The sequence below is a fragment of the Micromonospora sp. DT231 genome (assembly GCF_049847025.1).
Lineage (GTDB): Bacteria > Actinomycetota > Actinomycetes > Mycobacteriales > Micromonosporaceae > Micromonospora.
On record NZ_JBNCNO010000004.1, the window covers coordinates 153,562 to 203,196 of the forward strand.

The 49,635-nt window shown below is 71.2% G+C and carries 44 protein-coding genes, 1 tRNA gene and 1 other RNA gene (1 of these 46 only partly in view); 15 read left to right on the forward strand and 31 right to left on the reverse strand.

Going from position 1 to position 49,635, the window contains the following annotated elements; translation table 11 throughout:
* Positions 1–1,267, reverse strand: the 5' portion of a protein-coding gene (locus ACPXBU_RS12160) for an NAD(P)-binding domain-containing protein (RefSeq protein ID WP_425758118.1). 272 nt of this gene lie to the left of the window's left edge; only the first 1,267 of its 1,539 coding nucleotides appear in the window; the start codon lies at positions 1,265–1,267; its stop codon lies off the left edge, out of view.
* Between the two features lie 63 nt (positions 1,268–1,330).
* Here ACPXBU_RS12160 and ACPXBU_RS12165 point away from each other — a divergent pair, with 63 nt between their 5' ends.
* From ACPXBU_RS12165 to ACPXBU_RS12195, 7 genes are all read left to right on the forward strand, one after another.
* Complete coding sequence (locus tag ACPXBU_RS12165) at positions 1,331–2,845, forward strand: aromatic amino acid ammonia-lyase (RefSeq protein ID WP_425758119.1); 1,515 nt, start codon at positions 1,331–1,333, stop codon at positions 2,843–2,845.
* Positions 2,835–4,400: an FAD-dependent oxidoreductase gene (locus ACPXBU_RS12170; RefSeq protein WP_425758120.1), complete on the forward strand. Its 1,566-nt coding sequence runs from the start codon at positions 2,835–2,837 to the stop codon at positions 4,398–4,400. The genes ACPXBU_RS12165 and ACPXBU_RS12170 overlap by 11 nt, the downstream gene beginning before the upstream one ends.
* A 1-nt stretch (position 4,401) precedes the next feature.
* A complete protein-coding gene (locus ACPXBU_RS12175; protein WP_425758121.1) occupies positions 4,402–5,391 on the forward strand; it encodes an alpha-hydroxy acid oxidase in 990 nt (329 codons plus the stop codon).
* Positions 5,388–6,641, forward strand: a complete 1,254-nt coding sequence (locus ACPXBU_RS12180) for a cytochrome P450 (RefSeq protein ID WP_425758122.1) — start codon at positions 5,388–5,390, stop codon at positions 6,639–6,641. Before ACPXBU_RS12175 ends, ACPXBU_RS12180 begins: the two co-directional genes overlap by 4 nt.
* Complete coding sequence (locus ACPXBU_RS12185) at positions 6,638–7,897, forward strand: cation:proton antiporter (RefSeq protein ID WP_393366739.1); 1,260 nt, start codon at positions 6,638–6,640, stop codon at positions 7,895–7,897. Before ACPXBU_RS12180 ends, ACPXBU_RS12185 begins: the two co-directional genes overlap by 4 nt.
* Before the next feature lie 62 nt (positions 7,898–7,959).
* Complete coding sequence (locus ACPXBU_RS12190) at positions 7,960–8,616, forward strand: response regulator transcription factor (protein ID WP_393366737.1); 657 nt, start codon at positions 7,960–7,962, stop codon at positions 8,614–8,616.
* Positions 8,613–9,824 (forward strand): sensor histidine kinase, encoded by a 1,212-nt coding sequence (locus ACPXBU_RS12195; protein WP_425758123.1) that lies wholly within the window; start codon positions 8,613–8,615, stop codon positions 9,822–9,824. Before ACPXBU_RS12190 ends, ACPXBU_RS12195 begins: the two co-directional genes overlap by 4 nt.
* A gap of 47 nt (positions 9,825–9,871) precedes the next feature.
* On the opposite strand, the gene ACPXBU_RS12200 is transcribed toward ACPXBU_RS12195, so the two are convergent.
* The 3 genes from ACPXBU_RS12200 to ACPXBU_RS12210 all read right to left on the reverse strand — a co-directional run bounded on the left by ACPXBU_RS12200 (position 9,872) and on the right by ACPXBU_RS12210 (position 11,147).
* Positions 9,872–10,210 (reverse strand): SdpI family protein, encoded by a 339-nt coding sequence (locus ACPXBU_RS12200; RefSeq protein ID WP_393366731.1) that lies wholly within the window; start codon positions 10,208–10,210, stop codon positions 9,872–9,874.
* A 183-nt stretch (positions 10,211–10,393) separates the two neighbouring features.
* A tRNA-Ala gene (locus ACPXBU_RS12205) sits at positions 10,394–10,466 on the reverse strand.
* Between the two features lie 90 nt (positions 10,467–10,556).
* Entirely contained in the window at positions 10,557–11,147 is a 591-nt protein-coding gene (locus ACPXBU_RS12210; RefSeq protein WP_357098712.1) for a YqgE/AlgH family protein, read from the reverse strand.
* Between the two features lie 320 nt (positions 11,148–11,467).
* Here ACPXBU_RS12210 and mdlC point away from each other — a divergent pair, with 320 nt between their 5' ends.
* Complete coding sequence (mdlC, locus tag ACPXBU_RS12215) at positions 11,468–13,063, forward strand: benzoylformate decarboxylase (protein ID WP_393366720.1); 1,596 nt, start codon at positions 11,468–11,470, stop codon at positions 13,061–13,063.
* A 29-nt stretch (positions 13,064–13,092) separates the two neighbouring features.
* Here the strand turns inward: mdlC and ACPXBU_RS12220 are convergent, their stop codons facing one another.
* The 10 genes from ACPXBU_RS12220 to pruA all read right to left on the reverse strand — a co-directional run bounded on the left by ACPXBU_RS12220 (position 13,093) and on the right by pruA (position 21,876).
* A complete protein-coding gene (locus ACPXBU_RS12220; protein WP_425758124.1) occupies positions 13,093–14,049 on the reverse strand; it encodes a hypothetical protein in 957 nt (318 codons plus the stop codon).
* 46 nt (positions 14,050–14,095) lie between these two features.
* Complete coding sequence (locus ACPXBU_RS12225) at positions 14,096–14,584, reverse strand: hypothetical protein (RefSeq protein ID WP_393366716.1); 489 nt, start codon at positions 14,582–14,584, stop codon at positions 14,096–14,098.
* A gap of 138 nt (positions 14,585–14,722) precedes the next feature.
* The gene (locus ACPXBU_RS12230) at positions 14,723–15,397 is read right to left on the reverse strand and encodes a hypothetical protein (RefSeq protein WP_425758125.1); all 675 of its coding nucleotides are present in this window, start codon (positions 15,395–15,397) and stop codon (positions 14,723–14,725) included.
* Positions 15,398–15,469: 72 nt separating this feature from the next.
* Positions 15,470–15,845: a transfer-messenger RNA gene (ssrA, locus tag ACPXBU_RS12235) on the reverse strand.
* A gap of 104 nt (positions 15,846–15,949) precedes the next feature.
* Positions 15,950–16,429 carry an SsrA-binding protein SmpB gene (gene smpB, locus ACPXBU_RS12240; RefSeq protein WP_393366712.1) on the reverse strand — a complete coding sequence of 160 codons (480 nt, stop codon included), beginning with the start codon at positions 16,427–16,429 and terminating at the stop codon, positions 15,950–15,952.
* Between the two features lie 140 nt (positions 16,430–16,569).
* On the reverse strand, positions 16,570–17,445 hold the full coding sequence (gene ftsX / locus ACPXBU_RS12245) for a permease-like cell division protein FtsX (protein ID WP_393366710.1): 876 nt from the start codon (positions 17,443–17,445) through the stop codon (positions 16,570–16,572).
* A gap of 67 nt (positions 17,446–17,512) precedes the next feature.
* On the reverse strand, positions 17,513–18,193 hold the full coding sequence (gene ftsE / locus ACPXBU_RS12250; RefSeq protein WP_030331491.1) for a cell division ATP-binding protein FtsE: 681 nt from the start codon (positions 18,191–18,193) through the stop codon (positions 17,513–17,515).
* A 118-nt stretch (positions 18,194–18,311) separates the two neighbouring features.
* A complete protein-coding gene (gene prfB / locus ACPXBU_RS12255; RefSeq protein WP_393366709.1) occupies positions 18,312–19,433 on the reverse strand; it encodes a peptide chain release factor 2 in 1,122 nt (373 codons plus the stop codon).
* A gap of 121 nt (positions 19,434–19,554) precedes the next feature.
* Complete coding sequence (locus tag ACPXBU_RS12260; protein WP_099850731.1) at positions 19,555–20,070, reverse strand: PadR family transcriptional regulator; 516 nt, start codon at positions 20,068–20,070, stop codon at positions 19,555–19,557.
* 177 nt (positions 20,071–20,247) lie between these two features.
* Entirely contained in the window at positions 20,248–21,876 is a 1,629-nt protein-coding gene (gene pruA / locus ACPXBU_RS12265; RefSeq protein WP_425758126.1) for an L-glutamate gamma-semialdehyde dehydrogenase, read from the reverse strand.
* Positions 21,877–22,338: 462 nt separating this feature from the next.
* On the opposite strand from pruA, the gene ACPXBU_RS12270 reads away from it, so the two are divergent.
* On the forward strand, positions 22,339–23,445 hold the full coding sequence (locus ACPXBU_RS12270) for a hypothetical protein (RefSeq protein WP_425758127.1): 1,107 nt from the start codon (positions 22,339–22,341) through the stop codon (positions 23,443–23,445).
* Positions 23,446–23,518: 73 nt separating this feature from the next.
* Here ACPXBU_RS12270 and ACPXBU_RS12275 read toward each other — a convergent pair whose 3' ends face one another.
* Positions 23,519–24,028: a DUF6912 family protein gene (locus ACPXBU_RS12275; RefSeq protein WP_425758128.1), complete on the reverse strand. Its 510-nt coding sequence runs from the start codon at positions 24,026–24,028 to the stop codon at positions 23,519–23,521.
* A gap of 218 nt (positions 24,029–24,246) precedes the next feature.
* Here ACPXBU_RS12275 and ACPXBU_RS12280 point away from each other — a divergent pair, with 218 nt between their 5' ends.
* Together ACPXBU_RS12280 and ACPXBU_RS12285 are read left to right on the forward strand one after the other, a co-directional pair.
* Positions 24,247–24,474, forward strand: a complete 228-nt coding sequence (locus tag ACPXBU_RS12280; RefSeq protein WP_393366701.1) for a helix-turn-helix domain-containing protein — start codon at positions 24,247–24,249, stop codon at positions 24,472–24,474.
* Positions 24,475–24,715: 241 nt separating this feature from the next.
* Complete coding sequence (locus ACPXBU_RS12285) at positions 24,716–25,351, forward strand: Rv3235 family protein (protein WP_425758129.1); 636 nt, start codon at positions 24,716–24,718, stop codon at positions 25,349–25,351.
* A 165-nt stretch (positions 25,352–25,516) separates the two neighbouring features.
* Here ACPXBU_RS12285 and secA read toward each other — a convergent pair whose 3' ends face one another.
* Complete coding sequence (gene secA / locus ACPXBU_RS12290) at positions 25,517–28,444, reverse strand: preprotein translocase subunit SecA (protein ID WP_393366698.1); 2,928 nt, start codon at positions 28,442–28,444, stop codon at positions 25,517–25,519.
* A gap of 168 nt (positions 28,445–28,612) precedes the next feature.
* On the opposite strand from secA, the gene ACPXBU_RS12295 reads away from it, so the two are divergent.
* Positions 28,613–29,764, forward strand: a complete 1,152-nt coding sequence (locus ACPXBU_RS12295; RefSeq protein ID WP_425758130.1) for a GNAT family N-acetyltransferase — start codon at positions 28,613–28,615, stop codon at positions 29,762–29,764.
* Positions 29,764–30,879, forward strand: coding sequence for a GNAT family N-acetyltransferase (locus tag ACPXBU_RS12300; RefSeq protein ID WP_425758131.1), 1,116 nt, complete (start codon positions 29,764–29,766; stop codon positions 30,877–30,879). Before ACPXBU_RS12295 ends, ACPXBU_RS12300 begins: the two co-directional genes overlap by 1 nt.
* 92 nt (positions 30,880–30,971) lie before the next feature.
* On the opposite strand, the gene hpf is transcribed toward ACPXBU_RS12300, so the two are convergent.
* The 8 genes from hpf to efeU all read right to left on the reverse strand — a co-directional run bounded on the left by hpf (position 30,972) and on the right by efeU (position 40,421).
* Positions 30,972–31,607: a ribosome hibernation-promoting factor, HPF/YfiA family gene (hpf, locus tag ACPXBU_RS12305; RefSeq protein WP_393366693.1), complete on the reverse strand. Its 636-nt coding sequence runs from the start codon at positions 31,605–31,607 to the stop codon at positions 30,972–30,974.
* 243 nt (positions 31,608–31,850) lie between these two features.
* Positions 31,851–32,555, reverse strand: a complete 705-nt coding sequence (locus ACPXBU_RS12310; RefSeq protein WP_393366691.1) for a ComF family protein — start codon at positions 32,553–32,555, stop codon at positions 31,851–31,853.
* 12 nt (positions 32,556–32,567) lie between these two features.
* A complete protein-coding gene (locus tag ACPXBU_RS12315) occupies positions 32,568–34,382 on the reverse strand; it encodes an LpqB family beta-propeller domain-containing protein (RefSeq protein ID WP_425758132.1) in 1,815 nt (604 codons plus the stop codon).
* Positions 34,379–36,133: an MtrAB system histidine kinase MtrB gene (mtrB, locus tag ACPXBU_RS12320; RefSeq protein WP_425758133.1), complete on the reverse strand. Its 1,755-nt coding sequence runs from the start codon at positions 36,131–36,133 to the stop codon at positions 34,379–34,381. The genes ACPXBU_RS12315 and mtrB overlap by 4 nt, the downstream gene beginning before the upstream one ends.
* Positions 36,134–36,145: 12 nt before the next feature.
* Positions 36,146–36,835, reverse strand: a complete 690-nt coding sequence (gene mtrA, locus ACPXBU_RS12325) for an MtrAB system response regulator MtrA (RefSeq protein WP_110564421.1) — start codon at positions 36,833–36,835, stop codon at positions 36,146–36,148.
* 228 nt (positions 36,836–37,063) lie between these two features.
* Positions 37,064–38,341 (reverse strand): iron uptake transporter deferrochelatase/peroxidase subunit, encoded by a 1,278-nt coding sequence (gene efeB, locus ACPXBU_RS12330; protein WP_425758134.1) that lies wholly within the window; start codon positions 38,339–38,341, stop codon positions 37,064–37,066.
* Between the two features lie 20 nt (positions 38,342–38,361).
* The gene (gene efeO, locus ACPXBU_RS12335; protein ID WP_393366683.1) at positions 38,362–39,495 is read right to left on the reverse strand and encodes an iron uptake system protein EfeO; all 1,134 of its coding nucleotides are present in this window, start codon (positions 39,493–39,495) and stop codon (positions 38,362–38,364) included.
* 23 nt (positions 39,496–39,518) lie between these two features.
* Complete coding sequence (gene efeU / locus ACPXBU_RS12340) at positions 39,519–40,421, reverse strand: iron uptake transporter permease EfeU (RefSeq protein WP_425758135.1); 903 nt, start codon at positions 40,419–40,421, stop codon at positions 39,519–39,521.
* 170 nt (positions 40,422–40,591) lie between these two features.
* Here efeU and ACPXBU_RS12345 point away from each other — a divergent pair, with 170 nt between their 5' ends.
* Positions 40,592–40,750 (forward strand): hypothetical protein, encoded by a 159-nt coding sequence (locus ACPXBU_RS12345; RefSeq protein WP_393366679.1) that lies wholly within the window; start codon positions 40,592–40,594, stop codon positions 40,748–40,750.
* Between the two features lie 74 nt (positions 40,751–40,824).
* On the opposite strand, the gene ahcY is transcribed toward ACPXBU_RS12345, so the two are convergent.
* From ahcY to ACPXBU_RS12380, 7 genes are all read right to left on the reverse strand, one after another.
* Complete coding sequence (gene ahcY / locus ACPXBU_RS12350) at positions 40,825–42,324, reverse strand: adenosylhomocysteinase (protein WP_425758136.1); 1,500 nt, start codon at positions 42,322–42,324, stop codon at positions 40,825–40,827.
* A gap of 279 nt (positions 42,325–42,603) precedes the next feature.
* The gene (gene manA / locus ACPXBU_RS12355) at positions 42,604–43,767 is read right to left on the reverse strand and encodes a mannose-6-phosphate isomerase, class I (RefSeq protein ID WP_425758137.1); all 1,164 of its coding nucleotides are present in this window, start codon (positions 43,765–43,767) and stop codon (positions 42,604–42,606) included.
* Between the two features lie 3 nt (positions 43,768–43,770).
* Positions 43,771–44,781 (reverse strand): cation diffusion facilitator family transporter, encoded by a 1,011-nt coding sequence (locus ACPXBU_RS12360; RefSeq protein ID WP_425758138.1) that lies wholly within the window; start codon positions 44,779–44,781, stop codon positions 43,771–43,773.
* 145 nt (positions 44,782–44,926) lie between these two features.
* Positions 44,927–46,129, reverse strand: a complete 1,203-nt coding sequence (locus ACPXBU_RS12365; RefSeq protein WP_425758139.1) for an SIS domain-containing protein — start codon at positions 46,127–46,129, stop codon at positions 44,927–44,929.
* On the reverse strand, positions 46,126–46,311 hold the full coding sequence (locus tag ACPXBU_RS12370; protein ID WP_091394023.1) for a Trm112 family protein: 186 nt from the start codon (positions 46,309–46,311) through the stop codon (positions 46,126–46,128). Before ACPXBU_RS12370 ends, ACPXBU_RS12365 begins: the two co-directional genes overlap by 4 nt.
* A gap of 60 nt (positions 46,312–46,371) precedes the next feature.
* A complete protein-coding gene (locus ACPXBU_RS12375; protein ID WP_393366671.1) occupies positions 46,372–47,757 on the reverse strand; it encodes a phosphomannomutase/phosphoglucomutase in 1,386 nt (461 codons plus the stop codon).
* 69 nt (positions 47,758–47,826) lie between these two features.
* Positions 47,827–49,101 (reverse strand): hypothetical protein, encoded by a 1,275-nt coding sequence (locus ACPXBU_RS12380; protein WP_425758140.1) that lies wholly within the window; start codon positions 49,099–49,101, stop codon positions 47,827–47,829.
* 337 nt (positions 49,102–49,438) lie between these two features.
* Here ACPXBU_RS12380 and ACPXBU_RS12385 point away from each other — a divergent pair.
* On the forward strand, positions 49,439–49,635 hold a 197-nt coding region (locus ACPXBU_RS12385; RefSeq protein ID WP_425758141.1), incomplete at its 3' end, for a hypothetical protein.

Consider the following 49,635-nt stretch of genomic DNA (forward strand, 5'->3'; position numbering starts at 1 on the left):
CCGGCTCCGTGTCGCGCAGGTAGGCGACCGGCACCTCCTCGCGGTAGCGGGCGGCCTCGCCCTCCACCGTGATGACGTCGCCGAGCACCGCGAACTGCTGCCACAGCGCCGAGGTCACGTTGATCCGGGCGATTATCGAATCGGCGATCGCCTCCGGTGTCGAGGCGATCCGCCGGGACGGCCAGGGCTGCCCGTGGTGCCGCTCGCGGAGGATGTGGTGCAGTGCGCGGGTGGCATAGCGGAAGCCGTGGATGAAGCCGTTCGTGGACTTCTTGAAGTCACGCTGCTGGCTGAGGGTGCCGGCGAAGTAGAGGCCTGGGACGTTCACCGACTCGAAGGCCGGCGTCTGCGCCGGGAACCGATCGTCGATGACCAGCTCCGGCCGGGCGGACTCGGCGAAGATGGACGCGTCGAAGCGGAATCCGGTGCAGAGGATGACCCTGTCGTACTCGAGTTCGCGCAGATTCTCGACCGTCCGGGCGTACCGGAACAGCACCCGGAACCCACCGTCCTCCCGCTTGCTGATCTGTTCCACGGTGCCGTCCAGGACGGCGTTCTGCGACTTCAACTGATAGGTGTCCAGGAAGTTGTTGTTCACCGCCCGCAGATGCCCGACGTAATGGGACTGCCAGGCCAGTTTGATGGAGTGCGGCCCGGCGACGTGAATCGTGGCGGCGGTCTCGACGAGCGCGTCCGCGGTCTCGAAGGCCGAATTGCCCTTACCGATGATCAAGACGCGCTGATTGACGAAGTCGGTGGGTTCGACGCTTACGGTGTCGTAGCGCTCGGCCAGGTCCGCACCCTCGATCGGCGGCACGTGGAGCGCGGGGACGCCGGTGGCGACGACGACTCTGCGGGCCGTCCACGTGTGGTCGCCGGCCTGCACGGTGAACACGTCGCCGGTCTTCGACACCGAGGTCACCCGGGTGTCGTAAACGATGTTCAGGCCCCGCGCGACGTCGGCGAGATAACGCACGAGATCGTCGGCGGCCGGAAAGTAGCTCGTGCTGTAGTTCTTGAAGAGCAGCCCCGGATCGTCGGTCAGCAACGAGTTCCAGTCCGACCGCAGATTGAACTCCGGGTTCGTCGACCCGGTCCACACCTTGTTGATCGAGATTAGCTGACGGTGCCGGGGATAGGTCTCGAAGAATGTGCCAGCCCGGGGGCCGCCCTCCAGCACCACGTAGTCGTGACCGTCGCGTTCGAGCAGGGCCGCGAGCTGCAGGCCGGCCGGCCCGGCTCCAATGATCAGGCAATCGTGCGTCATGCGCCGCAATTTACTGAGGCGATTTCAGAACGCTCTGAGAAAGGGCCTCTAGCATCCGCTTCCATGACGATTGAGGTGGATTTGGCAGCGCCCCTGCGCCTTGCCGACCTGCGCGTCGCGGCAGGCCCGGTCACTGTCGTGATCGGCGACGAGGTGCGAAACCGCGTGGCGACCGGGCGCGCGTTCCTCGGCAAGGCGCTCGGCGACGACCGGGCGATCTACGGCGCCACCACCGGCTTCGGGGCGCTTGTCGGCTACGCGGGCCGGGCCGACCAGCGCGACCAGGCCGACAACACTCTCGCCCACCTCGGGGCGGGCCAGGGCACGGACCTGGCCCCGGACGTCGTACGCGCGACGCTGCTGGTCCGCGCCTGGTCCCTGGCCCGGGGCGCGTCGGGGGTCTCGCCGCACGTGATCGACGCGCTCGCGGCCATGCTCGGCACGACGTTCACACCGGCGATGCCCCGGCTCGGCTCGGTGGGAGCCAGCGGTGACCTGATCCCGCTCGGAGCCGCCGCCCAGGCGCTGCGCGGTCGCGGGCACGCCTACCTGGACGGCGTCCGGATGCCGGCCGGGGATGCCCTGGCCAAGGCCGGCCTGGAGCCGCTGCCGCTCGACGGCCGGGACGCCCTCGCGCTTGTGAACGGCACGTCGCTCACCACCGCGGCGCTGGCCCTCGCCCTGGGCCGGGTCCGCACCTCGCACCGCGTGGTGCAGACGCTCACCTGTCTGCTCGCCGACCTGCTCGGCTGCGATCCGCAGTTCCTCGATCCCGCCCTCCTCGCCGCGTACGCGCACCCGGGCGCCATCGAGGTCGGGGCGTCGATGCGGGCGACCTCCGCCGGCCTGCGCGGGTCCGGTACGAGACCGCTGCAGGAGCCGTACAGCATCCGCTGCGCGCCCCAGTTGCTCGGGGCGGCCGAGGACGCCCTGCGCTACGTCGACGGCGTCGTGGCGGCGGACCTCGACGGGGTCAGCGACAACCCGTTGTTCTTCCCGGCCGATGACAGGGTCGTGCACGGCGGCAACTTCTTCGGCCAACCCGCCGCGTTCGCCGCCGACGTCCTGACCATGGTGATCGCCCAGGTCGGCAACCTCGCCGAGCGCCAACTCGACCTGCTCGTGGATCCCGGGCGCAACGGCGGACTGCCGCCGATGCTCGCGGCGGGGCCGGGCCAGCAGCACGGGCTGCAGGGTGTCCAGCTCGCGTCGACCGCCCTCATCGCCGAGATCAGGCGCGACTGCGTGCCCGCAAGCATGCAGAGCCTCCCCACCAACCTGCACAACCAGGACGTGATCCCGCTCGGCACGCAAGCCGCTCTCCGCGCCCTGGACCAGGCGGAGCTGCTGCGCCTGATCACCGGCTCGCTCGGGCTCGGGCTGCGCCAGGCAGTGTACGTGGGGGCGCGCCGACCCACGGCGACGGGCTGTGACCGCACCCTCCGGGCCCTGGAGGAGATCACCCCGATCGATCCGGACCGGCCGCTCGACTCCGACGTACGAAGGGCAGCCGCAATTCTGGAAGAGCTTGAAATCTCTCTGATTTCCACCTCGTACGGTGAGCGCCGTGACGCTTGATTACCTAATCATCGGGGCCGGTCCGGCCGGTCTTCAACTCGCCGCCCTGCTCGAGGCCGAGGGTAAGCGTGACTATCTGGTGTTGGAGGGCGCCGACGGGCCGGGGGCGTTCTTCGCCACCTATCCGCGGCACCGCCAACTCATCTCGATCAACAAACCGCGCACGGGCACCGACGACCCCGAGCTGAATCTGCGGCTCGACTGGAATTCGTTGCTCACCGACGACCCGGCACTGCTGTTCACGCAGTACACCGAGCGGTACTTCCCGGACGCCGACGTGATGGTGCGATACCTCGCGGATTTCGCGGCGAAGACCGGCGTCAAGGTCAGGTACGGCACCCGGGTGACACGTGTCGCCAAGCACGACGGCGTGTTCACCGTCGAGGCCGGCGACCGGCGCTGGGAGGCCCGCGCGGTGATCGTCGCCACCGGCGTCTCGAAGACGTACCGGCCGGACATCGCCGGATTCGACCTGGCCGAGGGGTACGACGTGATGAGTGTCGAGCCACGTGACTATCTCGACCAGAAGGTGCTGATCATCGGCAAGGGCAACTCCGCCTTCGAGACCGCCGAGAACCTCATGGAGACCACCACGCTGATCCACCTCGCGGGGCCCAGCTCGGTCCGGATGGCGTGGCGCACCCACTACGTCGGGCACCTGCGCGCGGTGAACAACAACTTCCTCGACACGTATCAGCTCAAGTCGGCGAACGCGATCCTCGACGGCAGCATCAAGAGCATCGAGCGCGACGGCACGGGCTACAAGGTCCGGTTCAGCTTCTCCCGGGCGAACGAGGTCGTGAAGGAACTGCACTACGACCGGGTGTTGGCGTGCACGGGATTCCGTTTCGACGACTCGATCTTCGACCCTTCGGCCCGGCCACAGCTCGCGATCAGAGACCGGTTCCCGGCCCAGACCGAAGCGTGGGAGTCGGTGAACGTCCCGGGGCTGTTCTTCGCCGGGACCATCTCGCAGGAACGCGACTTCAAGAAGTCCACGAGCGGTTTCGTGCACGGTTTCCGCTACGCCGTACGCGCGTTGCACCGGATTCTCTCCCGCCGCTACGACGCCACGGAATGGCCGTCCGACACGCTCGCCGTCGAGCCGGCGGCCCTGACCGCGGCCGTCATCGCGCGGGTCAACCGCACCTCGGCCCTGTGGCAGCAGTTCGGGTTCCTCGCCGACGTGCTCACCGTCGCCGGATCCGAGGCCCGCTACCACGAGGAGGTGCCGGTGGACTACTTCGTGTCGACCGGCCTGCGCACCGCCGAGCACGACTACGACCAGGCATTCGTGATCACCCTCGAGTACGGGCCCGACCACGACCAGGTCGACCCGTTCGACATCACCGTGACCCGAGTGGCCCAGGACGTCGTGGGGCAGGCGCACGACGCGGCGTACCTGCACCCGGTCGTCCGTTACCACCGGCAAGGCCACCTGGTCAGCACGCACCACCTCGCCGAGAACCTGGAGAACCAGTGGGACCGGCCGGAGGTCCACGTGCGGCCGTTGCAGGAGTTTCTCGGTCGCTGCCTCGCCGGCGTCGAGGGCTGACATGGACCCGGTTCACCAGGACTTCTTCGAGGGCGGGGCCGGGCGGGAGCGCACCCTGGCCGCCAACGAGCGGGCCTTCGAGCGACGGTGGATCGTGCCACGGGTGCTGCGGGCGACGGGCGAGCGGGACCTGCGGGCCACCGTGGCCGGCACGTCGCTCGCCGCGCCGATCCTGGTCGCTCCGACGGCCTTCCACCGGCTCGCGCACCCCCACGGCGAGGCGGCTACCGCGCGGGGGGCCGCGGCGGCCGGCACGGCGATGGTGGTCAGCATGGCCGCCACCCAACCGGTCGAGGAGATCGCGGCGGCGGGCGGGACGCTGTGGTTCCAGCTGTACCCGCAACCCGACCTCGACTTCACCGAGTACGTGGTCAAGCGCGCCGAGTCGGCGGGCTGCCGCGCGCTCGTGGTGACAGTGGACTCCCCGGTGTTCGGGAGGCGCGAGCGTGACAGGCGCAACGGCTTCACGGACCTGCCGCCCGGCTACGCCTGCGAGAACATGCGCGACGCGACGGGCCGGGTGCGCCCGATCGCGATGGACGCGACGGCGGGCTGGGACCGGATCGCGTGGCTGCGCGGCGTCACGGGACTGCCGATCCTGCTCAAGGGCATCCTGCATCCCGCGGATGCCCGCCTCGCCGTCGAGCACGGCGCCGCCGGTGTGGTCGTGTCCAACCACGGTGGACGACAGCTCGACGGGACGATTCCCACGCTCGACGCGCTGCCCGCGGTCGTGGCGGCAGTGGACGGACAGATCCCGGTGCTGCTCGACGGGGGTGTGCGTTGCGGCGCAGACGTGCTGATCGCGCTGGCGCTCGGGGCGGGGGCGGTGCTGGTGGGACGTCCGGTGGTCCGGGCGCTCGCGGCGGGCGGGGCGGTGGGCGTACGGGAGGCTCTCGAACGACTCACCACCGAGCTGGATCAGGCCCTCGCCCTGGCCGGAGCGCGGCGACCGGCCGATCTGACGCCCGACCAGGTGGCGACCCGGTGAAGGCAGTCGTCGACCTCCGGGAGTGGATCTTCGAGCGGGTCAACGGGACCGAGGGCATTCCCGTCCCCGGGCCGCTTGTCGGGCCGGAGGACTTCGAGCGGGTCTACAGCGATCCGGCCGCCGACGGGCGCAGCCGCGGGGCCGGCCTGTCGGACCTCTTCTGGTACTGGCTCGCGCCCGGTCCGCAGATGCACCAGGAGCACCTCGAGCCCGGTGAGCGGTACCGGACCGTCGCGCGGACGACCCGGCGGGTGCTGGCCGTCCCGCACGCCCGCTCCGACGAGCTGGCGACGGCCGCGACCCGGCGGATCCTCGACGCGCTCCCGGCCGGCCGGATCAGCCACGTGCGGCTCCGCGACCTGATGATGCCGATCTGGGCCGAGGTCTCGTACGAGCTGGTGTTCGGCGCACCCTGCCCGCGCGACGTCCGCGATCTCGTCGTGGCGAACGCGGACGACGTGGTGACCGCCCTCAAGGGGATGGGTCTGCGGCACCTGTCCCGGCGGCTTCGCCTGACCCGCTACCTGCTGGACCGGATCGAGGCGGGGACGTGCCCGGTCGTGCTGCCGCCGCCCTTCACCGCCCTGGAGACCGCCTGGTACCTCCAGGGCGCGTTCTTCAACACGGCCGTGGTGCAGATGTCCGAGGCCATGGCGCACATCCTGCTGTGCTGCGGGTCGGTCACGGACACGTCGGACGGGTCGCTCGACCGGATCATCGACGAGACGCTCCGGGTCTACCCGCTCTTCGGCATCGCGCACCGGATCACCTCCGGCCCCATCACGGTGGGCGATCACGTCCTCCCCACCGGAAGCGTGCTCCTGTTCAACTACCGGGCCTATCAGCGCACCGGTCCCGCCGCCGACGACGAGTTCGACCCGGACCGCTGGCTGTCGGTGCGCCGGCAGGACGCCCACTTCATCCCGTACGGCGTCACCGCCAACCGGGCCTGTCCGGCGCGCGGCTCGGCCCCCGTCCAACTGCGCGCGGCGACCCGGGAGGTGCTGCGGCGCTTCGCGGTCAGCTCGTCGGCGGCGCACACCCGCTCGCTGCCGAGTCGCGGTCCCGCGTACCTGACGCCCCGGGGTCTTCCCGGTCCCGGCCGCCACCGGCTCACCCTCATGCGCCAACGAGACCGGGTCTTCGACGTGGGGCGCTCGGTCACGCAACTGGTCTGCGGCACCTGGATGGTCGTCGACGCCCGACGGCAGAAGTTGTGCACCACTTTCTTCGAGGAGGCCAGCGCGTGACCCCCAGCGAACTCGCCCCGCGGTTCTTCATCGCGGTCGCGGTCATTCTGCTCTTCTGCAAGCTGGTCTCCTGGCTGCTCGGCAAGGTGGGCCAGCCTCCCGTCGTGAGCGAGATGCTCGCCGGGGTGCTGCTCGGCCCGTCGCTGCTCGGCCTGCTCTGGCCGGGCGCGCAGGCCGCGCTCTTCCCCACGCCGCTGCTGCCGATCCTGTACGTGGTGGGCCAGGTGGGCCTGGTGCTGTTCATGTTCCAGGCCGGGTACGCCTTCACCTCGCACCGGGTGACCCGGCTCGCGGGCACGGCGGGAGCGGTGTCGCTCGCGGGTGTCGGCGCCCCGCTGGTGCTGGGGATCCTGCTGGTCCTGGGCATGGCGGGCTTCGTCCCGATCCGCACGGACGGCGTCTCGCTCGGGGTGTCCGCGGCGTTCGTCGGCGTGGCGCTGGCGATCACTGCCTTCCCGATGCTCGCCCGGATCATCACCGAGCGCGGCCTGACCGGCACCCGCCACGGGTCGCTCGCCCTGGCCAGCGGCGCGATCGACGACATGGTCGCGTGGATCATGCTGGCCGGGGTGCTGGCGGTCTCCTCGGGCTCCGTCGGCCCGATCCTGGTCTGCGCGGGTGGCGCGCTGCTGTTCGGGGTGGCGCTGTGGCTGGGTGGGCGGCGGGTGACCGGCTTCGTCATGGCGCTTCCGGGCGACCGCGCGCGGCTGCTCGGCACCGTGGCGCTGCTCTTCCTCGTCGCCTGGTACACCGACGAGATCGGGCTCTACGCGGTCTTCGGCGCCTTCGCGGTCGGCGTGGTGATGCCGCATTCCCCGCAGACCGACAAGGTGGTCGACACGCTGACGCCGATCGCCGCGACGGTGTTCCTGCCGCTGTTCTTCACCTTCTCCGGGCTGCGCACCGAGTTCGCACTGCTGGGCAACCCGGCCGTCCTCGGCTTCGCCGCCGCGTGCGTGGCCGTGGCGATCGTCGGCAAGTTCGGCGCCTGCTGGGCCGCGGCCCGGATGCGCGGTGAGCCGAACAGGGTCGCGCTGCGCGTCGGCGCCCTCATGAACGCCCGGGGCCTGATGCAGTTGATCGCCCTGAACGTGGGACTGGAGGCGGGCATCGTGAACCCGTCGCTCTTCACCGTGCTGGTGGTGGTCGCGCTCGTCACGACACTCATGACGACGCCGCTGCTCACCTGGATCGAGCGACGCGAGGCACGCGTCCCCGCCCCCACACCGTCACTCGTGCCCGCCGGAACCCCGTAGAATGTTTGTTTGAGGAGACAAATTCTACAGACAACGATCCTCATCTATGTCACGATCACCGTATGACCCGACTCCTGCTCGTGGAGGACGACTCGGAGCTACGCGGCATGGTGGCCGAGACACTCACCGGCGAGGGATACGTCGTCGACCAGGCCCCCGACGGCCAGCGCGGCCTGCACCTCGGGCTCACCAGGCCGTACGACGTCATGGTGATCGACCGACTCCTGCCCGCCCTCGACGGACTGGACCTGGTCGTCCGGCTGCGCTCCCGCGCGGTGGTCGCCCGGGCGCTGCTGCTGACCGCGCTCGGCACCGTCGAGGACCGGATCGCCGGCCTCGACGCGGGCGCCGACGACTACCTGACGAAGCCCTTCGACCTGGACGAGTTGAGCGCCCGCATCCGAGCCCTCTGCCGCCGGACCAGCGAATCCACCGAGGTGCTGCGGCTCGGGTCGGGCCAGCTCGACCTCTCCGTCCGTGACGCCGTCCTCCCCGACGGCACCCGAGTCGCCCTGTCCGCGCGCGAGTTCGAGCTGCTGCGGGTCCTCGCGGCCCGACCGCACACCGTCCACTCCCGATCCGAGCTGCGCAGCCGGGTCTTCGACGAGGCGGCCGCGGCGTCGCTCGTCGACACGTACGTCTACTACCTGCGCCGCAAGCTCGGCCGCGCGGTGATCCGGACCGTGCACGGCCTGGGCTACCGACTGGGCACCCTGTGAGCTTCGAGGACACCATGCTGCGCCGGGCCAGGGCCCGGGTCAGTCTGCTGGTCGGCCTCGCCATGACGGCGCTGCTCGCCCTGGGCGCCGCCATCTCCTACGCCGCGCTGCTGCGCAACCAACACGAGCAGATCGAACGAGAGCTCGACTACGGCGCGGTCCACGGCACCATCGCCGGGCCGCCGGGCTGCAGCTGGATCATCCTGTACGACGGCGGCCGTACCGACTCGGGCCGGAACCCGCCTCCAGCCGGCTTCCCGCTGCGGTCCGCCATCGACGCGGTGGCCCTCGACCACCAGGTCCGCAGCGACAAGGTCGAGCGCAACGGCACCACCTACTACGTCCGCACCCAGCCCCGCGGCACGGGCGTCGTGCAAGCGGTGTTCGACGCCCGTTTCCAGCTCTCCGACCGGCGTCACCTGCTCGCCGCCTTCCTCCTCGCCGCGATCGTCGGTCTCGCCGCGGCAGTGCTCACGGGCATCACCGTGGGCCGGCGAGCCGTGGCGCCGCTCGCCGAGGCGCTCGGCCGGCAACGCCGGTTCGTCGCCGACGCCAGCCACGAGTTGCGCACCCCCATCGCCCAGGTCCACACCCGCGCCCAGATCCTGGCCCGCCGCGCCGGCGCCGACCACGCCGACTACGACCGCCTGATCGAGACCACCCGCCGCCTCGGCGAGATCGTCGACGAGCTCCTGCTCTCCGCCCGTCTCGCCGCCACACCGGCTGACCGGCAGCCCTCCGAGCCCGTCAACCTGGCCCTGCTCGCCGCGCAGGCCGTCGACTGCGAGGCGGACCGCGCCGCGGAGCAGGGCGTCCAGCTACACCTGACCGTCCCGGACGCTCCGGTCCTCGTCCCCGGCATCGCCTCGGCCCTGCGCCGCATGGTCGGCGAGTTGCTCGCCAACGCCCTCACCCACACCCCGACCGGCGGCCGCATCGACGTGGCCCTGCGTACGTCCCGTCGCGGCGCGGACCTGGTGGTCACGGACAGCGGCGCCGGCTTCGACCCCGCCGACGCGGCACGCCTCTTCGACCGCTTCCACCGCGGCGCCGGAGCCAAGGACCGGCGCTTCGGTCTGGGCCTGGCTCTCCTGCGCGAGGTGGTGACCAGCCACGGCGGCACGATCTCCACCGACAGCCGGCCCGGCGCCGGGGCGACCTTCACGGTCCGCCTACCGACGATTCCACCACGGGCCGCCGCGGGCTGATTCCGCGGATGGCCAGCGCCCGCACACCGGCCGGGTCGCACGATCACTCAACGCCCATCGTCCACCGCGACCGCGGCGCGGTTGCCCACGTAGCCCAGGTAGAGCAGGTAGGGCACGACCAGCACGGCGAGCACCAGTACCGCCGCGATCACCGGCGGGTCACCGAAGGCCGCACCGAGGAGGACCGGCAGCGGGGACAGGACGGCCAACAGGATCCCGGTCCGGTAGAGCGGACGTTCGACCCGACGGTGTGCCGCGTACCAGTGCTCGGTCGACTTCATGGTCGCGGCGGTCCGTACCCCGGGGCTGCGGTACATGTTCACCGACGGCCGCAGGGAAGCCCTGGCGCTGAAGGCGACGAGCCACCCGAGGAATGCGTAAACCACAGAAATGAATGCTCCGGCCAACAACGCCCACCTCCTGATGCATCAGTGGACGTCATTGTACGATCTTTCCCAAATGGGTGGTATTCGCGCCGCCGGGCGGGCCGGTCCGACCAGGGCACCCAAAAAAACAGGGTCCACCGACTTCTGTCGGTGGACCCTTCGCGCTGACCTGCCAAACAAGGGTGGAGCCGAGGGGACTCGAACCCCTGACCCCCACACTGCCAGTGTGGTGCGCTACCAGCTGCGCCACGGCCCCTTGCTGTTGTCCCGGTCGCCCGGGCACTGGGAAACTATACACAGACGGGCCCACATGGTCATCTCGCGGGGGTCCCCCGTCCGGGTCGGGTCAGTTGAGCGCGACGTCCGGCGGGAAGTGCGCGACCGCCGCCATCATCCCGCCCTGGCGGCGCAACACCATCGGCCACAGATCGTCGGGCCGGTCGACGAAGGCGTCACCGGGCAGCCCGTCCAGCACGAACCAGGAGCCGTCCGCGATCTCCTGCTCCAACTGACCGCTGCCCCAGCCCGAGTAGCCGGCGAAGACACGGATGCCCCCGATGCTCTCCCGCAACCGCTCCGGGTCGACCGAGAGGTCGATCGTGCCGACCGCTCCGGAGACCTGGTGGAAGCCCTTCAGCCGGCGCATGGGGTGCCGCATGCGGGCCAGGCAGATGGCCGAGTCGGGCTGCACCGGACCGCCCTCGAAGAGCACCGCCGGGTAGCGGGCCAGGTCGCTCCAGTCACCGAGCACCTCGGCGACCGGCACCTCGGTGGCCCGGTTCAGCACCACGCCGAGCGCGCCGCCCGGCTCGTGGGCGACAAGCAGCACCACCGTACGGTCGAAGTTCGGGTCCTTGAGCGCCGGAGTCGCGACCAGTAGCCGCCCGGTCATCGACTCCATCGCTCGTCCGCCGATCGCCTGACCCTCTCCCTGCATCCCACACACCCGTCAACCGTGAGCCCGCGCCGCGGATCGGCCATCTGCCGGATCCGCCCGGTGCATCGAGATCAGCCGTGCTGTCAACGCCATGCCTGGCACCATAGCCTGCGTCCCGGGCGCTGGCTAAGGGCTGACCGGCAGGTGAGCTGACAGTTAAGACAGCTCGCTGTTCGTGCCCATGCCCTGACCAGGCACGGGCGCGGCTGGCCGGAGAAGCCCGCGGGAAACAGCCGAAAGGTCCGTCACATCCCGATAGATTCGGCTGATCGGGAGGGACGACTGCTGTCGTCCCTCCCGCGACACGGAGGCGGGTGGCGATGGCAACGGTCCGGGACGCGACGTACGACGTGCTCCGCACCCTCGGCATGACCACCGTCTTCGGCAACCCCGGCTCGACGGAGGAGCCGTTCCTGCAGAACTTCCCCGCCGACTTCCACTACGTCCACGCGCTCCAGGAGGCGACGGCTGTCGCGATGGCCGACGGCTACGCCCAGGCCAACGGGACAGCCGCCCACGTCAACCTGCACACCGCCCCGGGCACCGGCAACGGCATGGGCAACCTGGTCACCGCCTGGCACAACAAGACGCCGCTGATCGTCACGGCCGGCCAGCAGACCCGGGAGATGCTGCTGCTCGAACCTCGACTGGCCAGCCGCCGGCCCACCGAACTGCCGCAGCCGTACGTCAAGTGGGCCTACGAGCCGGCCCGGGCGCAGGACATCCCCGCGGCGGTGTTGCGGGCGTACGCGACGGCGGTGCAGCCACCGGCCGGGCCGGTCTTCCTCTCCCTGCCGATGGACGACTGGGCCCAGCCTGCCGACCCGCTGCCCGCGCCGCGAACGGTGGCCACCCGGTTCGCGCCGGACCCGCAACGGCTCGACGAGTTCGCCCGGGTCCTGGCCGGCAGCGACAACCCCGTGCTGGTGTACGGGGCGGGGGTGGACCGCTCCGGTAGCTGGCCGACCGCAGTCGCGCTCGCCGAGCGACTGGCCGCACCGGTCTGGTCGGCTCCCGCGCCCGAACGCGCCGTGTTCCCGGAGGACCACCCGCACTTCCGCGGGGTGCTCCCGTACGCGATCGGTCCCCTCGCCGAGGCGCTGCGCGGCCACGACACGGTCCTCGTCGTCGGCGCTCCGGTGTTCCGCTACTACCCGTACGTGCCGGGTGGGCACCTGCCGGACGGCGCCCGGCTGCTGCACGTCACCGACGACCCCGACGAGGCCGCGCGCGCACCGGTCGGGGACAGTCTGCTCGGCGACCCGGGGCTGACCCTCGCCGCGCTGCTGGACCGGGTGCCGCCGGCCGACCGGCCACCGCCCGCACCCCGGGACGCACCGACCCGGCCGGAGATCACCGCCCCGCTGAGCGCCGACGCCCTGTTCGCCGGGCTGGCCGCGCACTGGCCGGCGGACGGCGTGCTGGTGCAGGAGTCACCGTCCAATCTGTCCGCACTGCGCCGGCAGTTGCGGATCAGCCGCCCGGCGTCGTACTTCACGATGGCCAGCGGCGGCCTCGGCTACGGTCTGCCGGCCGCGGTCGGGGTGGCGCTCGCCGAGCGGGACACCGGGCGCGGTCGTCCGGTGGTGGCGGTCATCGGCGACGGCTCGTTCCACTACTCCGTGCAGGCGCTGTGGACCGCCGCGCGTCTCGCACTGCCGCTCGTGGTCGTCGTCCCGGTCAATCAGCAGTACGCGATCCTGAAGGCGTTCGCCGAGCTGAAGGACACTCCCGGGGTGCCCGGCCTGGACCTGCCGGGGTTGGACATCGTCGCGATCGCCGCCGGCTACGGCTGCGCCACCGAGGTGGTCCAGACGCCCGACGAGCTCGGCGCGGCGCTCGCCACCGGGCTGCGTGCCGAGCGGCCGACAGTGCTGCCGGTGCCGATCAGCACCGACGTGCCCAGCATCCTCTGAACCGGCCCGGCGGCTCCGGCACCGCCCGGTCAGCGTGGGGCGATCGACAGGGGTGCTCCGGTGGCGACGTCCAGGACCGGCCGGGCGCCCAGCGGCGCGCCCAGGGTGACGGCGACCGGTTCCAGCTTGAGCACGGCGATGCAGTTGCCGGTGGCCCGGGTGACGCTGCCGCCGACCACCACGACGTCCGGCCGTTCCCACACCAGCGGCGTGATGCCGGTGTCGCAGGCGCCGACGCCGAGCCGCACGGTCATCCGGACGTCGTCGACCGCCTGGATGTTCTGGGCGCCCACCAGACCGTCGGCCAGCGGACGGGCGGGTGCGGAGGGCTCGGGAACGGGCGTGACAGCGGTCGGCGCGACGGCGAGCCAGGCCACCGGGGTGGCCAGTTCCTTGATGGTGAACAGCCAGGCCGGGACCTGCGCCGTACCCCGGCTCGTACGGACCGGCACGGCACCGAACGTCACACCGGTGACGGTGAGCGAGAGACAAGCCGTCTGCGTCGCACTACTTGTGGCCCATCCGTCCGGCCCTGGTTCGACTGTGGGGCCGCCGGGGGTCGGCCGGCCGGTCCGCTTGGGTCGTCCCGGGCAGGGCAGCGGATCGCCCTGGTCCAGTTGCCGGTACGCCTCGGCGGCGCTGACCAGCGGCAGCGTCAGCCGTCCGTCCGGGAAGCGGATCTCGCCGCCGACCCGGGTGGGCGGTATCGGGACCTGCGCGCGGTACCACCCGGCCAGGTAGGCGGCCTCGGTGTCGGGGGTGAAGCGCGGGTCACCGGTGAGCACCGTGGGCCCCTCCAGCGGGACGTACCCCGTGCTCCAGTCGGGGCCGGGTCGCCACGCCTCGGTCACCTCGGCGGCCCGCTTCTCGAACGCCTCGCCGCCGGGCGACGGGTAGCGGGGCGCGACGGGCAGATCTGCCACCGGCGCGGCGCAGCCCGCCGTGAGCAGCAACGGGAGTACGAGCAGCAGGGCCGGTCGACGCATGTACGGTTCGACGCCACCGCCGACCCCCCGGTTCCCGGTCGACTGCTCAGGTTTCGCCGCCCAGGTCCGTCTGGTACGCCTCCCAGAGCAGGTCGGCGCCGCGCCGCCGGTGCCGGGCCAACCTCCGCAGCAGGTGCCCGGCCCGGTGCCGCAGCTCGTCGGGGTCGACCTCGGGCCGCTCGGCGACCCGCTGGACGGCGAGGATCGCGGCGATGATCCCCGCGTGCTCCCGGGTCAGCACCCGTACCCCGTGGTGCAGCCGTGGCGACTGGGTGAGCAGCTCCCGGTAGAGGCCACCCGGGCCCTCGGTGGCGCGGACGTGTTCGGCGAACCCGTGCCCCACCGGACGCAGCCGGTGCAGGATCTCTTCCCGCCAGCGCGGCTCGGTGGGGGGCACGGTGACGGCCCGGCCGAACGCGTGGACGTCTCCGGCCAGCCCGGCCGGGCGTGGCTCACCGGGCAGCCCGATGGGGTGGTGCGGTGCGGCGGACGGCCGGGCGACGAGTGACGACTGCTGGACCGGACCGGTGACCATGGCACCTCCCGCGCTGCGCTGCTACCCCATACCGCGATGGTGAGCCCGCCCGACCGACCTGTAAAGGCCCTGGGGATGCTCATCTGCCCCAATGGTCCCAGGAGTCCCGCGCGTCCCAGTGGGAGCGGACACCGCCGCTCAGCCGAGCTGGGGGTGCTCCGCGAGGCGGCGCAGTTGGCGGGCGACGGCGTGCGCGTCGCCGTCCCGACCGTCGACGGGCCGGCCCGTCGTGATCGCGTCGGCAAGCGCGCGCAACTCGGACGGGGGCAGGCTGGTCAGCCCCATGCCCTGCAACGCGACGGTGACTCGGCGTCCATCCGAGCGGTCGGTCGCGATGATGGCGGGCGCCCGTCGCCGATCCGCCGGAAAGTCGTCCGCCGCCTCCCGATCCGACAGCTCCGTGGCGTCGATCCGGGCGGTGGCGAGGTCGACGCGGTGGGTCCGAAGCGCGCCCCGGACCCGGACGTGGCTGCCGTCCAGCCAGGCGGCCGTGCGGAGCACCCGCAGCACGAGGTAGATGCCGAGCAGGACGAACGGCAGGCCGCAGAGCCCGATGAACGGGCTCGGTCCGGCCTGTTCCGCGCCGCCGTCCCGCAGCGCGGGTGGCAGCATCCCCGGCGGCAGGTCGCGGGCCTCCTCATAGGAGGAGAACGGGTCACCCGGGCCGGACAGCCGGCCCAGCACCCCGCCGGCGACCAGCGGCAGCACCACGAATGCCGACGCGACGGCGGTGACGAAGACGCCCACCACCACCGCCCACGTGCGCTGCGCGGGTGAGGCGCCCACCGACAGGCGCAGCTCCTGGTTCGTCACAGGGGGCAGCGTAGGCGAACCGCGTACACGACGAAGCGCCCCGGCTGGTGGGCCGGGGCGCTTCGCTCGAGGTGGTGGAGGTGCCGGGAATCGAACCCGGGTCCTTCGCCGGTTTGTCAGGGCTTCTCCGAGCGCAGCTCGCTGTGCCTCTACTCGGCCCCACCGCTCACGCGAGCAAGTTGGTGTGACGGGCCCAGTCGCTGATTAATCTCGCCGCACGGACCCCGCGACCGGGTCCGGTTGGCCAGCCTCCTAGCTGATGCCGGCTACTGGGACGAAGGCGTTCCCAGACCGACAGACTTAGCTACTCGCCTCAGGCGGCGAGAGCGAAGTCAGCGCGTTGGTTATTGGCGCTTATAAAGTTCCGACGACCGATTCTCGAGACGACGTCGGCTTCCTCGGCTCGCTTCCCCTGTCGCTGCGTACGAAGTCGAAACCAGTCACCCCCTCGACAGGCCGCCGATGTGGCGGCACTGACAAGACTAACGCCTGCCGCAACAGCTTTCATCCCGAGCCCCGGGCCGGTGTGCCGACCCGGACAAAAAGGATGAACTAGTCGTCCATTCCCTTGCCGCGTCGACCGGACACCCGGGCGATCTCCCGGTCCGCGTCCCGCTTGGCGAGGTCCTGGCGCTTGTCGTACGACTTCTTGCCCTTGGCCAGGGCGATCTCGACCTTGGCCCAGCCGTCGGAGAAGTAGACCTGCAACGGGACGATCGTCAGACCGCCCTCGCGGGTCTTGCCGACGAGCTTGTCGATCTCGACCCGGTTGAGCAGCAACTTGCGGGTACGCCGGGGCTCGTGGTTGGTCCAGGTGCCCTGCGTGTACTCCGGGATGTGCATGGCGTGCAGGAACAGCTCGCCGTCCCGCTCCTGGGCGAACGCGTCGACGAGCGACGCGCGCCCCGCCCGCAGCGACTTGACCTCGGTCCCGGTCAACGCCATGCCGGCCTCGTACGTGTCGAGGATGGCGTAGTCGTGGCGTGCCTTCTTGTTGGAGGCGACCACCTTGCGCCCCTTTTCCCGTGGCATCGGTGCCACCCCCTCTCCGCCGCTGTCCGCGCGCCGAACTCACCTCGGCCGGACAACCGATCATGCTACCGGAACTACAAGGACCCTCCCGCGCCGTTTATTTCCGGCGGCGAGAGGGTCCTTGTGGAGACGGGACGACCCTAGACCCGCAGGTAGAAGCGCAGGGTGATCCAGGCGGTGCCCGCGCTGATCAGGCCACCGACGCCGGCCATCAGCGGGAAGACGACAAGGATGTCGCTCCAGGAGATCGGCGAGAGCAGGCCCTGCAGCGCGCTCAACGAGCGGTCGAAGAGCAGATACTTCGCCGCGATCAATGCCACCAGACCGAGCAGCGAGCCGATCAGGCCGGCGACCACGGCCTCCAGCACGAACGGCGCCTGGATGAACCAGTTGGAGGCGCCGACCAGCTTCATGACCGCCACCTCACGCCGCTTGCTGTACGCGGCGACCTGGATGGTGTTCGCGACCAGCAGCAGGGCGGCGATCGCCATCACGATGGCGGCAGCCAGGGCGATGTTCTGGATCGAGGTGAGGATGTCGAAGATCTTGTCGAGCAGTCGACTCTGGTCGATGATCTCGTCGACACCCGCGCTGTTCTTGTACTGCTCGTAGATGTCCCGGTACTGCTCCGGGTTGTTGAGCGTGAGCCGGAACGACTCGGGCAGCTGGTCGGGCTTGACCACGTTCACCAGGTCGGGCGCGTCCTGGTACATGACCTTGAACTTCTTGTACGCCTCGTCCTTGTTGACGTAGACGACATCCTTGACCAGGGGGTCGCTGTCGAGCTTGGCGTTGAGGTCGGTGCGCTCCTGCTCGCTCACTTCCTGCTTCAAGAAGATCGAGACTTGGATGTTCTTGTAGTAGGTGACCTTCATGTCGTCGACCTGGCGGTACATGAGACCGCTGGCGCCGAGCATGGTCAGCGAGACCGCCATCGTGATGATCATCGCGATGGACATGGTCACGTTGCGCCACAGTCCGACCAGTACCTCGGACAGGACGTATTTCACGCGCATCGGGATTTCCTCCGGGTCTCCGGCATGAAGTGTTCGTCGTCAGGCTGCGCAGGGGTGGAGAGCCGGCTCACCCGTAAACGCCGCGGGCCTGGTCACGCACGATACGACCGCTCTCGATCTCAACGACGCGGCGGCGCATCTGGTTGACGATGTTGGAGTCGTGGGTGACCATCACGACGGTCGTGCCGGTGCGGTTGATCCGGTCCAGCAGGCGCATGATCTCGATCGAGGTGTCCGGGTCCAGGTTTCCGGTGGGCTCGTCCGCCAGCAGGATCAGCGGACGGTTCACGAACGCCCGAGCGACGGCGACCCGCTGCTGCTCACCACCGGAGAGCTCGTGCGGGTAGCGGTGCTCCTTGCCACCGAGCCCGACCAGCTCCAGCACCTCCGGCACGACCCGGCGGGCAACCGCCTTGGTCTTGCCGATCACCTCGAGGGCGAACGCCACGTTCTCGTACGCGGTGCGGTTCGGCAGCAGCCGGAAGTCCTGGAAGACACAGCCGATCGAGCGCCGGAAGTGGGGTCGCTTCCAGGAACGCATCGACGTGACGTCCTTGCCGTTGACGACGACGCGGCCCTTGTTGGGGGCGACCTCGTGCAGCAGCATCTTGATGATTGTGGACTTGCCGGAGCCGGATGGACCGATGAAGAAGACGAACTCGCCCTTCTCGATCGAGACGGACACGTTGTCGAGCGAAGGCCGGGACGCCTTCGGGTACGTCTTCGTCACTTGCTCAAGCTGAATCACGGGTGGTGAGTCTACGCGGTGTAACAACTGAGCCAAGCCCCACGCCCCGCCGATCCGGCACGAGTCGTCGAATCAGGCCTCTACCTGGAGATCGACGACGCGTTCCGCCCGCGTGTCGTTACGCTCCGTCGCCGGCGAGTTGCCGCTGCTTACGCCAACGGATGCCCGCCTCGATGAAACCGTCCAGATCGCCGTCGAACACCGCGCTCGGATTGCCGGTCTCCTGCTCGGTTCGGAGATCCTTCACCATCTGATACGGGTGCAGGACGTAGGAGCGCATCTGGTCGCCCCACGAACCGGCGGCGTTCTCCTTGAGCCCCTCCAGCTTGGCCTGCTCCTCCTGGCGCTTGCGCTCCAGCAGTCGGGCCTGGAGCACCCGCAGCGCGGAGGCCTTGTTCTGCAGTTGGGACTTCTCGTTCTGACAGGTGACCACGATGCCGGTCGGGATGTGGGTCAACCGGACCGCCGAGTCGGTGGTGTTGACGCTCTGCCCACCGGGGCCGGAGGAACGGTAGACGTCGACGCGTACCTCGTTCTCCGGGATGTCGATGTGGTCGGTCTGCTCGGTGACCGGCAGGACCTCGACGCCCGCGAAGCTGGTCTGCCGGCGGCCCTGGTTGTCGAACGGGCTGATCCGGACCAACCGGTGGGTGCCCGACTCGACGCTGAGCGTGCCGTACGCGTAGGGCACCTTGACCGCGAAGGTGGCCGACTTCAGACCCGCCTCCTCGGCGTAGGAGGTCTCGTAGACCTCGGTCGGGTAGCCGTGCCGCTCCGCCCAGCGCAGGTACATCCGCAGCAGCATCTCGGCGAAGTCCGCGGCGTCCACGCCACCGGCGCCCGCGCGGATGGCGATCAGCGCCTCCCGGGAGTCGTACTCGCCGGAGAGCAGGGTGCGGACCTCCATCTCCTGGATGGCCTTCGTCAACCCGGTGATCTCCGACTCGACCTCGGTCAGCACACCCGGGTCGGCCTCGGCCTCGGCCAGCTCCAACAGCACCTGGGCGTCGTCGAGGCCGGAACGGAGGCTGCCCAGCTTGCTGATCTCGCCGTTGACGTACGACAGCTGCGAGGTCACCTGCTGAGCCTTGGCCTGGTCGTCCCACAGGTCGGGGGCCGAGGCCTCCTGCTCCAGGCGCGCCTTGTCCTCGTAGAGTCGGTCGAGGTTGAGGACGGCCTCGATGTTTCGCAGGGTCGCGTCGAGTTCCTTGAGCTGTTCGGCGTAATCGGCAGCGGTCACGACAGGTAAGCGTACTGCGCGAACGACGATTGAGCTTGCGAGCCCCGCGGTCCGGCGCGAAAGCGACACTCCGCCACCCCGCGCCGAGCAGCGCGGACCCGCCGGGCGACGCGGGCGGAGATCACCCGACCGGAGCGGTCTTCAACCAGGACAGGGCAGCCCGGTGATAGGCGACGGCGAACTCCAGCGCGCTGGCGTCGTACGTCTCCCCATCCCGTTTGGCGTTCTTCACCTGCTCGCGGACCTGGGCGAGGGCCTCGGTGTGGTATTCGTTGGCCGAGGCGTACAGGCCCTTGAGCTGGCTGGCGGAGTGCAGGTTGCCGAACGCCATCCGCAGCGCTATCGGGTTGCGGATGGTGTCCCGCCCCGGGTTCTCGGCCAACCAGCGGGAAAATGTCCGTTTCCCGCTGGCGGTGAGCGCGTACGGCTGGCTCATCCGCGGCCCCGGCTTCCCGAGCCGCACGAAACCCCGCTCGGCCAGCACCGGCAACTCGCGGTAGACCTGACTGCGCGTCATCGACCAGTACGGCGCCAGACGGCGCTCAGCAGCGGCCATCAACTGACCACCTGTCATCGGGCCCTCGTGGAGGAGGCCGAGCAGGGCCGCCGCCGTAGGGTTGACTCCGGAATCCGCCATGCCCCCTACGCTGCCACTTTGCGCACCCGGCGTCCAGGATTTGCCGGTTTGCCACCCAACAGGACTTCCTAAGTGCACTGTCGGCGGCAGACTGTCCGTTGAGGACTATCGATGGATCACGAGCCCCGACCGACCCACCGGCGGCGCCGCACGCCGCCGGCGGGTCATCGCCGCAGGTCAGCCCATGTGGGGGTACGTGTGGTCGGTCGGCGGCACGAAGGTCTCCTTGATCGTCCGCGGCGACACCCAGCGGACCAGATTGAGCCAGGAGCCCGCCTTGTCGTTGGTGCCACTGGCCCGGGCGCCGCCGAACGGCTGCTGCCCGACCACCGCGCCGGTCGGCTTGTCGTTGATGTAGAAGTTGCCCGCCGCGTACCGCATGCGCTCCGCGACCGCGTCGACCACCCGGCGGTCGGTGGCGAACACCGAGCCGGTCAGCGCGTACGGGGCGATCGACTCGGCCTGCGCGACCACGTCGTCGAACCGGGCGTCGTCGAACACGTGCACGCCCAGGATCGGCCCGAAGTACTCGGTGGTGAAGGTCTCGTGGGCCGCGTCGCCGCACTCGAAGAGCGTCGGCCGGACGAAGTAGCCGACCGAGTCGTCGGCGGTGCCACCGGCCAGCACCCGGCAGGAGTCGTCGCCGCCGATCAGCTCCAGCGCGGCGGTGTGCCGGGCGAACGCCCTGTCGTCGATCACCGCGCCGCCGAAGTTGCCGAAGTCGGTCACGTCCCCGTAGGTGAGCGAGTCGGTGGTGGCGGCCAGCCGGTCCCGCAGCCCACCCTCCCAGATCGAGCGCGGCACGTACGCCCGCGAGGCCGCCGAGCACTTCTGGCCCTGGTATTCGAACGCGCCACGGATCAGCGCGGTGTGCAGCGCGTCCACGTCGGCGCTCGTGTGCGCGACCACGAAGTCCTTGCCGCCGGTCTCGCCGACGAGGCGCGGGTAGCCCCGGTAACGGGAGATGTTGTCGCCGACGGTCCGCCACAACTGCTGGAAGACCTTCGTCGAGCCGGTGAAGTGGATGCCGGCCAGGTCCGGGTCGGCGAGCACCACGTCGGAGACCTCCTCGCCCCGACCGGTGACCATGTTGATCACACCGGGCGGGAGGCCGGCGGCCTCGAACAGCCGCATGGTGAAGTGCGCGGCGAACTGCTGGGTCGGACCCGGCTTCCAGACCACCGTGTTGCCCAGCAGGGCCGGCGCCGACGGCAGGTTGCCGGCGATGGCAGTGAAGTTGAACGGGGTGACCGCGTAGACGAAGCCCTCCAGCGGGCGGTGGTCGAAGCGGTTCCAGACGCCGGGAGAGGACGCCGGCTGCTCCTCCAGCAGGCGACGCGCGAAGTGCACGTTGAACCGCAGGAAGTCGATGAACTCGCACGCCGCGTCGATCTCCGCCTGGATCGCGGTCTTCGACTGGCCGAGCATGGTGGCGGCGTTGAGGGTGTCGCGCCACGGGCCGGCGAGCAGCTCGGCGGCGCGAAGGAAGATCGCTGCCCGCTCCTCGAAGGGCAACGCGCGCCACATCGGAGCGGCATCCTTGGCCGCCTTGACCGCGGCGCGAGCGTCGTCGTGGGTGGCGTGCGCGGTCACGCCCAGCACGTGCGCGTGCCGGTGCGGCTGCACCACGTCGATCGAATCACCGCCGGCCATCCGCTGCTCACCGCCGATGGTCATCGGCAGGTCGATGCGCTCGGCGGCGAGCTCGGTCAGCCGCCGCTGGAGCCGGTCCCGGTCGGGGCTGCCCGGCTCGTAGTTGCGAACCGGCTCGTTGCGCGGCTCGGGAACGGAGAACACGGCATCCATCAAGGCTCCTGGCGATCTCGACAGCAGTGGCGAAACCGGACCCGCGGGCACCGACCGGACGGCCGGACACCGGACGCTACCCGGGAGGGCCGAGCAGCGGCGGGACCTCCCGTGATTCTCCCACGAAGGGCTGCGCACCCTGCCTCCGCCATCGCCCTTCCACCAAGGACCGACCCACCCCTCCTCTCCTTACCGACCGGTCCTCCCCGTTCGTCCGACCGACCGGGTTCGATACGGCAACCCGCACGCGTCCCGCGCACCACCTCACCCCGCGTCGGGTGGTGCTCTACACCGCCGGGCCGCGCGCTGAGCCGTGCTTCGCACCGGCCGCGCTTCGCGCCGGGGTGGGCCTCGGCGGGGACCGGTCGGGCCGCCGGTGTCGCTGTCGTGCGCGGCGGCGGGACGCCCAGCGGAGCCGCGTACCCTGAATGGTCGGTGACCTGCCGCCTCGAAGGGGAGACGATGACCAAGCAGCCCGGCCGCGTCCCGGCCGCGGAGTCGCACGAGCCGGCGGCCGCCGCGGCAAGCCCGAGCAGCCGGCCGCTGCCCGCGCCCGGCGCGGCGGTGCTCGCGCTGCTGGCCCTCGGCTGGCTGGCCGCCATGCTCTGGTCCACCCGGCAGGCCATCAGCTCGGCGGCGGCCGGGGTGACCGCGATCAGTCTCTCCGCGTTCGCCCTGCCCGGCGTGATCTCGGCCGCGCTCGTGTGCGGGGCGGCCGTCGCGCTGGCCGGCGGCAACCTGCTGGCCCGCCGGTACGGCGACTGGGCCACCCTGCGCTTCGCCGGGGCGATCGGCGGCGGAATGCTCGTCGGGCTGGCGGCGGCGATTGCCATCAACCTCACCTACTCCGACACCTCGATCACAAACGTGATCGCCGGCACCACCGCCGCCGCCGCGATCATCGGTGGCGCGGTGGCCGCCGCGCGGACCGCCCCGGCGGTCGGCGCGGTAGTGACCGCCGCACTGGGCACGCTTGTCTTCGTGGTCGCGTTCAGCAAGGCCCGGGACCCGCTGTTCGACCTCTTCGGGGCCGGCGACAGCCAACAGTCGGTGGTCGACGCGGCCAAGTGGGTGTCCCGCACCGAGTCGCTCGTCGCGGGGCTGCTCGCCGGGCTGCTCGCCTTCGGTTACCTGAGCTGGGCGCGGCGCCGGGCGCTTCGCCGCGATCCTGCCGCTCCGGCGCTGCGCTGGCCGGCGTACCTGCTCGCCGGCGCCGGGCCGGGACTGCTGCTGCTGCTCGCCGAGGTGATCATCCGGATCGGCGGCCGGTCACTGCTCGACCTGGCCAGCGCACTCAGTGAGGCGGACGCGGTGGCGCAGACCTCGCTGGGCACCTCGCGGGTGGACAACGGGATCTGGGTGCTGTTCGTGGGGGCGCTGACCGCGCTTGTCGCGTTCGGCCGCACGCTCGGCCCGGCCCAGACCGACGACGACGACGAACCAGCCGACAACCCGGACACCGTCACGAACCAGGCCGACGCGGAGGACGACGAGCCGGACCCGGCCGAGGCGTTCGACCCGGCCGAGGCGTTCGACGCCGACCCGGCAAAGGCGGATCCGGCCCGCTGACACCGGGCGGGGAATGACGCCCGGCTCGTGCCCGCAGGCGTTCGGCGCGGCGGCAGGCGTTTCCGGCGGCGGCTCAGCCGGCCGCGTGCAGCAGCAGGTCCAGCTCCGTCACGTCGTACCACTCCAGCTCGTGGTCCTCCGCGCCGTCGACGGTGAACTGGGCGTCGGGATCGCCGGCTGCCGCCTCGGCCACCACCTGGGCCGCCGCGGCGACCTCCTCGACCGCGTCCGCACCGTCCACGTGCAGGGCCGCGACGGCACCCACCGGCACGGCCTCGGCCAACGTCACGGTGCTGGAACCCAACTCACCGTCGCCCCGCCCGACCGCGCTCGCCGGCAGGTCGACCGAGACGACGACGCGCCGGCGGGGAGCGGTCGGATCGGCCCGGAGCAGGTGCAGCGCCTCCTGGGCGGCCCGGGTGAACGCGACGTACTCCAACTCCTCCTCGTCACCCTCGGCGTACCACTCGCGCAGCGCCGGGGTCACGGCGTGCGCCTGCTCGGCGACAAGCCCTTCCGCGCGCAGTCGGGCCAGCATCGGTACGGTCGCCGGCACGTACACCCGGACACGTTCATCGGTCACCTGTCGTCTCCCCCGCCTCGTCCCGCGCCGGCGTCCGCCGGCACGGGCGCAGATCATGCCGCACGCCGTGACCGTCATACACCCCGACTCCGGCCGGTGGAAGCTCCCGCCCGGTGTGTCCCCGTGCGGTCGACCTCCCGTCGGACCGGCCAGGCTGCTGGGCCGCCCGGGCTGTCGGTGGCAAACTAAGCCAAACGACCTCAACCCCGGGAGTTCCTGTGGAGCCACGGTTCCTGTTGCTCTCCGACGTCGCCACCGAGCTGAACGTGTCGGACTCGCAGGTCTACCACATGGTGCGCAGCGGTGAACTGCCGGCGATCAAGATTGGTGGACGAGGTCAGTGGCGCGTCGAGCGCGCGCGGCTGGAAGAGTACATAACTCGCAAATACCAGGAAACCGCCGACTGGGTGCAGAGCAACCCCCTGGTTGACCGCGAGCCGGAGTAGCCGGCCCGCCGTGGTCGACCAGGCTTCGGGGAAGGCCGGGGTGTCTGCCGCCGTGATCGACTCCGAATCACGGAACTGGGGGTGTCGCGGCGGCTTGGACACCGCGTTGTTGGCAGAACCGAGTGGATCAGGTTGCGCGACGGGCGGGTTGCTCCGCCAGCCATTGACCGATGCCGCTCTGTCATTCAGACTCGACGGTGTCGAAGGCAAACGAAGGCAAACGCAAGATCAAGGGGGCAGGATGAGCCAGGCGCGACAGGGACCCTCCCGGCCAGCCGTGCGACTGCGCCCCGTCCCGCCCGTCGACCCGCCATACGTCGACGAGATCGACGGGTCATACTGGCCGGCGCCCACCCACGGTCAGCTCGCCCTCGACCTGTTCGCCGCGACCCGCCCAGACCCGACCCGCCCAGACCCGATCCGGCCAGCACAACGCCGGGCCGCCCTCCGCGCCGCGCCCAGCCGGTCCACCACCCACCCGGTCACGCCGGCACCGCCGGCGACCGCCCCGGAAGCCACCCGAGCCGCCCACCGGTTCGTCGGCAGTTGCCTGGAAGTGATCAACGGCTACCGTTCGCCGACGCAGGTACGGGCACTGCTCGACCCGGTCCGAGCAGATGATCTGCTGACCGAGTTGGCCCGAGCGGGTGAGTTGCTCACCGAGTCGGTCCGCACCTCCGGGCGGGCGGGGTCACCTCGCCGCCGAGCCGGCCGGCCGTTGGCCCGGCTGCTCCGGCTGCGTGTCTGCGAGCCCCGGGAGGCGGCGGTGGAGGCAGCGGCCGTCCTCACCGGTGCGGGCGGTCGGAGCTGGGCGATGGCACTCCGGCTGGAGCATCGCCGGGGCCGCTGGCTCTGCACCGCCCTGCACATCCTCTGACCACAGCCGATCGCGCGACCCCAACGCCACGCGAACCCACACCGCGCGACACCCACACCGCCCACACCGCGCGACCCCACGCGTCCTCATTCGAGAGGGTTGGAGACGCCGAACGGGTCCCGGCCTGGTCGGCCGGGACCCGTCGGTCAGGTGCTGTCGGGTCGGTCAGTTGCCGCCGTTGGGGGCACCGTGGCAGCGCTTGTACTTGCGGCCCGAGCCACACGGGCACGGCGCGTTGCGGGACGGGCCGTTGCTCGCCTCGGCCTGGTTCGCTGCCGGTCGACGGGAGGCGGCCGACGGAACGGCCGGGCCGCGGAGCCCGGCGGCCGGACGCTGCGGGGCGGACGGGGCGGTCCGGCCCGGTGCCGCCGGAGCGCCCGGGGCCGGTCGGCCCACACCGAGTGCCGGGGCCTGCTGCTCGGCCTGCTCGATCACGGGAGCGCCGGGGCTGGCCTCGCCGTCGATGGTGGGCGCGGAGTATTGCAGGCCCTGCCGCCGCGGCGCCTGGTTGAGGCCCTTGGCCCGGATCTCGACCGGCTTGTCGAGAAGCGCGACCTCGTCGGCCCCTGCCTCCGGCTCCGGCTCGGTCACCTGGACGTCGATGTTGTAGAGGAAGCCGACCGTCTCCTCCTTGATGCCCTCCATCATGGTGGCGAACATGTCGAAGCCCTCGCGCTGGTATTCCACCACCGGGTCGCGCTGGGCGTACGCCCGGAGGTTGATGCCCTCCTGGAGGTAGTCCATCTCGTAGAGGTGCTCGCGCCACTTGCGGTCGATGACCTGGAGCAGCACCATCCGCTCGAGCTGACGCACCCCCTCGGTGCCGAGCTCTTCCTCACGCCTGTCGTACGCGGCGTTGGCGTCGTCCTTGAGTCGGGCGACGAGGAAGTCGGCGTCCATGCCGGCCCGCGAGCCGCCGGCCTCCTCCTCCAGCTCCTCGATCGTCACGCCGACCGGGTAGAGCTGCTTCAGGCTGGACCAGAGCTGCTCGAGATCCCAGTCCTCGCCGTAGCCGTCGGAGGTGGCACCCCGCACGTACGCCTCGACGGTGTCGTCGATCATGTTGCGCACCTGGTCGGAGAGGTCCTCGCCGTTGAGCACGCGGAGCCGCTCGGCGTAGACGACCTGGCGCTGCTTGTTGAGCACCTCGTCGTACTTCAGCACGTTCTTGCGGATCTCGGCGTTCTGGCCCTCGATCTGAGCCTGGGCGCTCTTGATCTGCCGGGTGACCATCTTCGACTCGATGGGCACGTCCTCCGGGATGTTGAAGCGCTCCATCACCGCCTCGACCGCCCCGGCCCGGAACCGCCGCATCAGCTCGTCCTGCAGGGACAGGTAGAAACGGGACTCGCCCGGGTCACCCTGCCGGCCGGCGCGACCGCGCAGCTGGTTGTCGATCCGCCGGGACTCGTGCCGCTCGGTGCCCAGCACGTAGAGGCCACCGGCGGCGGAGACCTCGTCCGCCTCGGCGTCGCAGGCCTGCTTCCACGTGGGAAGGACCTCCTCCATCGCCTTGGCGTACTCCTCCTCGTTTTCCAGCGGGTCGAGGCCGCGCTGGCGCAGCTCGTTCGCGGCGAGGAACTCGGCGTTGCCGCCGAGGAGGATGTCGGTGCCGCGGCCGGCCATGTTGGTGGCCACGGTGACCGCGCCCTTACGCCCGGCCTGGGCGACGATCTCGGCCTCCCGCGCGTGGAACTTGGCGTTCAGCACGTTGTGCGGAATGCCACGGCGGCGCAGCAGCTGGGAGAGGATCTCGGAGTTTTCCACCGAGACGGTGCCCACCAGCACCGGCTGGCCCAGCTGGTGCCGCTCGGCGATGTCCTCGATGACGGCGTTGAACTTGGCCTTCTCCGTCTTGTAGATGACGTCCGGCCGGTCCTCGCGAACCATCGGGCGGTGGGTCGGGATCGTCACGACGCCGACCTTGTAGACCTTGTTGAACTCGCTCGCCTCGGTCTGCGCCGTACCGGTCATCCCGGACAGCTTCTCGTAGAGGCGGAAGTAGTTCTGCAGGGTGATGGTGGCAAGAGTCTGGTTCTCCTGCTTGATCTCCACCCCCTCCTTGGCCTCGATCGCCTGGTGCATGCCCTCGTTGTAGCGACGGCCGTGCAGGATGCGACCGGTGAACTCGTCGACGATCAGGACCTCGCCGTCGCTGACGATGTAGTCCTTGTCGCGCTTGTAGAGCTCCTTGGCCTTGATGGCGTTGTTGAGGTAGCCGACCAGCGGCGTGTTCACCGACTCGTACAGGTTGTCGATGCCGAGCCGGTCCTCGACCTTGGCGACGCCCCGCTCGGTCACCGCGATGGTGCGCTTGGAGTGGTCGACCTCGTAGTCGCCCTCGCCGTCGGTGCCGGGCTGGAGCCGGGCCACCACTCCGGCGAACTCGCCGTACCAGCGGGCCGAGTGCTCGGCCGGGCCGGAGATGATCAGCGGGGTGCGGGCCTCGTCGATCAGGATGGAGTCGACCTCGTCGACCACGGCGAAGTTGTGGCCGCGCTGCACCAGCTCTTCCTTCGACCACGCCATGTTGTCGCGCAGGTAGTCGAAGCCGAACTCGTTGTTGGTGCCGTAGGTGATGTCGCACTCGTAGGCGGCCTTGTGCTCGGTGGCCGGCCGGTTGGGCAGCACCACGCCGACGGTCAGCCCGAGGAACTCGTGCACCCGACCCATCCACGCCGCGTCACGCTGGGCGAGGTAGTCGTTGACCGTGATCACGTGCACGCCCTTGCCGGACAGCGCGTTGAGGTAGACGGCCATGACCGAGGTCAGCGTCTTGCCCTCACCGGTCTTCATCTCGGCGATGTTGCCGAAGTGCAGCGCCGCGCCGCCCATCACCTGGACGTCGTACGGCCGCTGGCCGAGCACCCGGGCGGCCGCCTCGCGGGCCACCGCGAACGCCTCCGGCAGCAGGTCGTCGAGGGTCTCCCCGTCGGCGAGCCGCTCGCGGAACTGTTCGGTCATGCCGGCCAGTTCCTCGTCGGTGAGGTTGACGTAGTCGTCCTCGATCGAGGTGACGGCATTGGCGATGGCCTTGAGCCGGCGCACCATGCGGCCCTCGCCCGCGTTAAGGACCTTTTCCAGAATCGACACGGATCAACGCTCCCCTAGACAGTCTCGAACCATCGTAGGCGCTCCATCGGCGCGATGGTCACTGGTGGCGGTGGTCGACTCCGCCGAACCCGACATAACTCGCGTCCTGCGCACCTCTCGAACGTTATCCGGTTACGCCGTCGGCGAACGGTGCGGCACGATGCTCGGGTGGAGCCCGTGGAGATCATCGAGGACGGCGTGCTGCTGCGACCCTGGCGCGGCACCGACGCCGACGCGGTACACCGGGCGTGCCAGGATCCGGACATTCAGTACTGGACAACTGTGCCACGCCCCTACCGGCCCGAACACGCCCTCGGCTTCGTCACCGAGATGAGCGAGACGGCCTGGGCGGAGGGCACCGGAGCGCCGTTCGCGGTCTGCGACCCGGCGACGGGTGAGCTGCTCGGCTCGTGCGGGCTGGTCTCCATCGAACGGGGCGGCACCGGCGAGATCGGTTACTGGACCGCCCCGTGGGCGCGCGGCCGGGGCGTGACGGTCCGGGCCATCCGGGCGGTCGCCCGCTGGTCCTTCGACACCCTCGGGCTGCGCCGGCTGATCTGGCAGGCCGAGGTGGGCAACCACGCCTCCCGGTTGGTCGCCCTCCGGGCCGGTTTCCGGATCGACGGCCGGCTGCGGCTGGCCAACCCGGCGACGCGGTCCGACGCGGACGGCTGGATCGGCTCGTTGCTGCCCGGCGAGGTGCCCGCCCCCGGGGAGACCGGGCCGGCCGGTCCCGGCACCCTCGCCGCCCGGCGTGCCGCGGTCTTCGGCCGCCCACAGCCCACCCTGTTCGCCACCGCCGGGGCCGTCGAGCTGCGGATCCGGCCGCTTGAGGAGCAGGACCTGGATGCCGTCGTACAGACCTGCCGGGACCCGGAGACCATCCGCTGGACGACAGTGCCGGACCCGTACGAGCAGGCCGACGCACAGGGGTTCCAGGTCTACGCCGAGTCCACCTGGGCTCGGGGCGAGGCCGCCTGCTTCGTGGTCGCCGACCCGGACGACAGGTACGCGGGCACGATCGACCTGCGGCTCTCCCCCAGCGACGCCCTGGTGGCCGACGTCGGCTTCATGACCGCCCCGGCGTTCCGTGGCCGGGGGTACCTGCCGGCCGCGCTCGTCGCGATCAGCACCTGGGGCTGCACCACGCTGGGCCTGGCCCGGATCGAGTGGAAGGCGAACGTGGGAAACACCGCCTCCCGGCGGGTCGCCGAGAAGGCGGGCTTCACGTTCGAGGGGACCGCCCGCGGCGGGGTGCAGCACCGGGGCGAACGGGTCGACGCATGGGTGGCCGCGCTGCTCGCCAGGGAGCTGGGCTGATGACCCTGCGGCAGGTCGTCGAGGCGCACGGCGTACGGCTGCGTCCCTTTCGGGCCGAGGACACCGCCGACGTGGTCGACGGCTGCGCGGACCCACTGACCCAACGCTTCGTGTCGAACCTGCCCACGCCGTACACCCGGACCGACGCCCGGTGGTGGATCGACGTCGGCGTCCCGGCGGCCTGGACCGGCGGCGGCGCGGCGTACGCCGTCGCGGACCCGGCCACCGACCGGCTGCTCGGCGCGGTGGGGCTGAACAACCCGGTGCCCGCGCGGGGCCAGGCCGAGATCGGCTACTGGCTGCGGCCGGCGGCGCGTGGGCGCGGACTGGCCGCCGCGGCCACCCGCGCGCTGAGCGAGCACGCGTTCGCCACCGGCACGGCTCGACTGGAGCTGCTGACCGACCCCGAGAACGGCCCGAGCCAGCGGGTCGCGCTGGCCGCCGCCTTCCGCCACGAGGGTTCGCGCCGGTCGGCCGGGTCGGGCCGCGCGGGGAGTCGCCACGACCTGCTGGCCTGGGTACGCCTCGCCGACGACCCACCCGGACCGGTCGCTCGGCTGCTGCCCGACCTGCCCGGCGGGGTGCTCACCGACCAGGTGGTGAGTCTGCGCCGGCTCGCGCCGGACGACGCCGACCTGATGTACCGGCTGCACAGCCGACCCGAGGTGGTGGCGAACCAGGCGCCGCCCGTGCCGCCGACGCGGGAGGCGATCGGGCGACGGTGTCGTCTCGCGGAGAGCGGGTGGCTGACCGGGGAGATCGCCCGACTACTGATCACGGACGTGGCCAGCGGGGAGCCGGTGGGCAGTTGCGGGCTGTCGTACACCGACGTGGCGGCCGGCGAGGCGTCGGTCGGCTACGCCTTGCTGCCCGACTGGCGCGGCCGGGGGTACGCGACCCGGGCGGTCCAACTGCTGGCGGACTGGGCGTTCGGGCCGGTGGGGATCGCCCGGCTGACCGCCGGCACGGTGCCGGACAACACCGCGTCGCACCGCGTGTTGGAGCGGGTGGGGTTCCGGCGTGAGGCACTGCAGCGCGGCCGGCTGCCCGGGTTGGCCGGCGCCCGCCTGGACGACCTGACCTTCGCGCTGCTCGCGGCCGACCGGCGGCGCTGACGAGCGGCCGACCGGCGCTGAACACGGGCGTGGATCACGGGGCTGCGGTGGGGACGCCCACCACAACCCCGTGATCGCGGGTCGGCTGGTGGTCAGGTGTCGAGGGAGATGATGCCGTAGTCGTACGCGTGCCGGCGGTAGACGACGCTCGGACGGCCGGACTCCTTGTCCTGGAACAGGTAGAAGTCGTGGCCGACCAGTTCCATCTCGAACAGCGCGTCGTCGATGGTCATCGGCTCCGCCGGGTGCACCTTCTCCCGGGCGATGTGCCACGGCTGGTCGTCGTGCTCTTCCTCGACCCGCTCCGCGACGGCGGTGCCGGCGCGGGCACCGTCGAGCGGCGCGCTCAGCACGCTGGTGCCCAGGTCGGCGACCGGCAGGCCCGCGGTGGCCTCGGCGACGGAGATCGGCGCGTGCCGACCCCGGTGTACGCGGCGGCGGTCGGCCGCACGGCGCAGCCGGGTGTCGAGTTTCGCGATAGCCGCGTCGAGTGCGCTGTAGAAGTCGTTCGTGCAGGCCTCGGCCCGCATCACCGGGCCCCTGGAAACGCAGGTGATCTCCACCCGCTGGCAGTGCTCGGCCTGGCGCGGATTGCGCTCGTGGAACAGCTCGACATCGACGCGAATCAGTTTGTGATCGTAGCGTTCGATCTTTGCGAGTTTCTCGGCTACGTGTACCCGGTAATGGTCCGGCACTTCGACGTTTCGGCCCTTGACCACGATGTCCACGTGACCTCCCTTGTTCGGATGGTCTTCGATCCGGCAACCCGGTCGCGCGCCGTGGGGGACCCGCTGGCGTCGACCGGCTGGTACGGCTACGCCTCCTCTCACCGCCGAGGGTGGTGGAACGACCTCCTACCCCCGACAGCGAAACGCTAACTCCTGTTCGCCCGGCAGTCACCCCTAGTTGCCGAGACTGCCCAGGATTTTTCGCAGCTCATACACCAATGGGTGAAACGGAAACACACTCTGTTACAAGTGGTGTCTTTTTTGGGTCGCCGCGAGCACCACGGCGACACTCGGCACCCATCCGGTGGCGCTCAGCACCCGGGTCGCGGCGGCCAGGGTCACGCCTGTGGTGACGATGTCGTCGAGCAGCACCACGACCGGTGCCGCGCCGGCGGCACGACCCCGGCTCGCCGTGGCGCGCGGTCGGAAGGCGGCCTCGGCCGCAGCCGCGCGTCCGGCGCTGTCCAGGCTGAGCGAGTCGGGCCGGGGCAGCGCCCGCAGCGGCCGATGCACACGCGCCGTCCAGCCGCCCTGGTCGAGCCGGGCCGCGCAGTGCCGGGCCAACCGGTCCAGGTGGTCCCCGTACCGGGATCGGGCCGCCGCCGCCGTGTCCGGGACCGGGACCAGCGCCACGGGACGAGCCACGCCGACCGCCGCCGCGACAGCCTCGGCGAGCAGCGCGCCGAGCGGACGGGCCAGACCGTGCCGGCCGTGTTCCTTGTACGCCAGCAGAGCCTCGCGCAGCGGGCCGGCGTAGGGACCGAGGGCGACGCAGGACGGCAGGCCCGGCGGCGCGGGCGTCGGACGGACCACCCCTGGGCGCAGCGCGCCCAGAGCCGCCACGCAGGCCGGACAGACGCCGTGGCGCAGGCCGGGCCGGCGCTCCCGACAACCCGCGCAGGTGGCGGGCAACACCAGGTCGGCGAGGTCCGCCCAGAGGCCGGTCACCAGGTCACCGGGTCAGTAGAGGAAGAACGGCGCCGACGGGTTGCTCGGGCGCACACCGGCCGGGACCGGGGCGATGTCGCGTACGCGGCCGGGCTCGATCCGTTCGAAGGGGCTGCTGCGGTAGGCCACCCCGTTCGCCTCGTACATGTAGGCCCCGCTGGGCACCCGTACGGTGCGATTCGTGGGATAGGCCGTCAGGTGGTTGACCTTGGCACCGAGGTCGGTCCGCAGCGGCGTCTCCAGCGCGCCGTCGACGCTGATCTCGTAGATCGCCGGCTGACGGACGGACCCCGCCACCACCAGTTGGTCCTCGCTGCCCCAGTCGACGGCGGTGAGGGCGGTCAGCGAGGTGGCCACCTGCCGGGGCGGGCCGATGGAGACGCCGCCGCCATCCGGGTTCACCGCGGCGACGTACAGCCGGCCACCGGCGATCAGCGCGACCCGCTGGCCGTCCAACGCGGCAGCCACCGCGGTGACGTCGGCGGGCAGGTTGAGGGGCACCTGGTACATCCGCGCCGCCTCGTCGAAGCGGTAGAGCTGCCCGTCGGCGACGACCAGGCCACGGCCGGGACGTCCGTCGACAGTACGCAACCAGACCGGACGGCTCATCAACGAGTATTCGGACGTGCTGCGGTTGAGGCCGGCGATCGGCGCGGCACCCGCGCCCACCGCGAGGCGGCGTCGGCCGTCGCTGCTGCCGGTGACCACCATCGCGGCGAGGATGCGCTGCCCCTTGGCCACCGCCAGGTCGGCGGAGACGATGTTGCGGTTGGCCTCGGGCGCCAGCGGCACGGCGCCGCTGAGTTCGCTGCCGAAGTCGAGCGGATGGATGGCGCCCTCGTACACGCCGAACCGCTGCGGGCTCTCGGCGTTGAGGTAGAGCTGGTCGGAGTTGCGTCGCTCGCTCAGGTCCTGCACGGGCAGCGAGTTGTTGCGGATCTTCAGCTCCAGCGCACCCGGCAGGTCCCCCAACGACCAGGCGATCTGCGTGATCAACTGGTCGATGCCGTTCTGGTCGTCGCCGGACATGTCCAGGTTGACCTCCCACCGGCCGTTGCCGCCGGTGGCGTTGTTGATCAGCTCGGTGCGGTCGGGCAGCCCGACGACACCCGGGCGCAACCAGTCGGAGGGGCCACCGACAAGCCACTTCACCACCTCGTTGACCCGGCGCTCATCCGGCACCGCGAGCGGCCGGTAGCGCTGGTCGGGCACGAGGCGGGTGCGGTCCGAACTCCAGAAGTAGATCGACTCCTCCTGGTAGTAGCGACGAAGGGCCACGTCGCTGAGCAGCAGCACGTTCGGCGGGTCGAAGATGTACAACCCGGCACGCTCGTCGTTGACGCCGCCGGTGAACGCCGCGCTGCGGATGCCGAACTCGTACTCCGTCTCGGTCGCCACCGGCGGTGCCAGGGTGCCGTTGGCCCGCAGCACGCCGATCTGCTGCACGCTGATCTTCACGGTGGTGGTCGAGTCGCTGTTGAGGGTGTAGACCGCGTCCCCCAGCCGGACCACGTTGAGCGCGACCTCGCTGCCCTTCTTCTCCTGCAGGCGGGACTTGTTCTCCGGGGCGATGAACGCCTTGACCCGCTCGTACGCCCGGTCCGGCTCCCCGGCGGCGGCGGACAGGAAGTTGCGGACGAACGCCTCGTTGACGCTGCCACTGGCCGTTCGCGTCGGCGGGTCACTGCCGGGACCGTTGACCACACCGGCCTCCGTCGCGGCCCCGCCCTTGCCGTCCACCCGCACGTCGGACGCCGCCGGGATGCCGCACCCACCGCCCAGCAGCACCACCACACCGAGCGCCGCGACCCGAGTCGACCGTCTCATGAACGCACCTCCGCCCGCTGTCCGTCCCCGGTCGGCGCCGGGTCGATCGCCAGTGCCCCGCCGGTGCCGGGCCCGATGGCCAACTGACCACCGTCGCGAGGGCCACCGAACGGCAGTGCGGCGTCGGCCGGCACCAGTCGCAGCGGCGAGGTGGTCAGCCGGTCCCCCGCACGGGCCGGCAGCGTGAGCCGGAACTGCGCGCCCTGCCCGGGAGCGCCCCACGCCTCCAGCCAGCCGCCGTGCAGGCGGGCGTCCTCCAGGCTGATCGACAGGCCCAGCCCGGTGCCCCCGGTCTGCCGGGCCCGGGACGGGTCGGCTCGCCAGAACCTGTTGAACACCAACTTCTCCTCGCCCGGCTTGAGCCCCACGCCACGGTCGCGGACGGTGATCGCCACCGCGGTCTCGTCCGCGCCGAGGGTGATCAGCACCGGTCGGGCCTCGCCGTGCTCGACGGCGTTGCCGACCAGGTTACGCAACACCCGCTCGACCCGGCGCGGGTCGACCTCGGCGATCACCGGCGTGCCCGGCAGGTCGAGTTCGATGGGTACGCCCACCCGCTCGGCCAGGCCAGCCAGCCGGTCCACCACCCGGTGCACCACCGGCACCAGGTCGGTCGGCTCGGAGTCCAGCATGGCGAAGCCCGCGTCGAAGCGGCTGATCTCCAACAGGTCGGTGAGCAACTCCTCGAAGCGGTCCAACTCGGCCTGGAGCAGCTCGGCGCTGCGGGCCACCGCCGGGTCGAACTCGTCGCGCTCGGCGAAGATCAGGTCAGCGGCCATCCGTACCGTGGTCAGCGGGGTACGCAGCTCGTGCGAGACGTCGGAGGTGAACCGGCGCTGCAGTCGGGACATCTCCTCCAGGCGCAGGATCTGCCGTTGCAGGTTTGTGGCCATCTGGTTGAAGGAGGCGGCGAGCAGGGCGAGGTCGTCCTCACCGTTGACCACCATCCGCTGGTCGAGCAGGCCGGCGGAGAGCCGCTGGGCGGTCCGTGCGGCGACCCGGACCGGGTTGACGACCAACCGGGTGACAAGCGCCGCGAGCAGCCCGAGCAGGATCACCAGGGCGACCCCGGTGGCCACGACCGTGGCTCGGGCGTCGGCGGCGGTGTCGTCCTGCCGGCTCAACGGCACCAGATAGTAGAGCTCGATCTGGCCGAAGCGGGTGGGCACCGGTGAGCCGTACACCAGGTATTTGGTGGGCTGGCCGGTGAGCCGTCCGGTGCGGATCTGGCTGGCCACCTTGCCGTCGGCGATCGCGGCCCGCAGCTCCGGGCTGATGAGCGCCTGGACGTTCGCCGATGGCGCGGTGCGGGTCTGGATGTCGTTGTGGTAGCCGTCGGCCGTGATCGCCACCACCACCCCGCTGGTCTGCTGGGGGTCACCGCCGGCCAGGTAGTTGACGGTGCCGTCGATGGTCTCCTGGAGCTGCGCCTCCTGCGGCTGACCGTAGAGGGAGACCTGTTTGGCGGCGTAGCTGGCACCGGTGATCACCCGCTGTCGGACGTCGCTGCGGGCGTTGTCGAGCAGGATCGTGGTGATCTTGTCAGCGATCAGGAACGCGAACCCGCCGACCAGCAGGCTGGACGCGACCAGCGTGATGGTCACGACCCGGACCTGCAGCGAGCGCCGCCAGGTCTGGTGCACGCGGGCCACCACCCGGGCGACCCGGCCGCTCACCGCGCGCCAGATCTCCCCACCGGCGCTGGGCCGGCGGGCAGCCGTGCTCGGGGAGTGCGGGGGCGAGGTCGACACAGTGCGACCAGGCTATCCGGTCCCCGCCTTGTATCCCACGCCCCGCACGGTGAGGATGATTTCCGGTCGCTCCGGGTCCGGCTCGATCTTGGCGCGCAACCGTTGGACGTGCACGTTGACCAGGCGGGTGTCGGCCGCGTGCCGGTAGCCCCAGACCTGCTCCAGCAGCACCTCACGGGTGAAGACCTGACGCGGCTTGCGAGCGAGTGCGACAAGCAGGTCGAACTCCAGCGGAGTCAGCTTCACCTCCTCGTCGTTGCGGCTCACGGTGTGCGCCGGCACGTCGATGGTGATCTGGTTGTCCGGTGGCCCGATGGTCAGCATCTCGGGGGCCACGTCCTCACCCCGGCGCAGGCGGGCCCGCATCCGGGCGACCAACTCCTTGGGCTTGAACGGCTTGACCACGTAGTCGTCGGCGCCGGACTCAAGGCCGAGCACGACGTCCACGGTGTCGCTCTTGGCGGTCAGCATGACGATCGGCACGCCGGACTCCGCCCGGATCGACCGGGCGACGTCGATACCGCTCATACCGGGCAGCATCAGGTCGAGCAGCACGATGTCGGGACGGCTGTCACGAAAGGCGGCCAACGCCCGCTCGCCGTCCGCCACGAACGAGGGCTGGAAGCCCTCGCTGCGCAACACGATGCCGAGCATCTCGGCGAGCGCGGGGTCGTCGTCGACCACCAGTACGCGGGCTCTCATGGGATTAATATTGCATCCTCATTCAGTTCGGTGGGACCGGCGTCCGCCGGTAACGCAGTGTGCCGCCGAAGAATCGCTCCTCGCACCCCGCGGCGGCGGCGCCACGTGCTGCGGTGCCGGGCGGGTGGATCAGCCCTCCGCCCCAGGCTGTCACCATGATCCCCCTTCGACGCCGCTCGGCGCCACCGCAGCCCGGGACGGGTCCCGCTGTCGCCAACCTGACCCCGGTCAGCCGAAGAGCGCGCGCCCCCAGTGGTCCCCGCCGTCGCGTACCCCGGGAGGGCAGGCGAACACACCGCTGGAGACGTGCCGCAGGTATTCGTTCATCACGTCGTGCCGCGCCAACTGGGTCTGGATCGGGACGAACTGGCGGCGCGGATCGCGCTGGTAGGCGATGAAGAAGAGGCCCGCGTCGAGCCGGCCGAGGCCGTCCGAGCCGTCGACGAAGTTGTAGCCCCGGCGCAGCAGTTGGGCGCCGTCGTTCCGGCTCGGGTGGGCCAGCGTCACGTGCGCGTGCTCGGCGATCACCGGCTTGCCGTCCGCGCCGCGCGCGGCGAAGTCCGGCTCGTCGAACTCGCCGGTCCGCCCGAGGGGTGCGCCGCTGCCCTTGCTCCGGCCGACGATCTCCTCCTGCTCGGCCAGGGAGGTCCGGTCCCAGGTCTCCACAAGCATCCGGATCTTGCGGGTGACCAGGTACGAGCCGCCCGTCATCCAGTCCGGCCCGTCACCCGGCTGCACCCACAACTGGTCGCGCAGCAGCTCGGTGTCCTCGGCCTTGAGGTTGGCCGTGCCGTCCTTGAACCCGAACAGGTTGCGTGCGGTGGCCTGGTCACGGGAGGTCGACGACGTACGCCCGAAGCCGAGCTGCGACCAGCGGACGCTCACCACGCCCATGCCGAGGCGGGCCAGGTTGCGGATCGCGTGCACCGCGACCTGCGGATCGTTGGCGCACGCCTGCACGCAGAGGTCACCGCCGGAGAGCTGTGGTTGCAGGGCGTCGCCGGGGAACTTCGGCAGCTCGGCAAGGGCGGCGGGCCGCTTGTCGGCGATGCCGAAGCGGTCCCGGCCATCGGCGTCGCGAAACAGCGTCGGCCCGAAGCCGATCGTCAGGGTGAGCTGCGACGGGGGCAGGCCGAGCGCCTCGCCGGTGTCGTCGGGTGGCGCCTCCGGCATCCCGCCCACGGCGCCGAGCACCCCGGCGTCCCGCCCCGCGGTCATCCGGGCGGCGGCGGCCGTCCACTCCTCGAGCAGCTCGACCAGCCGGGCGCGATCCTTCGTGATCACGTCGAAGGCGACGAAGTGCAGCCGGTCCTGGGCCGGGGTGACGATGCCGGCCTGGTGCTCGCCGTGGAACGACACCGCCCCGGCCGGGTGGTCGCTGGCCGCCGCCGGGCCGCGGGTGCCGTTGACAAGCGCGCCCGCGCCGGCGGCCACCCCGGCGACTCCGGCCACCCCGGCACCGGCGAGCGTGATCGCTCGCCGCCGGGTCAACCTGTTCCCACTCATCGACTCCCCCTGCGTCCCGGTCACTTGGCGACGGCTGCGGCGACCTTGCTGATCGGCTCGGCGAGCGCGTTGATCCCGTCGGAGAGATCCTTGAGCTCGGCCTTGCTCAGTGCGGTGTGCAGCTTCCACCCGTCGCCGTCGCGGTGCTTGCCGAGCAGCGCCTCGACGTTCGCGAACTCGGTGTCCAACTGCGTGACCAGCTCCGGCGAGCGCTGCTGCAGGGCCGGGCGGAGAGCGGACACGGCCGCCTTGGAACCTTCGAGGTTGGCGGCGAAGTCCCACAGGTCGGTGTGCGAGTAGCGGTCCTCCTCGCCGGTGATCTTGCCGCTGGCCACCTCGTCGAGCAGTTCCTTGGCACCGTTGGCGAGCTGGAGCGGGGAGAGCGTCTCGGCGTTGGCCTTGGTCACGATCTCCTTGACGTCCACCAGCAGGCGGTCGGCGATCGGACCGTCCTTGCTGATGTCGCCCGACTGCCAGAGATCCTTCTCGATCCGGTGGAAGCCGGTGAACTCCATCCCCTCCTCGATGACCTCCTCGCGGCCATCGATCTTGGGGTCGAGGTCGCCAAAGATCTCGGCCACCGGCTCGATCCGCTCCCAGTAGGTGCGGGCGACCGGGTAGAGCGCCTTGGACTTCGCCACGTCGCCGGCCTTGACCGCGGTGACGAACTCCTCGGTCTTGTCCAGCAGCGCGTCGGTCTGGCTCTTGACGTAGCGCTTGTAGTTCTCGGCCGCGCCGGCCAGGGCGGCGTCGGCGGTGAGCGGCTGCGCCGACCCGTTGACCTTGAGCGCGCCCCGGATGCCCTTGCCGCTCATCCCGGGCTTGCAGGCCGTCTGGTAGGTGCCGGCCGGCAACTCCACGTGCAGCTCACGGCTCAGTCCCGGGGCGATGTTCTCCACCTCGCCCATGACGCGGTCACCGTCGGCGTACACGTAGAACTCGGTCACCTTGGCGCCCGAGTTGGTGATCTTGAAGGTGGCGGTGCCGGCGGCCACGTCCGTGGTGCCGACCTCACAGGCGGTGTCCGTCGCCTTGACCGCGATCGGACCGCCGGCCGCGGCCGGGGCGTCCTTGTCGGCGCCGGAGCAGGCGGTCACACCGGCCGTCGCCAGCACGCCGACGGCGGCCAGCGCGAAAAATCGGGTGGTACGCATCTGAGCTGTCTCTCCTCGTGGGGTCAGGCACGCTGCGGCGTGGTTGCCGCCGCGACCTCGGCCTCGGTGCCGGTGTCGGCTCCGCGCTCGGTGACTGTGGTTTTCGCGGCGGGTGCCGGCGTGCGGCGGGCCGGCCGCAGGAAGAGCAGGAGGACCGGCACGGCGTACCCGATCCAGGCGATCGTCTCCAGCACGGTGGGCGCGGGCGTCACGTTGAACATGCCGGCGAGCAGGGCCGCGTACCAGGTGGTCGGGTCGAGCGTGCCGGTGATGTCGAAGGCCAGGTCGTTCAGGCCGGGCAGGACACCGGCCTCCTGGAAGTCGTGTACGCCGTACTTGAGGATGCCGGCGGCCACCAGGATCAGCAGCGCGCCGGTCCAGGTGAAGAACGTGCCGAGGTTGATCCGCAGTGCGCTGGCGGAGAGCAGCACGCCGAGCACCACGGCGGTGCCGATGCCGCCGATCAGGGCGAGCAGCGGCCCGCTGTCACCGGCCGCACCCTGGGCGGCCGAGTAGAAGATCAGCGTGGTTTCCAGGCCCTCCCGGATCACCGCGAGGAAGGCCATGCCGGCGACCGCGAACGAGCCGACGGCGAGCGCCTCGGTCAGCTTCCCCCGCAGCTCCCCGGCGATGGTCCGAGCCGCCCGGCGCATCCAGAAGATCATCCAGGTGACGAAGACCACGGCGGCGACGGAGGTGATCGCCTCGAACAACTCCCGGTCCTCGTAGCGGGAGAACAACGAGGTCGACGTGTACTCGATCAGCCAGCCGAAGAGCACCGACAGGGCCACGGCCAGGCCGACGCCCGCCCAGACCTGCGGCAACCGGTCCCGGCGCTGCGACTTCAGCAGGAAGGCGACCAGGATGCTGACCACCAGGGTGGCTTCCAGACCCTCCCGCAGGCCGATCAGGTAGGTGGCGAACATCCGGGCTCCGAGTTCGTTAGGTACGCCTCAACTGACTTAGGGCAGGCATACCTTGCTCCCTGTCCGGGAGCCCCGTCAAGTCGTTCACGACAAGCTCACTCGGCCCAGCGCTCGCGGCTCGTCCGACCGGCGTCGGGACGCCACCGTTCGGCTGTGGAAGGATGCCCGCCGTGAAGGGATTCCTGCCGTGGCTGGCGGTGCTGGCCGTGGTGCTGCTGCTCAGCGCGTTGCGACTGCGGGCGCTTGCCACTGTCGTGTCGCTCGCGTGGCTGGTGTGGTGCGTCTGGACGTGGTTCCGCCCCACCCGCCGCGACTCCCGCTCGGGCTGACCCCGCCAAGGCCGGCCGGAGACGACGAACCGGGCCGGCTGCGAACAGCCGACCCGGTCGTTGCGGAGCGTCGATCAGTAGCGGTAGTGATCCGGCTTGAACGGACCCTCGGTCGAAACACCCAGGTACGCGGCCTGCTCCTTGGTCAGCGTGCTCAGCTTGGCGCCGAGCGCGCCCAGGTGCAGCCGGGCCACCTTCTCGTCCAGGTGCTTGGGCAGCACGTAGACGCCGATCGGGTACTCCTCGGTCTTGGTGAACAGCTCGATCTGGGCGATCGTCTGGTTGGCGAACGAGTTCGACATCACGAAGCTCGGGTGCCCGGTCGCGTTGCCCAGGTTGAGCAGGCGGCCCTCGGAGAGCACGATGATGGCGTGCCCGTCGGCGAAGCGCCACAGGTCGACCTGCGGCTTGATGTTGATCCGCTCGACGTCGGAACGCTTGGCCAGACCTGCCATGTCGATCTCGTTGTCGAAGTGGCCGATGTTGCCGACGATGGCCTGGTGCTTCATCCGGGCCATGTGCTCGTTGGTGATGACGTCGAAGCAACCGGTGGCGGTGATGAAGATGTCCGCCTGCTCGACGACGTCGTCCAGGGTGGCGACCTGGTAGCCGTCCATCGCGGCCTGGAGCGCGCAGATCGGGTCGACCTCGGTCACCACGACCCGGGCACCCTGGCCGCGCAGCGACTCGGCGCACCCCTTGCCCACGTCGCCGTAGCCCATCACCACTGCCATCTTGCCGCCGATCAGCACGTCGGTGGCCCGGTTGATGCCGTCGATGAGCGAGTGCCGGCAGCCGTACTTGTTGTCGAACTTGCTCTTGGTCACCGAGTCGTTGACGTTGATGGCCGGGAAGAGCAGGGTGCCCGCGCGGTGCATCTCGTAGAGCCGGTGCACACCGGTGGTGGTCTCCTCGGTCACGCCCTTGATGCCGGCGGCGATCCGGGTCCAGCGCTGGCCGTCCTCGGCGAGCGAGCGGTGCAGCACCTCCAGGATGACCGCGTACTCCTCGGAGTCGGCGGACTCGACCGCCGGGACCGCCCCGGCCTTCTCGAACTCGGCGCCCTTGTGCACGAGCAGGGTGGCGTCGCCGCCGTCGTCGAGGATCATGTTGGGCCCCTGCCCGTCCGGCCAGGCGAGCACCTGCTCGGTGCACCACCAGTATTCCGGGAGGGTCTCGCCCTTCCAGGCGTAGACCGGGACGCCGGCGGGGGCGTCGGGGGTGCCGTTCGGGCCGACGACGATCGCCGCGGCGGCGTGGTCCTGGGTGGAGAAGATGTTGCAGGACGCCCAGCGCACCTGTGCGCCGAGGGCGACCAGCGTCTCGATCAGGACGGCGGTCTGGATGGTCATGTGCAGCGAGCCGGTCACCCGCGCGCCGGCCAGCGGCTGCGCCTCGGCGAACTCCCGGCGAATCGCCATCAGGCCGGGCATCTCGTGCTCGGCGAGCTGGATCTCCTTGCGCCCGAACTCGGCGAGCGACAGATCCGCCACCTTGAAGTCGCCTTCGGCGAGGGTGCTCGGCCGGGCCTCGGACGGCGTACCGCTGGGGGACGCCGGGAGGGTGCTGGTCATGAAAGCTCCTGTCGAACGATGTCTGCGCCGACCCTCCACCTTACGCGCGCCTCGGACACGTGTCCGGCACGGTCGGCAGACAGCGCACGGGGCGGTCGGTGGTGAACGGACTTTCCCGCCCACGTCCCGCCCGCCCCGTGCATCCCCCCGGTTTGGTTCCCCGCACGTTCTCGGACCGTCGTCGCGATAACGCTGCGTACTCATAGAGTCACACTCGGGCAACTCTTCGTCAAGCCATTCCGGAAAAGTCGGACTTGTGTCGTCGGTGGCGGGCGCCTGTCACCGCAATCCGGAGGTCGCCACGTACGCCTCGCCGTCGCCACTGATCCGCAGCGGCTCGCCGGCCGCGGTGCCGATCGCCGCCTCACCGGACGCCAGCGTCACCGCACCGGCGCCGTCGTCCACGGTGACCGCGCCACCGGCGCAGAGCACCACCCGGGGGCCGGGCAACGGCAGCGTGACCGAGGGCACCGTGGCGCCCACCCGCACCCGGTGCAGCGCGAAATCGTCCACCGGCACCGGCCACCAGTCCACACCCGGGCCCACCGGCAGCGCGGCTCGCACCGGCGCGTCGAGCACCTCGAAGCGCAGCACCCGCAGCAACTCGTCGACGTCCACCCGCTTGGGGGTCAGCCCACCCCGCAGCACGTTGTCACTGGCCGCCATGATCTCCACGCCACAGCCGCTCAGGTAGGCGTGCAGGTTGCCGGCGGGCATCCAGATCGCCTCCCCCGGCACCAGCCGGACGTGGTGCAGCAGCAACGCCACCAGCACGCCCGGATCCGCCGGGTACGCCTTGGCCAGCCGGTGGGCCAACTCCGCGTCCGGGGTGTCGACCGAGGCCGCCAGAACGCCACCCAGCAACCCGTCGCGCTCGGCGACCGGCCAGCCGAGCAGCGTCCGCACCGCCGTGCGCAGTCCCGCCGGCCCGGCCCGCAACGCGGCGACAACCGGCGCCAACTCCGGTACGCCGAACGCGGCGAGCGCCTCGGCCGACTCCGCCGGATCCCGAAAACCGCACAGTGCCTCGAACGGAGTGAGCGCGACCAGCAGTTCCGGCTTGTGGTGCGGGTCGGAATAGGTGCGCTGCCCCTCGGGAAGCCCGGCCTCCGCCGCGTAGCCCGCCCGCGCCTGTTCGGCGTCCGGGTGGGCCTGCAGGCTCAGCGGAGCGTCGGCCGCGAGCACCTTGAGCAGGAACGGCAGCCGGCTGCCGAACCGCTCGGACACCCGCTGACCGAGCCACTGCCCCGGCTCGTCCCGCACCAGGTCGCAGAGGCTCACCCGCTCGCCGGCACGGTCCACGTTGGCCGGGGCGCCCGGGTGGGCGCCCAACCACAACTCGGCCTCGGGCCCCGCGCTGGGCACCACCCGACCCTGCAGGAGGGCGATGGCCGAGCGGGAGCCCCAGGCGTAGTCGCGGATCGGTCCGTAGAGTGGCTCCACAGGTCAGCCCCCGGGCCGCCCGGTCGCCTCGGCCGCCTCGCCCGACGCGTCCTGCGGCACGGCGGTGTCGGCGGCCGCGCCGGTGCCGGCCTCGGCGGCGGCGGCGCTGTAGACGTCCGGCTCCAGGTAGATCACCCGGGCGATCGGCACCGCGGCACGGATCCGCGCCTCGACGGCGTTGATGCCACGGGCCAGGTCGTGGGCGCTCTCCCACTCCGGAACGGCGATCTTGGCGGCCACCATCAGCTCTTCCGGGCCCAGGTAGAGCGTCTTCATGTGGATGATCCGCTCCACCTCGGGGCCGTCGGTGACGGCCCGCTCGATGGTGGCCAGTTCGGACGCCTCGGCGCCCTCACCGAGCAGCAGGCTCTTCGTCTCGATGGCCAGCACGACGGCGATGACGACAAGCAGGATGCCGATCATCGCGGTGCCCGCGGCGTCCCACCGACCGTTCCCGGTGATCAACGTCATCCCGACACCGAACAGGGCGAACACCAGACCGACGAGCGCCCCGAAGTCCTCCAGGAGCACGACCGGCAGCTCCGGCGCCTTGGCCCGGCGGATGAAACGGACCCAGGACTGGTTGCCCCGGATGTGGTTGGACTCCTTGATGGCGGTCCGGAAGGAGAACGACTCCATGATGATCGCCGCCACCAGCACGACCACCGGCAACCAGTGCCACTCCTTGATGCCCTCTCCGTGGCTCCACTTGTGGTACGCCTCGTAGAGCGCGAACAGGCCACCGATGCTGAACAGCACGATGGACACGATGAACGCGTAGATGTAGCGCTCCCGGCCGTACCCGAACGGGTGTTCCGGGGTGGCCGCCCGCTTCGCCCGCTTGCCGCCGAGCAGCAGCAGGCCCTGGTTGCCGGAGTCGGCGACCGAGTGGACCGCCTCGGCCAGCATCGACGACGAGCCGGAGAGCAGGAACGCGATGAACTTGGTGACGGCGATGCCGATGTTGGCCAGCAGGGCGGCGACAATCGCCTTCGTCCCACCGTTGGCGCTCATGCCACCGCTCCGCTTCGCGTCGTGGCGACCCGAGACGCCCCGCTGCTGAGCCACCTGGTTCGCTCGCTGCGCTCGCTCACGCCACCGCTCCGCTTCGCCGCACGAAGCCAACCGGTCCGCGCATGCCGCGCCGCCCTACGGTCGTTCACTGGTTCGACAGCTCCTTCATCTCGGTGATGGCCGGAACGGCCATCGGGTCCAACCCGTGGGCCAGGGCAAGGTATATCGAGGCGAAATCCGGGACCGCGATCAGCGAGGCCAGCCGCTCCAGGGCGGAGCCCCCCTCGGCGGTCACCACGTCGCACCGCACGCCACGGCGCTCGGCGAGGGTCTGCACCGCGTCCGCACGGCGCTCCTCGACGGCCAGCGGCTCGTCGGTGTCGTCCTCGGCGTTGAGCCCGCCGTCGCGCAGCAGCACCAGCCGCAGCCGGGTGCCATCGCCGTCGTCGTCGTCGTCGGCCGGGTCGGCGAAGATGTCCCGCTCCCCCTCGGCCAGGCCGCCGAAGACGCCGTCGAGCAGCCCGACGCGACCCCGCCCGGCCTCGCCGAGCGCCCCGGTGACCACCGGGTAGCGGGCGTTTGCCGACAGGGTGTCGCCGAACCGGCGGGCGGCCACGGTGGCCAGCGGGGACGAACCCCAGACGATCGGGATCGAGCCGGCCAGGCCCAGGGCCAGCGCCTTCGCCGGGTTGACGAAGGACTCCGCGGCGGAGCGGCAGCGGTCGGCGTCCGCGTCGAGCCGGGCCGCGGTCTCGGCCAGATCCGCCTCGTTGACCTTCACGAGCCCGAGCGAACGGGCCGCGAGCAGAACCGGCACGGTGAGCGCCCAGAGGCTGGCTCGGGCCGGGGCACGCCGGGGCACCGGAATGAACGGCGCCCGGGCCTGCTCGGCGATCGACTGCAACTGCGAGTCGGGGGCGCCCACGGCGACCAGCCGGGCGCCCCGCCGGTGCGCCGCCTCGGCGGCACCCAGTGCCTCCGGGCTACGACCGGACGCGCTCACCGCGATCACCACGTCCGCCGCGCCCACCCAGCCGGGTACGCCCGCGCTGCGGTGCCCGATGATCGGGACCGGGCAACGCGGGCCCGCGACCGTGGCCAACACATCCCCGGTACGCCCCGCGGTGCCGATGCCGGCGATCACGACGGCACGGGGGCGCCCGTCGTCGGCGAGGACCGCCAGGTTCGCCTCGGCCGCCAGTGCGGCGCTCTCGCGCACCTGCGCACCGGCCGACGCCGTGTGCCGGAGCATGCCGCCCGGGTCGCGCTCGGCCAGCGCCTCCGGGTTGTCGAGCAGGGCCTCGTCGGCATCGCGACGACCGCTGACCCCGGCCGTACCGTCGATCATGAGGACTGCCCAGGGCCGCCGCGCGCCTCGTCGAGCAGCAGCACCGGCACGTCGTCGCGGACCTCGAAGATCCGGCCACACTCCGTGCAGGTAAGCGTCTGCGCTTCGGCGTCGTAGGTGAGCGGGGCGTGGTGCGTGTCCGGACAGGCGAGAATCTCGAGCAACTGCGGATCCAGGGCCATGGCACGGCTCCTTCCACGTGTGCGGCTTACCGGCGGCGGTGCCGACCGGCGCAGGCGATCTTATCGGCGAACGCGGTCGAGCACGTCGTCCCGGAGCGAGACCATCCGCTCGCGGGTGGGCGCCTCGACGTTGAGCCGCAGCAGCGGCTCCGTGTTGGAGGCGCGCAGGTTGAACCACGCGCCGTCGGGGAACCGCAGGGTGAGCCCGTCCATCTCGTCGGCCACCGCGTCGGGGTACGCGGCCCGCACCTCGGCCACCGCCGCCGCCTGGTCGGCCACCGTCGAGTTGATCTCGCCGGAGGCGATGTACCGCTCGTACTCACCGGCCAGCACGGACAGCGGCAGCGACTGCTCGCCCAGCGCGGCCAGGGTGTGCATCGCCGCGAGCATCCCGGTGTCGGCGAACCAGAAGTCCCGGAAGTAGTAGTGCGCGGAGTGCTCGCCGCCGAAGACGGCATTGGTCCGGGCCATCTCCGCCTTGATGAAGGAGTGCCCGACCCGGGCGACGACAGGCTTCCCACCGTGCTCGCGAATGATCTCCGCGACCGCGCTGGAGGTGATCAGGCCGTGGATCACCGTGGAGCCGGGGTGCTTGGCCAACTCGCGCGCGGCCACGAGGGCGGTGATCGCCGACGGTGAGACCGGCTCGCCACGCTCGTCCACCACGAAGCACCTGTCGGCGTCGCCGTCGAAGGCCAGCCCGATGTCCGCCCCGTGCTCCACCACCGCGCGCTGGAGGTCGACCAGGTTCGCCGGATCCAGTGGGTTGGCCTCGTGATTGGGGAAGGTGCCGTCCAGCTCGAAGTAGAGCGGCACGATCTCCAACGGCAGCGGCGACAGGACGGTGTCGCCCAGCACGGTGGGGACGGTGAAGCCACCCATCCCGTTGCCGGCGTCGACGACGACCTTCAACGGCCGGATGCCCGAGAGGTCGACAAGCTTGCGCAGGTAGCCGGCATAGTCGGGAAGCAGGTCACGCCGCTCCGCCGGCCGGGTCGGCGCACCGGCCGGACGGGCTTCGCCCGAGTCCAGCAGCGCCTGGGCCCGTTCCCGGATCTCCGCCAGACCGCTCTCCTGGCCGATCGGGCGAGCGCCGGAGCGGCACATCTTGATGCCGTTGTACTGGGCAGGGTTGTGACTGGCGGTGAACATCGCGCCGGGCAGGTCGAGCGAGCCGGACGCGAAGTAGAGCAGATCGGTGGAGGCGAGCCCGATCTCGATGACCGAGCGGCCCTCGGCCCGTACGCCGGCGGCGAACGCGGCGGCCAGACCGGGCGAGGTGGCGCGCATGTCGTACCCGACGACCACCGCGTCACCCGGCTCCTCGGTGGAGTTGAGCAGCTGGGTGAACGCGGCTCCCAGCGCCTCGGCGGCCCTTTCGTCCCACTGGTCCGGCACCGTCCCTCGGACGTCATAAGCCTTCACAATCTGGGACAGATCAGACACGTGTTCCACTCCTTCGCCGCAGGTAGACACCGAGCCTGAGCGTAACGGAGGGTCCGGGCCGAGCCCCGCTCAGCCGGGGAGCCGGGGCATGATCACGGTGCGCCCGCCATCGTCGGGGGGCGGATCCCCGGGCAGCGGTCGCGATTCCGGCGCTTCCGGCATCGGCTGCGTCGCCTCCGGGGGCGCACCGGCGGCGGGTCGGGCGCCGTAGACGCCACCGGCGGCCGGACGCGGGGACGGCACGGCACCGGCAGCCGGGTGCGGCGGCGGCACGGCGCCCGGACCGGCAGGCGGGTACGGGGACAGCGGCACGGCGCCCGGACCGGCAGGCGGGTACGGGGACAGCGGCACGGCGCCCGGACCTGCAGCCGGGTACGGGGACGGCGCGGCGCCCGGACCAGCAGGCGGGTACGGGGGCGGCGGCACGGCACCTGGACCGGTGGCAGGGTGCGGGGGCGGCATGGGACCGGGACTGGCGGACGGCGGCTGCTGGCCGTACACCTGGCCTGGGCGACCGGGCGCGGCCGGTGGCCCGCCGCCGGCCCGGTAGGTGGTGCCGCCGGGGTTGCCCGGCAGGGTGCCGGTCGGCTCGTCGGACGGCCGGCGATCCTGGCGCGAGCGACGGAACAGCAGCACGATGAGCAGCAACCCGACCGCCACCATGACGATGCCGAAGATCATCACCGGTGACGTGCCACCGGACGAGGCCGCGGCGACCGTCGAGGCCTGCGGCGTGCCGGACACGTCGCCGAGCGCCGCCGGAGTCACCGCGTCGTCGACTGTCGCGACCTCGGTCGGACTCGGGGTGGGCGACGCCTTCTTCGACGGCGTCGGCGACGGGGTGACCCGCGCACCTGTCACCCGCGCGGTGTCGCTGCCCCGGCCGACCTCCTGACCGGCCGCGCTGACACCCGCGCCGGTCACCACGAGCCGGCCGCCCGGGGCGTCCGCACCGAAGGTGACCCGGTACCGCACGGTGATGCCTTTGCCCTTGCACAGGGTCGGCTTCAACGGCGACGTCTGGGCGGTCCCCACGTTGCCGCCACCGCCGGTCAGGGCCACCGGGAACCATTGCCCACCCGCGTTGACCTCGACCTTCGCCTGGCTCGGCTGGAGACCTTCAAGGCTGAGAACCAGCGCGGTACGCAGCAGGACGCAGCCCTCGGTGCGCTTTCGCACCGCCACGTTCACCCCCTGCGCGGAACCACCGGCGGCGAAGCTGCTGGCCGCACCCACGCGGACCGAGTCGTCGTCGGCAAGCGCGGGCGACGCGCCGAGCATCACCAGGCCGCCCACCAGACCGCAGACCGCCGCGAGCCGAGCCGCGCGTCGACGCACCGTCATGATCACCTCGCCGTTCTCCCCGGGTGGGGTCCGCGGGTCAGGCTACTACCGCCCCATCCACCCCGCCGGTCATAGAGCGGCCCGGATGTGTGCCGCGTTACGGTTTGCGACCCGGCCCGCCGACCTGCTCCTGGTGCGATTCCGGTCGAGGTAAGACGCCGTCCCGACCATGATCCACTCGACGTGAGCGCAGCGCCCGGCCAGCCATGATCCACTCTACTTTCTTGGAATCGGGCCATCCCACCGCCTCGGATGCCCCGACCTCGCCGAACCCGAGTCGATCTCTCACGGCCCGAGCAGGTGGGGCCGGGTCCGGGCAGGTGGCCGGGTCCGGGCGTTGAGCCAGGTCCGGGAGGTGGGCCAGGTCCGGGAGGTGGGCCAGGCCCGGGAGGTGGGCCAGGCCCGGGCGGTGGGCCAGGCCCGGGCGGTGGGCCAGGCCCGGGCGGTGGGCCAGGCCCGGGAGGTGGGCCAGGCCCGGGCGGTGGGCCAGGCCCGGGCGGTGGGCCAGGCCCGGGCGGTGGGCCAGGCCCGGGC

What these genes read in the sequence shown, in the direction of transcription:
- smpB (WP_393366712.1), bottom strand. Translation starts at nt 16,429, where the DNA reads ATGCCACGGGAAAAGGGGCGCAAGGTGGTCGCCTCCAACAAGAAGGCA.
- efeU (WP_425758135.1), bottom strand. Translation starts at nt 40,421, where the DNA reads ATGTTCGCCACCTACCTGATCGGCCTGCGGGAGGGTCTGGAAGCCACC.
- ACPXBU_RS12360 (WP_425758138.1), bottom strand. Translation starts at nt 44,781, where the DNA reads ATGAGCGCCAACGGTGGGACGAAGGCGATTGTCGCCGCCCTGCTGGCC.
- ACPXBU_RS12260 (WP_099850731.1), bottom strand. Translation starts at nt 20,070, where the DNA reads ATGGCGGATTCCGGAGTCAACCCTACGGCGGCGGCCCTGCTCGGCCTC.
- ACPXBU_RS12225 (WP_393366716.1), bottom strand. Translation starts at nt 14,584, where the DNA reads ATGGTCACCGGTCCGGTCCAGCAGTCGTCACTCGTCGCCCGGCCGTCC.
- efeB (WP_425758134.1), bottom strand. Translation starts at nt 38,341, where the DNA reads ATGAGTGGGAACAGGTTGACCCGGCGGCGAGCGATCACGCTCGCCGGT.
- ftsX (WP_393366710.1), bottom strand. Translation starts at nt 17,445, where the DNA reads ATGCGCGTGAAATACGTCCTGTCCGAGGTACTGGTCGGACTGTGGCGC.
- ACPXBU_RS12175 (WP_425758121.1), top strand. Translation starts at nt 4,402, where the DNA reads ATGGACCCGGTTCACCAGGACTTCTTCGAGGGCGGGGCCGGGCGGGAG.
- pruA (WP_425758126.1), bottom strand. Translation starts at nt 21,876, where the DNA reads ATGGATGCCGTGTTCTCCGTTCCCGAGCCGCGCAACGAGCCGGTTCGC.
- mtrA (WP_110564421.1), bottom strand. Translation starts at nt 36,835, where the DNA reads ATGAGAGCCCGCGTACTGGTGGTCGACGACGACCCCGCGCTCGCCGAG.
- ACPXBU_RS12270 (WP_425758127.1), top strand. Translation starts at nt 22,339, where the DNA reads ATGACCAAGCAGCCCGGCCGCGTCCCGGCCGCGGAGTCGCACGAGCCG.
- ACPXBU_RS12315 (WP_425758132.1), bottom strand. Translation starts at nt 34,382, where the DNA reads ATGAGACGGTCGACTCGGGTCGCGGCGCTCGGTGTGGTGGTGCTGCTG.
- ACPXBU_RS12380 (WP_425758140.1), bottom strand. Translation starts at nt 49,101, where the DNA reads ATGACGGTGCGTCGACGCGCGGCTCGGCTCGCGGCGGTCTGCGGTCTG.
- ACPXBU_RS12300 (WP_425758131.1), top strand. Translation starts at nt 29,764, where the DNA reads ATGACCCTGCGGCAGGTCGTCGAGGCGCACGGCGTACGGCTGCGTCCC.
- ACPXBU_RS12220 (WP_425758124.1), bottom strand. Translation starts at nt 14,049, where the DNA reads ATGCGTCGACCGGCCCTGCTGCTCGTACTCCCGTTGCTGCTCACGGCG.
- mdlC (WP_393366720.1), top strand. Translation starts at nt 11,468, where the DNA reads ATGGCAACGGTCCGGGACGCGACGTACGACGTGCTCCGCACCCTCGGC.
- ACPXBU_RS12165 (WP_425758119.1), top strand. Translation starts at nt 1,331, where the DNA reads ATGACGATTGAGGTGGATTTGGCAGCGCCCCTGCGCCTTGCCGACCTG.
- efeO (WP_393366683.1), bottom strand. Translation starts at nt 39,495, where the DNA reads ATGCGTACCACCCGATTTTTCGCGCTGGCCGCCGTCGGCGTGCTGGCG.
- ACPXBU_RS12190 (WP_393366737.1), top strand. Translation starts at nt 7,960, where the DNA reads ATGACCCGACTCCTGCTCGTGGAGGACGACTCGGAGCTACGCGGCATG.
- ACPXBU_RS12370 (WP_091394023.1), bottom strand. Translation starts at nt 46,311, where the DNA reads ATGGCCCTGGATCCGCAGTTGCTCGAGATTCTCGCCTGTCCGGACACG.
- ACPXBU_RS12285 (WP_425758129.1), top strand. Translation starts at nt 24,716, where the DNA reads ATGAGCCAGGCGCGACAGGGACCCTCCCGGCCAGCCGTGCGACTGCGC.
- ACPXBU_RS12210 (WP_357098712.1), bottom strand. Translation starts at nt 11,147, where the DNA reads ATGCAGGGAGAGGGTCAGGCGATCGGCGGACGAGCGATGGAGTCGATG.
- ahcY (WP_425758136.1), bottom strand. Translation starts at nt 42,324, where the DNA reads ATGACCAGCACCCTCCCGGCGTCCCCCAGCGGTACGCCGTCCGAGGCC.
- ACPXBU_RS12365 (WP_425758139.1), bottom strand. Translation starts at nt 46,129, where the DNA reads ATGATCGACGGTACGGCCGGGGTCAGCGGTCGTCGCGATGCCGACGAG.